The following is a 57671-nucleotide window of genomic DNA, read 5'->3' on the forward strand; positions in this document are numbered from 1 at the left end:
CCGTGGCGTTGGACCGTGGCGACGACGCCAGATACCGGGACATCACCGAGAACCTGGAATCCTCGCTCATCGACCTGTCCGGCAGCGGCGACATGGGTGACATGTTCTCCAACCACACCAGCGTGCAGATCGACCCGACACGACCCGTGGTGTTCGACATCCACGCCATCAACGAGGTGGACCAGAGCCTGCGCGCGGCCGCGCTCATGGCCTGCTGGGACGCCGGGTTCGCGGCCGTGGACGCGAACCACTACCTGGCCAGGCAGGGCGTGGCCCCGCTGCGCCACTATTTCCTGGTGCTCGACGAGCTGTGGAGCGCGCTGCGCTCCGGGTCGGGCATGGTGGACCGCGTGGACCAGGTCACCAGGCTCAACCGCACGTTCGGCGTCGGCCAGGCCCTGATCACCCACACCATGAGCGACCTCGAATCCCTGGCCGAGCCACAGGACCGGATGAAGGCCAAGGGCTTCGTGGAACGCTCCGGCATGGTGCTGTGCGGCGGCCTTCCCGAAGGTGAGCTGCCCTTGCTGAACCAGGCGATCAGCGTGTCCCGCGTGGAGATGGACCTTCTGAAATCATGGAGCGACCCGGGCGCATGGGACGAACGCTCAGGCGTCGAGTCCGATCCTCCCGGGCGTGGCAAGTTCCTCGTCAAGGTCGGCGGCCGTCCCGGCATCCCCTTCCACCTGAAGCTCACCGGCCAGGAACTCGACCCGAACGACACCAACCTGCTGTGGCACGCGCCACGGCGAACGAACGGCCGGGAGGCGGAACATGGCATCGAATAACCGCAGATCGCAGCCACAGGCGTACAGCGACACCACCATCCTCATAGTGGGCGGCCTCGCCGTCGCGGCGGCCGCCGCCTGGACCATCTGGGTGGCATGGCATCTGGGCATGCTGATACAAGACCGCCACATGCCGCACGTGGGCATGGGCACGCTCCTGTCGGGCCTGTTCCACGGGACCATCGCCTGGCCGGGCGTCGCCGGATGGATCATGGTCGCCGTGCAGATCGCGGTGTACACCGCCCTGATCGCCCTGTTCCTGATGATCCGGGCAGCACACACAGGCGGCCGTACCCGCATCGACGACAAGGCCAGGTATCTCGGCCGTGGCAGGGACATCGCCAGCCTCACCGGGAAACAGGTCGCCCTGGCCGCCAAGCGCCTCGGCGTGACCGGCGATACGGTGGGCCTGACGCTCGGCCGGCACATCCCCTCCGGCAAGACCCTGTACATGACCTGGGAGGACACGCTGCTCACGGTCGCCGGCCCCAGGACCGGCAAGACCACCTGCCTGGTGATCCCCTCCATACTCGACGCCCCCGGCGCGGTGGTCGCCACGTCGAACAAACCCGACGTGATCCAGGCGATCCGCGCGCCACGATCCGTGAAGGGCACGGTATGGGCGTTCGACCCGCAGCATATCAGCGACGAGGCGCGCACCTGGTGGTGGAATCCCCTCAGCTACGTCACCGACGACACGAAGGCCTTGCAGATGGCCGGATACTTCGCGGCCGCCACCACCGACCCCAACGCGAAAAGGGACGCGTTCTTCGACACGGCGGCCGAAAGCCTGCTCTCCTACCTGCTGCTCGCCTGCGCGCTCTCCGACCAGCCGATCACCCAGGTATGGCATTGGCTGACCAACACCAACGACACCAGTCCCGTCGACATCCTGCGCCAGGGCGGCTACCCGCTGCTCGCCGACAGCCTGGAAGCGGTCATCGAATACCCCGACAAGCAGAAACAAGGCGTCTACGGTTCCGCGCAGAACCTCTGCCGCGTGCTCACCAGCCCCACGATCACCGCCTGGGTGACCGACACCGGCGAGGGACTGCCCTGCCTGGACGTGCAGGACTTCGTCGGATCGAACGACACCCTGTGCCTCATGAGCCGCGAGGGCGTGGGCACGGCCGGCGCGCTCACCCTCGCGATCACGGCCGCCGTCACCGAGGCCGGCGAGGAACGCGCACGGCGCGAGGGCGGCCGGCTGCACGTCCCCCTGGTCATGGTCCTCGACGAGGCGGCCAACATCTGCCGGTGGCGCGAACTGCCCGACCTGTACTCGCACTACGGCAGCCGTGGCATCATCATCCTCACCTTCCTGCAATCCTGGTCCCAGGGCGAGCAGGCATGGGGGGACAAGGGCATGGAGAAGATGTACAGCGCGGCCAACATGGCCGTCTACATCGGCGGCGTCAAGGAGGAACCGTTCCTCAGATCCATGAGCGGCCTGCTCGGCGAATACGAGTACGTGTCCCGCCAGGTCGGCTACAGCCGTGGCGAGGGCAGCTCGACCATGAGCATCACCCGCGACCACATCCTCGACATCGACGACCTCGCCGCCCTGCCCAGGGGCCGCGCACTGCTCATGTCGTCGGGCAACCGTCCCGTCCTCATGAGGACCATACCCTGGATGGACAGGCCCGACGCCAAGGAAGTCATCGAACAGCAGGAGAAGGAGCGCCAGCATGGGCTTAGGTGAGGAGACGGCCAACCTGCTCGACGCGGCGTTCGAAGGGCCAGAACCCCAGGAGGAGACGCCCGAAGCGCCAGAGGCGCGGCTCGTGTACGCCAACGTGTACGAGTTCGTCTCCCAATGGCTCCGGTTCATGTACCGGCGCAACGTGAACGGCAAATCCGCGTACTGGAACGCCACCTGGTGGAACAGCCAGGAAGCCGAATCACGGCTCACGGAACTCTGGCGCACCTGGGAATACTACCGGCAGGACCCCATCGGCATGGCCTTCTGGTGGCGGGACTTCTGCGACCCGACCATGAGCATCCTCCTCAGCGAGGACGGCCCCTTCAAAGCGACCTGGGACGAGGACCGCGACCGCAGCAACGGGAAGGAACCCCTGGCCTGCGCGCCAGCACCCGAAGGCATGTTCAGGGACGAACGTGCCGACGGGAGGATGCCACCAACCAAACTCACTGGGACAGACCCTGTTGAAGCACGTTCCCGCCCCCTTTCCTGACACCCCGGGCTTTGGACGCCGTCTTGCCTCCCTTCCTCGCGGCGGCGTTCCTGCCGGCCACCGGCGCCTGGCTGGCGGACTGGCCGTGCGACACCTCGACCAGCATCCGCCCCTGTATCTCATCCTCGCCAACACCCTCGGCGCGCATCCGGTCGGCCTCACCCTGGATCCGGTCGGCACTGTCGAAGGCCATGCCTGCATCGTCCTGGGCCTGCCCGCGCTCGTTCTCGTCACGTTCGCGCAGCACCGCGTCGCCAGGCTTGTCGGATTGTGCGGTGTCAAGCGTCGATTCCAGCTCGTCCACGCGTGCCATGCTCTGCCCGGCCTCGTCACGCCGCTGCTCCGCCTGACCGTCACGGAGGGCCGCCGTCACGTTGAGTGAGTCGTTTTTGCTGATCGCGTCGATGATCGACGCCCTGTCGGGATGATCCGCGATCCTCACCCCGTAGCGTTCGAGCACATCCTGCTCGATCCTCTGGCGTGCCGCCTCCATCCGTTCGTCCCGGCCCTTCCAGGTGTCAGTGATCTGCACCAGGTCCGCGATCCGTTCCGGTGATGCCTGGTCGATCCAGCCTTCGGGCGTCGCGGCCTCGACCTCGCTTAGGCTTGAAGCGCGCAGCGCCTCGATCCTCTGGGTGATCTCCCGGCTGTCCCTGCCGTCACTGTCTGCGGCCTGCTCGTCATGTTGACTCCGCATGGCACTCATGGCCTCCAGTGCGATGCCAGCCAGCGTCGCCGTACTGCGAACCGGTGCCGTGGACCCCTGGACGATCTCCGCGTCCGAGGTGCCGTTCTCCATCATGTCCATGATCGTGTCCTTTCCTATGCTGTGTCTCAGCGTCCGTGTGACTGTTCCCGGTCGGTTCCTGACTGTTGCGGACGTGGGTTGGTCCTGATGCCGGTAAGCGCGCCGGCCGCCACCGAGGTTTCCGGGTGCGTGATGCGCACGAGGTCCTGCAACTGCGCCTCGCTGAACGTGCCCTTGCCGGTGCGGGCGGCGGACGCATGGGGTTCGACCTGCTGCTGCGCCTGGGGCTGGGATGTCTGGTCGGGGATGGGCAAGCCGCTCGCTATGACACTCAATTCGCCGAGCAGGGCGTCCTTGGTGATGCGCGCATGATAGGCGTCGCCCCTGGCTTGCATGGCCTGTTGGATCGCCAGGACCGTGGAGAACAACTGCCGGTACATGATGGCCTGCGCCATGACAGGGTTGCCGTTCGATTGCAGCGTGGACAACGCCAGTGCGGCGTGCATCATGACGGTCCTCGGCACCCTGGCGGGCGTTTGCTCCGGCCGGTAGGTCTGCGCGCTCCTGGATATCTGCCGCGCCGCCTCCGCGATGGGTCCGGGCGTCGCCTCGACCGCCCTGGACCAGGACGCGAACGCCCCAGCCGTGCTCCTGGCGACCTGCGACCAGGTATCACGGTCGTTGGGGTCGATGCTGCTCAACGCGCGGTTCATTCGCGCGATGTCATCGGCCACACGCTGCGGTGTTGGCGGCACCTCTCCAGGTTGCGGGTGAGCCACGCGCCTGCCCTTGAACGCGGCCATCCACTCGTCACCGGCCTCACTGGCTGCGGTGAAGGAATCGGTGGTCCATGCCTCGCGCAGGCGGGGCAGTCTCAGGTCACGGGCGAGCGTGCCTCCCCCATACCAGACTGGACGCTCACCGTACAGAGGTTTCAAGGCGACCGAGTAGCCGGTGACCACATCGTTCCCGCCCTGCGCGAACCGTGGCCTGACCAGGATGCCCTGGCCGCGAAGGCGACGCACGAAACCCGCCTCGTCACGTGAGGTCTGGGCGGCGGCGCGGATCCTGTTGGCCAGATCATGGCGCGGCTGGTCGGCGTTCAGCTGGATCGCCGTCAATCGTTGGCGTTCCGGGACGGGCAGCGTACCCCAGGATGTCTCCGGGGATTCGGCGTGCAGCTTCGCACGGGCTCGACGGCGCGCCTGCGCCTCACGCTCCCCCGGCTGCCATCCCCTGGTGGCGCTCCTGGTGTTCTCGATGCCGAGTTCCTCCAGGCCATGTTCGTGTTCGAGCTGACGGCACACGTCCTGCGCCTTCTGGTAGTCGTGCCACACCCATGCCTTCGTGCCGTCGGAACGGATCTGGTTCAACGCGATGTGGATGTGGTCGTTGCCCTCCCCATGCTCGCCCGAACGTCCGTGACGGATCGCGGCCCAACGGCACACGCCCTTAGTGCCGTCCGCGTCACCGAATCCCATGCGCTCCACGAACTCGTGGGCGATGGCCTGCCATTCCGTATCGGACAGCACGCCATCCTCCCGGCTGATAGCCAGGGAGCAATGCCACACGTTCCCGCCACGCATCCGCTCACCGAACCGGCGTGACGTATTATCCAAATACGAGCCAAGCTCGCCCGCGACGGAGGCGTCCAACTCGACACCAGTGAACGACAACTCACTCCAATCGTCACCGGCGACAACATGCTGATCAACATGCTCGTTATGCCGGCCACTGCCGGCCAGGTACCGGATCAATCCCTGCATGCGACTGCCGCGTGTGATGTTCGGGATCATAGGCACTTCTCGATCATCAAGTCGATCAGCCTCTGGGAGTCATGCAGCAAAGGGCGCATCTCCTCGACCAGGCGGAGCACCTCCCCGTCCAGCACGATGCCCTGGCCGTTCGCCACCCGGGCGACCTGGTTGATGTTCGTGCCCACCTTCGCGATCTGGGTCGCAAGCCGCGTCGCTTTGTCCCGAAAGTCGACCAGCTCGCCCTTGGTCACAGCCTGTTCCTCGACATGGGGAGCCAACAACGTTTCACGCGCATACATGGAAAGATTCAACCGCTGCGGACCACCCGAGAGACCGGACCTCAAAGCCCAAGCCGCAGCATGCTCGACGAGACGGACCTTCTCGACCTCGTTGAGCCGGATATGAAAGTCCAGTCCACGTTCTTTGGCCCCGTCGCCACCAGCGCCGGTGATGGCCTCGGCAAGATCGTCCTCCGGTTCATCACTCATGCCAATCACCATCCCCTTAAGAGCCAGCGCAGCGACCACAGGCAAAGCCCGTGGATGATCCGACAGGATCCCATCGCCACGCACCACAGTGCGATCAAGCGTGAATGTGTACACATTCACCTTAGCTTGCTACTGCCCAATAATATCATAAATGTGCCCATTATGGTCATTATCGGCTATACTGACACTCAAAGCACCACTGAAATCCGCGTGTGGGGTCGGTAGGACGACACCACCGAAAGCAGTATCCCCACCATAAGAAGAGAGCCCGAGATGACATCGAAAACAGCGGAAGAAACCATCAAGGAACTGCACAACGAACTGAATGCGACGAAGAAAAGTCTCGACCAGTTCCGCAAAATCACCGGCGAGATCAAGCAACGCGCAGAAGAGGCACACCAACTCCTGGAACAACTCAAATCAAACCCCAACCTCAGCGAATCACAGATATTCGAGTCGGCAGACGTGCCGAAAAACGTGCAACGCTTCATCAAGTCCATACCAAAGGCCAGGGATGACGATACGACGCGTCCACAGACTTCGCACGAGGATGCTCCTGTTTTTGAGCATAATGATGCGTGATTTGTTCTTCATTGGCAATTAGTAATGCCCCGCATTTGCGGGGCATTACTAATTCAGTACGGTTGAAGACCTGCACTGTTTTCATGCTGGTATTGGCTTGTGCTTCTATTCTTCTTGACTGTTTTGGTCTGCGATTTCCTCGATGTTGTCGATGAGTATTTCCATGTCCAATGCCGAGGCATTGTAGGGGCCGTAATGAATGTGGCCGCATATTCTTGCCTGTTCGGCGTCGATGAGGGGTTGAACGAGTTCAAGGTATTCTTCGTTGATGTACGTGTGCCCGCGCGTGGGAATGTAGCCGTATGCCATGAGGTTGACGCTTACCGGGTCGGCTCCCATGTTGCCCATCTCGTCTCTGCACACCGTCATCAGTGCCAGTGAACTGTCTGCTTGGAACCGGCAGACTGTGTAGGTTATCGGTTCGCCGAACCCGTTGGTGCCGGTCAGTTCATGTCCTTGACTGTCGTTGAGATATTGCATTGTTGCTTCTTTCCCTTGTGCGGTTCCAATCATTTTTTTGGAACTTCTTGAACGATTTCCACGGACGCGGTGGAGCGCACGAATGCAAGCCGCAGCGGCACGAGAGAACACGCCTGCGGCGTGTGACCGGAGTGGCGAGAAGGCCCGAAGGCCCGTGCGCGGCGGCCGGCTTTGCCGACGCATCCGGGTTGCATGAGGCAGCACCGGCGCTACAGTGGAATGAGTCAAGAAGGGACGAAAAAGGCGCGCAGCGAAGCGCAGCCACGATCATGAGGACACTAATGCGACCGCCCCTTTGACGGTCGTTCCTCTCATCGATGCGCGGGTGAAACCCGCTCCACTTGCCGCCGGTAGGCGAGAGCGGCTTGGAGTGCGCCACGTTGTCCGTGGCGCGCGAGAAACGCACGGGACGCGAGCCTTGGGCACTCCACGCTGACTGTGGAGTGCCCGGCTGGTTCAGTGTGCCAGGAGTTTTTGCACGGTCTTACGGTCACTGTCCTCGTATACTGGGTAGCGTTTCGATTCCTGGAAGTCACCGTTATCATCAAGGGTCAACGCGACTTTGCGCAGCCCGTCCACGAAATAGTAGATTGGTTTCTTCTTCCACTGGCTTACCTTGCCACTGTCGATGAGCTGCTGGCTGTGCTCGCTGACGGGCGTGCTGTCGGCCTTGCTTTTCACTGCTTCGAGATAGACGACCTTTTTTCTCAGGGCGGTTATCTTGCTGCCGAACGTGCAACGCTTCGCATCCCTGTGGTTCTTGTTCCATGCTTTCACTGCCTCGTTGTCGGCTATCATCCGGGCTAGCCTGCCTTTGAAATAGTCAAGGTTGTTGACGCTCGTAGCGGCTCCCACGCTTGCCCAGCCTGTGCGTCCCACCACGCGCACATCCTGCAACTGTTCGTTATCTTCCTTGAACTTCTCGACCTTTTCGAGCATGTCCACGCGGTCGGCTGCACGCTCTTCCTCGTCGGCAAGGCGGCGCGTCCTGTCCCATTGCCGCTGCACGTGCTTGTAGATGTTGCCGCGTCCCTCGATGTTCGGCTGGCCGAACGGAATCGCATGCGCCTCGTCGCGTGCCGCCTGTTCGGTCGCTTCCCGTTCGCTTCTGACCCGTTCGAGTCTGCTCTTCGCCTGTTCCAAACTGTTCGCTTTGATGATGGTAGTCATGATGTGCTGCTCCTTAGTTGATGCTAACGGTGACGTAATCGGTGGTGAAAGTCTGTGGCAAGTCGGGAAGGGTGAACCGTGATGGACTGCATTTCTCATGCTCTGATTGCAGTCGTTCGTATTGTTCCGTGCTGATTTCCCACTCGTCGCCGCAATCGTTTTCCAGATGCCACACGTCGGGCGCAATCGTGTCCATCGATGAGATAATTTGGTCTGCGTCATCGTTGCCGATGCCCTCGCTATGCACATAGGTGTCACATTTGTTCCATGTATGGTTGCTCTCTGATGGCTGCTCGATGCTGATTCTTAGTGTGCGGCTCATGAGTTCTACCCCCCCCCTGTTTTTTCTTTTTGGCCGGTTGGTCAAGCGAAGCGTTATCGAACAAAGCGGGTTCCGTCATAAGCGACGCTCCGAGCTTGCTCGCGTGCGTCGCGTTGACGGGTTCCGCGACTTCGATATGATCCAAGGCGATGGCCGACCGGTCAAAAAGAAAATAGAAAAGCGCAGCCGTAAGGCTGCTCCGTCTCCTGCTCGATGCCTCGCCTCTTCTCTGAGGCATCGAGGACGCGGCCACGTTGTTCGGCCGCCTTCATGTGTCTGCGTCCGCGTTTGGCGGATGCTCCTTTCGATGGTCAGTGCAGCCGTGGGCTGCTCCATTCCCCCTGCATCGCGCGATGGCGACGGTGGGGGTGTGCCCGCCGTTGTTGTGCGGCGGGTGTGACGCTCAGTCGTGGAAGTATCGTGGCGAAAGAATCGATTTGGGGAATGATACGCAATGTGAATCGTCGTAGTCGTAGTCGCTGATGTTCAGATAGCCGTCGTTTTTTTCGATGAGGCTGTCCAGATTCTCCGTGGTGAGAATGTCCATCAGATGGTTCACCAGCACATGCCGTTCGATGGTGGCCGGCTCCCCGCTGCCCCCGTCCGTCTCACGAATCGAATACCTGTAGTAGCCGTGTGGAACCTGTTCGGGGTTCAGTCTCAGGTCACTGTAGAGTGCGGCGACCGGCGCTTTCCGTGCCTCGATTTCAAGGCGCATCGAATACAGTCCCTCCGTTTCGTTTGCGTCAGGCTTACCAAGACTTACGCCCACAGTGTGTGCTGAGCTGCTGGCTTGTGGTGATTCTAAGCGGCGACATTCGCATGTGAAATGTTCGTCACATGCTTCGTTTTCCTCGACTGGTCTGCCACACCTTGAGCGTGGTAATAGGTGTTTGCCATGATGTTTCCTCCTTGGTTTGTTCCAATTGATTGCCGTGGCGATTGGCTATTCCTGTTCATCGTCAAGCTCGTTGCCGAGCCGGTCAAGGCCGTGCTTGGCTATGTCCTTGAACGTGTCGATGGTCTGCTTGGGCAGGTGACCGCCGTGGTTGGGGTCGTCCTTCGACTGGTGCGCCTGCCACATGTCTTCCAGTGCCTCCCATTCGCTGGTGCGGATATTGGTTATGGTCACTTTCGCGTCGATGCACAGCAGAGCCTTGTAGAAGCTCTTGGGGTTTTCGTTCATCATCTGCTTGATGATGCTGATGTAGGGCTGTATGAGATTGATTTCGACGCTGGCCTCCATCACCTGCTCCACGCCGGTAGAGAGCATTTTCCTGTAGTGTGCCTTGGGGACTCTGGTCTGCTTGTAGACGTAGGTCATGTCCTCCATCGACCCTGCTATCTTCTCGGCGGTCATTGATTTGAAGTCGTCGTAGAACGTGTTCGTCATCGTTATCTGTTCCTTTCACTGCCCAACTGTTTTCCTGACGCCTGGAATGGCGGCACAACAGGAAGCGGAGAGTCAAGCCGTGTGTGGATCGGAACACGGGGAGCGAAGTGGCGGGGATACGCTGTTGGATCCCCGGTGCGAAAGCGAGGCGTGGGCCGGGACACATCCGGCTTGACCCGCAGCGGGTTGTGCCAGAGTGGAAGGTGGCAGGAAAACCCCACCTCTAACCATTTAAGAGAGGCAGGGCCAAGGACCCTGGATCGACGGGCATCAATCCACCCCCGCTCTCGGGGTGGTCCGTAATTCTGGACGCATGAGTATGCACTACTTTTTTAGATATCCGAATCATACAATCGCATAGAAATTTGACCACATCTACATTTTGAGAATATGCTGGAAATGTCTTGAGCAAGCATCATTGGTTTCTCTTTTTTAAACCGCATACGATTTCCGAAAACACCAAGAGTGCGCTCAAGACAGGGGTACCTAAATTATTTGAGAGAGAAATAATGATAAAACCCACAAAAATGGTTACTGCGAGTCACTACGCTCACCGTGTCCCTCATGTTATCGGCAATCACTGCAAATGCAGCAGAGCCATCTCCACAAACTCAGTACGATTCAGACCTTGTAGAGAATCTATCGCCCAGCACACGCGAAAGCACTAAATCGTTGCACTACTTGAATGGAAGCTATCAGGCAAAATCCAGGCAGATGCAACTGAGTATTCCACAGAATTCTTCTCAACCAGTCACATTCACCGATGACAGTTCTGCTGTCGGTCTTGCCATAAGGCCTCAGAGAATGATTTCACGAATGACACATATCCGGAGGCTCAAACCGTCTTGCGCTAAGGCACGGACGTATCGATGGGAGTGCAGCAGGTTTTTTATCTGAACAACGGTCAGGCATCGCACGAACACACCGTGAATTATCCATCGTCGGATCTTGACCGCATGGCCTCCTTCAATGACGAGACAGAGGGCACCGACGATAGTTTCACTCAGTACAAAGATGAAGCAGAAACGCAGTTGCTCGCGTATGTTTCTGCTCCCTGGGCCAAGGACGCAGCCGCCAGAGATGTGAGCACACATTACGAGCTACAATGCAATAGCTTGGCACAGGTCATTCAGCCCAACAGCAACGATACTTACCCGATAGTAGTGGGTTTGTTGCAGTATAGGTTGACAGTTTTCCTTGTGTTGTTGTCATGCCGCTGGCTGGTTGCCGTTGGCGAAGATGGTTTCGTATTCCACGGGGTGAGCCTGCCTGAGGAGCGTTGTCGTCGGCTACGGCTGTAGATGCTCTCAATCCAACGAATGGTCGTGAACCGATACTCACGAGATCACGTCACAGGGCCTGCCACGCCGCCGCCAGACATCCTCGAGCGCATCGACGGTCAGGGAAGCACGCATCCTGGAGTTCACGGACCATCCTACAATCCGGTTGCTCCACACGTTCTTGACCGCGCACAGATACAGCTTGCCCCGGCCCGTCCAGTGCTCGGTGATATCGGTCAGCCACACGACGTTGGCAGCATTGGCATGGAAGTGGCGGCGCACGAGGTCATCCGACGCGGGCCGGCCGGCGGGCTTGCTCGTGCGGTAGCGGCGCGGGATCGTGGAGCAGATCCGATGCTTCGAACAGATGCGCCACACGCGACGCCCCGGGCATACAGTCCGTCACCGATCAACCGATACCCAATACTCACGGATCGTCCTCGTGAATCGCACGAACCGGCGCGAGCAGCTTCTCCTCCTCACGCTATGACATGGACACGGGACTGGCCCGCCATGTGGAATACGCCTGCTTCGAGAAACCCGGCACCCGCCCGGCCAGCACGACCGGCATGGCAGGGCGACCAGCTTCGGGACGCTCCGCCAGCCGTCTGACGAGCGGGTGGATCATCTTGGGCGGTCGAGATTCGCCTTCGACAGATACGCCGCTGCCTTGCGGGAGGATCTCGTTCTCCATCTCCAACTCACGGATACGTTTCAACGCCCGACCCTCCTCCGGCATGCCCGACAGGCCACGCTCGACAAGCTCGACATCCTGCACTCACTTGCCCAGCGAGGACTTCGAGACACCCAGATCCTGCCTGCCCTGCCGCCCACGTCATGCCGTCCTGACCAACGCCACCACATCGGCTCTGAACTCGTCACAATACGTCATCGCCATCATTGGCTCCTTCCCGGCCGGACCAACATATCCAACCAGACCCAAAGACACCCAACACTACAGCAAATATGAACAAGAGCGGCTCGGCTATTGGACACCCACAATGGAATGAGCTGACAATAGCCAAGACCAAATAACTAGCTAGTTGCATCTGTCCATCGTTTCCTGCCTTCGCTGGGACAGTGCGCGGATAGGCAGTCTGGAAAGTCTCAGCTGCATGGGTGGTTCAGGTTGGCGAGGCGCTGCCCGAGGTCATCGAGCGCCTCGGGCCTCATGGTGTAGTAGGTCCATTTTCCTTGCCGCTCTCGGGTCACGAAGCCGGATTCAGCCAGGAGCTTCATGTGGTGGGAAACGGTGGGCTGGGTCACGCCGAGCGGTGTAGTGAGGTCGCAGATGCAGGCCCTTCCCCCTGGATGAGCGGCAACGAGCTGCAAGAGCTGCAAGCGAGTAGGGTCTGAGAGCGCTTTCATTATGCGCGCGAGGTCGCGGCTCTTGGCAGGGCAAGGCAGCACTGTCGGTGTCGGCGTGCAGCAGGCATCCTGCTGACAGTTCGTAGGGTTCTGTTGCGTGGTGGTCATGTCTTCCAGTCTCCCACTCATATCGACAAACGTCCATACGTTGAGTCAGGATTAGTCATATAGATGATTGTCTATGTTAGGAGGGTGCGATGCATGAGACCGGATTGGGTACGCCCGCAGTGGACGCGCGTCCACGAAACCCTGCACGACTCGGGGCAGCCGATCGGCTGCTGCCGGTCTGGATTCTGACGGCGATGGCCGTGGGCGTGAGCCTGGGCCGGGTGTGGCCCGGGCTGGCAGGGCTCATCGACTCGGTGAAACTCGGTTCCACGAGCCTGCCGATCGCCGTCGGCCTCCTGCTGATGATGTACCCGCCGTTGGCAAAGGTCCGCTACAACCGGCTGGGCCGGGTGAGCCACGACCGTAGGCTGCTCATCGCATCCCTTGCCCTCAATTGGGTGGTTGGCCCGGCCCTCATGTTCACACTGGCCTGGCTGCTGATGCCCGACCTGCCCGAATACCGCACCGGCATCATCATCGTTGGACTGGCTCGCTGCATCGCGATGGTACTCATCTGGAACGACCTGGCCTGCGGGGATCGTGAGGCTGCCGCCGTTCTCGTCGCCCTCAACGCGATCTTCCAGATTCTCGCGTTCGCCGGTCTCGGCTGGTTCTATCTCCAGATACTGCCCGGCTGGCTCGGCCTGCCCACAACATCAGCCGGTTTCTCATTCTGGGCGATCGTCGAATCCGTGCTCGTGTTCCTCGGCGTGCCACTGCTGGCCGGCTGGGCCAGTCGAGTGCTTGGGGAGCATGCTAAGGGTCGTGCATGGTATGAGCGCCGGTTCCTTCCGCGGATCAGTCCACTGGCCACCTGGGGACTGCTGTTCACCGTGGTCGTGCTCTTCGCCATGCAAGGCGGACGCATCTCGCGTGAACCGTGGGACGTCGCCCGCATCGCGGCGCCGCTCGTCATCTATTTCGCGACCATGTTCACTCTCGGTTTCATCCTTGGTCACGCCCTGCGCCTTGGCTACGAGAAAACCACCACCCTCGCGTTCACCGGAGCCGGCAACAACTTCGAACTCGCCATCGCCGTGTGCGTGGGCACCTTCGGCGTCGTCTCGGGCCAGGCCCTGGCCGGCACCGTCGGACCCCTCATCGAAGTCCCCGCCCTGCTCGGCCTCGTCTACGTCGCCCTATGGCTGCGACCACACCTGTTCCCAACACACGTGAAAAGCAACGAAGACTCGGAACTGTTCAAGGTCAAATGAGCATGACAAGCAATCGATACACCAGAGAACAAGAAAAGGATCACAAACTCATGCAGGATACAACTTCACCTCAGACGGCTCGGACCCCTCGCATCGACATCTACGAATCGGCGATGTGTTGCAACACCGGGGTCTGTGGCAGTGAACCAGATGCCACACTCATTACCTTCACCGCCGACTGCGCGGCCATCACGGACACCGGTATCTCGATCACGCGTCACAACCTCGCCAGGGATCCGGAAAACTTCGTCGCGAACCTCCAGGTCCGCAATGCCCTCGACACGACCGGCTCCGAGGCCCTGCCCATCGTCCAAGTCGACGGGCAGACAGTCCTCACCGGAACATACCCGACCCGCGACCAGTTGCTCCGTATGGCCGGGATCACCAAGAACTCGACCTTCCCCGTCATTGACGTCACTCCCGGACAGTCCGGATGCTGCGGAGGGGCCACCGGTTGCTGCTGAACCGCGCCTCGACAAGGAGACACCCGACCATGACTCATCCCGCATTTCTTGATCAGCTGCCCAAGTTCGCGTTCTTCACCGGCAAGGGCGGCGTCGGCAAGACGTCTGCGGCCTGCGCGACAGCACTGACCCTGGCCGATCGAGGCGAAACGGTGCTGCTCGTGAGCACGGACCCCGCCTCGAACATCGGACAGGTCTTCGGCCAGCCAATCGGCAGCCGAATCACGCCCCTGAACACCACCCCCGGTGTCGACGCCCTGGAGATCGACCCGGAGACCGCCGCCGCCACATACCGCGAATCGATCATCAGCCCGGTACGCGGCCTGCTCCCAGAGCGTGAGATTCAAACGATGACCGAACAATTGTCCGGGTCCTGCACGACCGAGATCGCATCCTTCAACGAATTCGCCGACCTCATCGCCGATCCCGACCGCACCAGCGGCTACGACCACGTGCTTTTCGACACGGCCCCCACAGGCCACACCATCCGACTCCTGGAGCTACCCGGCGACTGGAGCCAGTTCATCGACGAAGGCAAGGGCGACACCTCCTGCCTGGGCCCCATGGCTGGCCTCGAATCACGCCGCATCGTCTACCGCGCCACGGTCAATGCGCTCTCCGACCCAACCCGCACCGTGCTCGTGCTCGTCGCCCGCGCCCAACACTCGGCCATCCACGAAGCTGAGCGCACCTGCCGGGAACTCACCGCTCTCGGTATGGGCAACCAGCATCTACTCATCAATGCCCTCATGCCCGATCTCGACGACGATCCCTTGGCCGCCGCGATCCGCGACCAAGAGCACAGGGAACTCGCCACACTCCCCAGCCGCCTCGCCCACCTGCCCCGCACCACGACCACGCTGCACGCGCGCAACGTCGTAGGTGTCGACCAGCTCCGCGAATTCTTCGCGACCACTCCCACGCATCCCGTACATTCCGCCGACCCCACCCACGAACCCCCCAGGGACTATCCGCCCCTGACGGACCTCGTGGACCAGCTGGCGGCGCAGACCCACGGCCTATTCATGACGCTGGGCAAGGGCGGAGTCGGCAAAACGACCGTCGCCACGGCGATCGCCGTGGCCCTTGCCGAGCGCGGCCGCGAAGTTCTGCTCACCACGACCGATCCCGCTGGAAACCTCACCGAGACGCTCAATGGCACCGTCGCGAACCTCACCATCGCGAAGATCGATCCCGATCAGGCTCTGCGCGAGTATCAAGACGAAGTCCTGGCCACCAAAGGAACCCGCCTTGACGCGACGGGCCGCGCCCAACTCATGGAAGACCTGCAATCCCCCTGCACCCAGGAGGTCGCCGTCTTCCGCAAGTTCTCCGAAGCCATCCGCGAAGCACATGATCGCATCGTCGTCATCGACACCGCACCCAGCGGACACACGCTCCTGCTGCTCGACGCCACCGGCTCCTACCATCGCGAGATGCTCCGCCAGATGGGGGACAATCTCGTTGCCACCCCGTTGACACGGCTCCAGGACCCCAATTACACGAAGATGATCATCGTCACCCTGCCCGAGACGACACCAATCCTCGAAGCCGAGCAACTGCAACGCGACCTCCAACGAGCATCCATCACCCCCTGGGCATGGATCGTCAACCGCTCGGTCGCCGCCGCACATCCCGCTTCCGAATTCCTTCACACCGTCGCAGACGGGGAAATCCCCCAGATCAAACACGTCCAGCACCTCACCGAACGCATGGCCGTCGTTCCCCTGCTGCCCACACCCCCTATCGGGCAGGACAGTCTGCACAGTCTCAGCCAGAGCGCCCCCTTGGCGCGCTCCGCCTCCGCCCGCTAACCAAAACATCAAAGGACACCACGCCATGCGACTACTCATCATCGGCGGCTCGGACGCCGGCATCATGGCCGGCCTGCGCGCCCGACAACTCGAACCTCAGACCGACGTCACCCTCGTGGTCGCAGACCAGTATCCGAACTACTCCATCTGCGGCATCCCCTACCACCTCTCCGGCGACGTGCCCGACTGGCACGACCTCGCCCACCGCACCCAGACCGACCTCGAAGCAGCCGGACTCTCCCTGCGACTGGGCACCCTTGCCACCAGCATCAACGCCGAAGCGCACACGGTCACGGTGACCAAGCCCGACGGAAATCAGGAAACGATCAGCTACGACCGGCTCGTCGTAGCTACCGGAGCAAGACCCACCGCCACCGGCATCACGGGCTTGACCGGTCCCGATGCTCTCGGCCCTGCAGACTGCGTGCATCAGCTTCACACCATCGACCAGATGCACGCAGTCCAGCGCACCCTCGTCACCCGGCATCCCCGCCGCGCCGTCATCATCGGCGCCGGCTACATCGGCCTCGAAATGGCAGAAACCCTCACCCGGCGTGGCCTGGACGTAACCATGCTGCAACACGGCCCCGAAGTCCTCTCCACCCTCGACACTGACCTCGCATCCCTCGTCCACAGCGAGCTCGTCCACCACGGTGTCCACCTACACCTCAATACCAGTGTACGCAGCATCCAACGCGGCGAACGCGGCCCGGTCGTCATCAGTGACGACCCCACCGGCACCCAGAAAATCAGCACCGATCTCGTCATCGCCGTCACCGGAATACGCCCCAACACGAGCCTGCTCACGAAGGCCGGAGCCACGACAGGGCCAGGCGCAGCGATCACAGTCGACGACCAGATGCGCACCAGCCTGCCCGACATCTACGCGGCCGGCGACGGTGTCACCACCAAGCACCGCCTGCTTGGCGACACCTGGCTTCCCCTGGGCACCACCGCACACAAGCAAGGCCGCATCGCCGGCGAGAACGCTGTCGGCGGCAACGCCACCTTCGCAGGCGTTCTTGGCACACAGGCCGTCAAAGTCTTCAGCCTCGTTGCCGCCCGGACCGGTCTGCGCGAGACTGAAGCCCATAACGCCGACATCCCTGCCCGTTCGATAACCTACACCACCGACGACCACAAGGCCTATTACCCAGGATCCCATCCGATCACCATCCGGCTCACCGGGAACCCCACCACCGGCCAACTGCTCGGAGCTCAGATTGTCGGCACCTACGGCACGGAAATCGCCAAACGATCCGACATACTCACCACCGCCATCTTCACCGGCCTCACCATCCCGCAGCTCAGCGATCTCGACCTCGCCTACACCCCACCACTCGCCGCACCATGGGATGCAATACAAGCAACCGCGCAACAGTGGCAGCAGCATTTGATATGGACTGGGTTTTGTTCCTGATTTCCCCCAGATAAGGAATGATGGAATTATGAGTACGAGATATGCCAAGGAGTTCAGGGACCGGGCCGTCAGGCTGCTGGCCGAGTCCCGGGAGAATTACGCGTCGGAGACGAAGGCGTTGCAGGGCGTGGCGAAGGATCTGGGTGTGGCGGCGGAATCATTGCGCCGCTGGCAGGCCAAGGCTGATACGGCAGGCACGGCGGGTCCCGAGGAGTCCGGCGAGCTCAGGCGGCTGCGTCGGGAGAATGCGCGGCTGCGTCGGGCGAACGAGATCCTGTCGAGCGCGTCGGCTTTGTTCGCCTCACGGCTCGACCCGACACGACGTTGATGGTCGAGTACATCGACACTCATCGCCACCGGTTCGGGGTCGGGCCGATCTGCACGGTCCTGCGGGCTGCGCTGGCTGGCGGGTTTCTCACCGCCGGAGCATACCGGCAGGTCAAAGCCCGTGCCGCCAGCAGGATGCGTGCTCGTCACGAGACGCCGGCCCGTGACATCATGGTGATCCACGCGCACGGGTTCATGGCGGTGTACGGGTATCGGAAAGTCCATCGTCAGCTGATCCGCCGGGGATGGCGTGGGATCGGGCGTGACCAGGTGCTGCACGTCATGCGCTCCCTCACGATCCAGGGGGTGCGTCGGGGACGGAACCCGATCACCACGCGACCCGCCAGAAGCACGGGCGGCAGGCCGGACCTGGTGAACAGGCAGTTCACCACCGAGGCTCCTGGACGCTTGCACGTGGCCGACATCACCATCGTCACGACTCGCGTCCGGCTCGTTCGCGTATGTGGCGTTCGTCACCGACGCGTACGCCAGAAGGATCGTGGGCTGGGCCGTCGCCGCGAGCCAGCACACCAGGACGCTGCCCCTGGTCGCGTTGGACCAGTCCATCAGCTGGACAGCCCGGCACGGGCGGACCACGGGCCTGATCCACCACAGTGATCATGGCACCCAATACATCAGTGCCCTGTACGGCACGCACCTGACACAAGCAGGCATCCTCGCATCCACCGGCAGCGTGGGCGACTCCTACGACAACGCGCTGGCCGAAACCGTCAACGGCGCGTACAAGGGCGAACTGATCCGCCGATCCAAGCCATTCGGGTCCGTGCACGCGTTGGAACAGGCCACGTTCCCATGGGTCTCCTGGTGGAACAGCCAACGTCTCCATGAAAGCCTCGGCTACCGGACACCATGCGAAGTCGAAACCCTGTATCATCAACGCCAGGCGATATCAATCGCCCCAAAAACCAACAAAACAGCGTGAACAAAAACCAGTCCACTTCACCCCAGACCCCATTGTGTGAGCCAATCCTCACACGATGGTCTGCGGCCTACCGAAATCGGGCTGGGTGGGGCGGAATGGGCGTCACTGTGGGAGCCAATCCTCACACGATCACCCGCCGACACGGCAACACAGCAGATCACGGCCAGCCAGACAGTCATTGTGTGAGCCAATCCTCACAAACAGAGGATCTGCTTCAGAGATCTGCCTCACCCACGGCACCCACGGCCAGCCCGCGAGAACCCGCCAATCCAAAGGGCATATCCCCAGCTGCAACGCCTCGCAGCAGTTCGGTCGCCGAGTCCACCCCGACCGGCCACAGCACTCACACAACACTCGCGCTCACAACACCCACGCTCACAGCAGTTCGGTCGCCGAGTCCACGCTCGTCGTCGCGGTGAACAGCGTCCGCCCGTCGCGCACGGACCGCAGCACGTCGCAGCGCTCGTACACGGCGTTGAACACACTGTCCGCATCCAGCACCACGAAGTTCGCGGGCTTGCCGACTTCCACACCGTACGAATCGAGCATGCTGAGCGTGGTCGCGCCGTTGACGGTGAGGAACTTCATCGCGTCATCGATTTCGGGGAAGCTCATCATCTGGGCCACGTGCAGCACATAGTCGAGAATGATCATCATGTTGCCGTTGCCGAGCGGATACCACGGGTCTTGCATAGAATCCTGACCGAGCGACACGTTGACGCCGGCGTCAGTGAGTTCCTTGACGCGCGTGATGCCGCGACGCTTGGGGAAGGTGTCCTGTCGGCCCTGCAGGTAGAGGTTTTCGGTTGGGGCGCACGCGAAGTTGATGTGCGCAGCCTTAAGCAGCTTGGTCAGGTGGAAGAAGTATGCGTTGTCAGCCGATCCCAGGGAGCACGTGTGGCTCGCGGTGGTGCAGGGGCCGATGCCCGCGCGGTAGGCGAGCGCGCTGAGCAGTTCCACGTAGCGTGAGTTCGGGTCGTCGGTTTCGTCGCAGTGCACGTCGATGAGCTTGTCATACTTGGAGGCCAGCTCGACCACCGTGAGCATGGAGCGCTCGCCGAATTCGCGGCACTGTTCGAAATGCGGGATGCCGCCCACGCAGTCGGCGCCCATGCGCAGGCCTTCTTCCACAAGGTCCGCGCCGCTTTCGCCGTTCGGCCCCGCGTAGGAGTACATGCCTTCCTGCGGGAAGGAGACGATCTGGATGGTCACCGTGTCTTTGAGCTCTTCCTTGAGTTCAAGGAGCGCTTTGAGCGAGGTGAGGTTCGGGTCGGTGACGTCCGCGTGGGAGCGGATGTACTGGACGCCGTGACGCAGCTCCATGCCAATGGCCTTGCGGGCGCGTGCCTTGATCTCGTCGACGGTGAGGTCGGATTTCGTGTCGCTCCAGCGTTGGATGCCTTCGAACAGGGTGCCGCTTTCGTTGACGGCGCCGGGCTTGCGTGCGGTGAACACGTAGTCGAGGTGCAGGTGAGTGTCGCAGAACGGCGGGGTGACGAGCTTGCCGCCGAGATCCACGGTTTTCACGCCGGTCATGTCGTAGCCTTGCGCGGGAAGGCTTGCGGCGAGGCCTTCGCCGATGGCGGCGAAATGGCCGTCTTCGACGAGGATGTCCTGGAGCGGGGCGGTCTGGGCGGCGGTGCTGCCGGGCTGTCCGGTGACGATGTGGGCGTTGGTGAACAGGGTTCTGGTGGTCATGGTGTGCTCCTTCCTGCTGCCGTGCCGTCGTCTGCCGGTTTGCGCCGGCCGGTACGACGAATCGGGTTCGTAATGTATGTCGCCTATTGTGGGCGCGATGATGCGCGTTGCCGTAACGTGGAGGTGACGTCGCGAAGCCGGGAAATGGACAGTTTGTATGACGCTGACGGTGCATGACGTGATGACGGACCCGATGTTCGCTCGTACCGATCCGACAATCGAGGCGGGAGAAGCAGGCATGGACCGCACGGTCCGTTGGGCGTACACGAATGAGCGGTACGATATCGCTTCGTTCGTGTCCGGCGGCGAACTGGTGATCATCGAGGGCAGTGCGCTGCTCGGCCATATGGGCGACGATGAGATCATCCGATATGTGGACACGTTGGTGGACGCCGGCGTAGCAGGTCTTGCCATCGAACTCGTGGAGGGCGTGCGCACCGTGCCAAAGGCGATGATTGCTCGCGCGGACGAGCGTGGCCTGCCCGTCATCGGTATGCATCGGCGCATGCCGTTCGTCGACTTGTGCCAGTCCATCAACACCTCAATCGTCAAGGATCAGCTGCTGGTGCAGGTGCGCACCGACACACTCGCCACGACGATGCGCACCCGGCTCGCCACTGCCCGTTCCGCGCAGGATGTCGCGAAAATCCTCAACGAGATTTTCGGCGAATCCGTGGCGATTTTTGATTCCGACGGTCTGGTGATCGCGCATTGCGGACCGTCGATTCGCCCGGCGGACGCCGATTATCCCGCGGAACGGACGCTGGTGCTGGACGTGCGCAAGAACGGCGGCCCGCTCGCAAGCATCGAAATCACCCAGCGCAATCGTCTCGCAGACGGAAGGATCGCAGACCGGGTCGATGAAGTGATCAAGCAGGTACTGCTCGCATTCGTGCAGACGCAGCCTCGCAACGCGATGCTTGCCCACGTGCTGCGGGGACCGACGAACGGCTATCGGGCGGGAGAACAGGAGATCAACGATGCAGCCACCATGTTGCAGGCGATTGGCCTGAGCGACGTGAAACACCTGATTCCGTTTGCTATCGGCATGGATTCGGTTTCGTCGTCAATCGACGCCGTCTCCCGGTGCCTGTCCGGCGACGAAGAGGAGGATGCTTCAGACGAGGACACCATCGCGGATGTGCTGGAGGGGAGCATGCTGTTTGGGCTGTATGCGGCGGCTGACGGCGGCGATGACAAGGGGCCTGGTTCGGGCGCGGAATTCGGCTCGGGCTTGGATACGGGCACGAATCCGGGCTCGGCCTCAGATGCAAATCCGGGCCCTGCCCAAGGCGGCGGTACTGGCAAGGCCGGCAATCGCGGCGACGCGGTGATGCGACTCAAACGGCGGCTCGCAGATGTGGCCGCGCTGCCTGGAACATGGTGCATATATGGCAGGGCGGTGCCGAGCGTCGGCATGCTGCTTGATGAATGCGGTCTGCTTCAGTTCGCCGCGCACGATGCCGCAGGCCTGCCCGGCACCGGTACGGTAACGAATCTGTTGGCCGCCGCGCCGCAACGACTGCTCGGCATCGGACACACGAGGGACGCCGCCGGCGCGTTGCAGTCACTGATGCTGGGGGACGCGCTGCCGAATCAGGAATCGCTGATGCGCACTTTGGGAGCCTGTTTTGACGCAGGCGGCAATATTTCCAAGGCGTGCGAACTGCTGGGGATTCATCGTCAGACGCTGTACAACCGGCTTGCAAAAATCACCGAATTGACCGGCATCAGCAAAGAGGACAGCATGGCTTGGCCGCTGCTGCTGTGCGCCGCGAAACTCAAAGTCGCGGAACTCCAAGCCACGGAATTTCAAGCCGCGGAGCCGGCGGACGGCGGGCAATAACCGGCGCACTCCGCGTAATGGCGAGCCGAGACAACGGGCATAAGCACGGCAACGCGCGATCGCTGCACCAGCCAATCGCCCGGAAGCCCGCGATAGCCGCGGACCTAGCAATAGTCACTGGCCTAACAACCAACGCACACGCATCAGTCAAGGCGCCCAGCAAATCACCGGTCCGAATCAATCAGCACGCTTCACCCACGCTCAACAACTAGACAATTTGTCCATTTGTCGCTCCGACACCGTAATCACCGGTTCACCATCGCGCAAATCACTCCGGCGATAGTACGAGGCAACCACTCATTGTCACGCATGTCATGAATTCAGTGATCCATGACCGACGGTTCCTCCAAGACGCCGGAACAACTCCGGCAGCGGCAAATGATAGAAAGGCGGTGCCCGATGACGCAGAGGATTACATTGGCTTCAACCAACGAAATGCCATCACAAACACCCACGGCTGAACATGCCACGGCAAGCAGCAATGAAAATTACGAAGACTTCCTCTCAGTAGTACCCGAACAGGCAAAGACCAAAAGCCTGTGGGGCCAGTTCTGGGTATGGTTCGGCGCGAACGTTGCCCCCATCAACTGGCTGCTTGGCGCTCTCGGCGTCCAGATGGGTCTGGGCCTATGGGAGACTTTCGCCGTCATCCTTGCCGGCAACGTCATTGGCATGTCCGTTTTCGGCTGCATGGTGCTGCTCGGGCAGCGCACAGGCCTGACCGGCATGCTGCTCGGTCGGCGCGTTTTCGGCCGGTACGGCAACTACATTCCGACGGCTATCCAGGCGATCGTAGTCATCGGCTGGTGTGCCATCAACACTTGGGTGGTGCTGGACTTGATCACCGCACTGCTCATGAAAATCGGCCTGGTTGACTCCATCGAAGGCCATTTCGTGCTCAAGGCTTGCATCGGCGCCGTGGTCATGATCATTCAGGTCATCGTGTCTCTCTTCGGATATAAGGCGATATCGACGTTCGAAAAGTGGACTGTGCCGCCCACCGTCGCCATTCTTCTGGCCATGACCATCGCCGCATGGGGCTTCATGGGCATCGATTGGAATTATGCGGGCAACCTCACCGGCACCGGTACCGACAAGATCGCCGCCATCTCTTCCATCATGACCGCCATCGGCATTGGCTGGGGCTTCACCTGGCTTACCTACGCCTGCGATTATTCACGCTTTGTCAGCCGTTCCGTTCCCCGCCGCAAACTGTTCGGCGCCAGCGCACTCGGACAGCTCATCCCCGTGGTGTGGCTTGGCCTGCTTGGCGCGACGCTCGCCACGAAATCCGGCAGCATTGACCCCGGCCAGCTTATTGTCGACAACTTCGGCGCGCTTGCCATTCCCGTACTGCTGCTGGTCGTGCATGGCCCGATTGCGACGAATATCCTGAACATCTACAGCTTCACGCTGTCGGTGCAATGCCTGGATCTCAAGATCAACCGTCGTGCCATCAATATCGCGGTCGGATTCTTCGCGTGGCTTGGCGTGTGCCTGTTCCTCAGCCTGTCCGACATGGGCAACACCCTTGACAGCTGGCTGTCCAGCGTCGCCGGATGGACATCGGTCTGGGGCGGCATCATGTTCGTTCACTTCTATGTCATCGAACGCCATCGTGACGACTTCTCCTCGGTTCTCGACGAACCCGGCAGCGACGGCATCCCCGTGGTTCGCTGGCAGGCCATGGTCGCGTTCGTTCTCGGCCTGCTCATGACCTGGATGTTCAGCTATGGCGGACTTCCCATCTTCCAGGGTCCGATTTCCGCCGCTATCGGAGGCATCGACCTGTCATGGCTCGCGGGAATCGTCACCTCGGGCGGCGTGTACTATCTGCTCGCCCGCGCCACCAATCTGCGGGAACGCAACGCGTCCCTCGCCTGACCGCTCCAGGCGGCGCGCCTTCGGCAAGTCAACCGGGGCGCGCCGCCTCATTGTCGTCCCATGCTGTCATCCCTCATTGTCATCCCTAATTTTGTCATCGCATGATTTGTTGAAAGAAGCATCATGATTATCCATAACGTGCATGTCGAAAACTCTCCCGAAACGTCAGACGTCAAGATCACGGACGGAGTCATCACCGCCATCGGAGCATCGCTGCAACCAACCGGGGATGACGAGGTGATTGATGCCCGAGGCGGGCTGCTGATCCCACCATTCGTAGACCCTCACGTGCACCTCGATGCGGCACTCACCGCGGGCGACCCGGAATGGAATGAGACCGGAACGCTCTTCGACGGTATCCGCATCTGGTCGGAGCGCAAGAAGACCTTGACCGTCGAGGATGTCAAAGACCGCGCGAGACGGACACTGCTGATGATGGCGAAACGTGGAATCCAGTACGTCCGCACCCATGTGGATGTGACCGACCCGAGTCTCACCGCGTTGCACGCACTGCTTGAGCTTCGCGACGAAATCGAACCGTATGTGACACTGCAGATCGTCGCATTCCCGCAAGAGGGAATTCTCTCGTTCCCGCACGGCAAAGACCTCATGCGCGAAGCCGTCGAAGAAGGAGCCGACGTCGTAGGCGGCATTCCACACTTCGAGTTCACGGCCGATTATGGCGCGCAATCGCTACGATTCCTGATGGATCTCGCCGAACGTAACGACCGTTTGGTCGATGTGCATTGCGATGAAATTGACGACCCGGCATCGCGCAACCTCGAAACGCTCGCCACGCTCGCCTACGAGAGCGGCATGGGCGACCGGGTGACCGCAAGCCACACCACGGCGATGGGATCGTACAATGACGCGTACACCTACAAGCTGTTCCGTTTGCTGGGAATGTCACGCATCAACTTCGTTTCCAACCCGCTGGTCAACATGCATCTGGGCGGGCGCTTCGATACGTATCCGAAGCGTCGCGGCTTGACTCGCGTAAAAGAGCTTTCCGAAGCGGGAATCAACGTCGCATTCGGCGAAGACGATATCCAGGATCCGTGGAGTCCGCTGGGAGCCGGCAACATGTTCGATGTGGTTCGCATGGGGTTGTATGCGGCGCAGCTCATGGGGTACGGACAGATCATGGATTCTTTCCGATATGTGACGTACAACGGCGCCAGCACGCTGCATCTGGCACCCGCTGATTACGGCATCGCCGTCGGGAAGCCGGCGAACTGCATCGTGCTGAATGCCCCAGACTTCTACCATGCGCTCAACGAGAACGTCGAGGTGCTCTACAGCATCCGACACGGTCGCGTCATTGCGCGGACGATGCCGCATGAAACGCATCTTTTCAATCCGGAACATCACTGATGATGCCGTCGTCATCGCTTTTGCCGGCCCGCGCTGGGTGATTACTCGGCGCGGGCCGGCCGTTGTGTGAGCCGGGACTCGCATTGCCATCTGCAGGCAGAGCAATACGGCGGATTTCAGCCGACCGGCCCCCATTGTGTGAACGAATCCTCACACGACGACGCCCGCAACCTGCCAGGCACCAGCTCGAGACCATGGAACCGATCATTGTGTGAGCCAGAACTCACACAATCACCCTCTGACGCAGTAACACAGCAGATCACGGCCAGCCAGACAGTCATTGTGTGAGCCAATCCTCACACAATGACGCCCAACACCACTCGCTGGAAGGAATCGGAGCACGCCAACCGGCATCGTGCGAGCCAATCCTCACAAAGTCACGGCTCGAGCCTCTCAAAAGTGGCTGGCACAACAGCGACGCCTCTAGCCGCCCAGCATCCGCCCAATCACGTATGTCTGGCCATACGCGGGACGGCGGACCTGCCAATCGAGCTGGAGTATCAGCTGACATCTGACACCTTGCGCATCCCTTGATATACGTAACCAGCCAATTGCCGGACATCCCCGCCGCATCGACCCACATCCATCAACTTACGTATGCCCACACATACGCACGATGACAGACCCACCGTCCGGGCTGAGACATCTCCCGGCATCTGTCACCTCGCGTATGTCCACGCACACTCACAACGACAAACCCACCGCACGAACCGAGGGTTAAATGACAAAATGTGTGTTTTATTTTGCCACTTATCCCTACTGCCGTAAGGCGTGTCGCGGGGTGATTTTGGGTCCGGGGCATTATCGAGGTCCCCGCTTGACTTTTCCGGAAAACGTGCTCCTGCTGTGCTTGACGGATGGGCAGAAGAAAATCATCCAAAGCGAGACTGTGCACGATATGCGGCGAGCCGATGCGCAAGAACGGGACGACATCGTCGGGCAGGCAGCGGTGGCGGTGCATGCGCTGCCGCGCGAGCAGCGCGGGCGACGGCGGCAACGCGCGGGGAAGCGCCGAATTCCGCGCGTTCCTAGTCTGGGTGACCGGCCGGATGACGCTTGCGCAGGCCGCCGCGATGCTCGGGGTGTCGCCGCGCACGTTCATCCGTCGCATCCAATGGTGCGACACCGGAAGCCGCGCGGCATACACCCGGCTGTTCTCCAGGCTGCCCGCCCCGCGCGCGCTCGTCACCGACGGGGGCGCCGGATGCGCCGCGGCCGCCGCCGACACGTGGAAAGACACAAGAATCCAACGGTGCCTCGTGCACGTGCTGGGCAACACGCGCACGGACCTCACCTGCAGGCCACGCACCGACGCGGGCAAAGACCTGCTCAGGCTCGCCGGGAAACTCGTGAAGGTCCGCGACGCCGACGCCGCCGCGGCCTGGCTCAACCTGCTCAACGACTGGCACACCCACTACGCCGACATCATCGGCCAACGCACCACTGCACGCGACGACCCCGGCAACCCCAAAGCCCGCGCCGGACGCACATGGTGGTGGACCCACGCCCGGTTGAGACGCGCCTATTACCGGTTCATCCGCCTGCAACGTGACGGTACGCTGTTCGCGTTCTGCGAGCCCGCCTCCGCAGGCAGCGTCCCGTCCACCACCAACCGTCCCGAGGGCGGTGTCAACGCCGACATCAAGCGCGTCCTCGACGCCCACCGCGGCCTGACGGAGGAACACATGAAACGCGTATGCGAATGGGTATTGTACATGAAGACGCACAACCCCGACCCCGGGTCGTTCATCACCGCCGCACACGACGAAACCACCGAGCCGCCCACCACGAGCACCGGCCTGCCCGCCGGCAGCATACAAGATGCCGCACCCGGCGTTGACGCCTACGAATCAGGATTCGACATCAGGAAAGGCTGGGCAGGCAAGACCCGATGACGCCAGATAACGTCCGGTTTTTTGCGCAAATTGGTGGGTGCTTTTTGAGGTGGTGGAGCATGGCTTGTCACCTGTGTACGATTTCAGTCGCCAGACCATTAACCGCTCTAGAAAAGCAGGCGACAGAACCATGCCCGATACAATCATACAAGTCAACCAAGCCATGTTCGAGACCCAATTGGATCGCATGGTCACCCAGAAGGTCACCGAGATCCGTGGGCCGGATGCTGGACGCTTCAGGCAGACGAGATCACCGGTGCCGCACGCTACGAGCGCTCCGGTTCCAGGAAGGCGTACCGTGCCGGCCATTACGAACGGGACCTGACACTCAAAGGCCGGGAAAATGGCGGTGAGGGTGCCCAAGCTCAAGGGGGCGGTTTTCGAGTCGGCGGTCATCGAACGCTACCGTCGCCGCGAGGAGTCGGTCGAGGAGGCGCTCATCGACATGTATCTGGCGGGTGTCTCCACCCGTCGGGTCGACGACATCAGCCAGGCCCTGTGGGGTGAAAGGATGCCGTCCCAGACCCTGTCGGACAAGCTCAAGAAGGTCTACGAGGACATCGACGCCTGGCGGCAGCGCCCGCTGACGCAGTCCTACCCGTACGTGTTCATGGACGGGGTCTGGCATAAACGCTCATGGGGCGGCGCCGTGGAGAACGTCAGTGTGCTCGTGGCGATCGGCATCGGTATGGATGGGCATCGGGAGGTGATCGGGGTGGCCGAGGGCATGGAGGAAGACACGCAATCTTGGCGCTCCTTCGTCTCCTCGCTCATCTCGCGCGGGCTTACCAGCGTGCGCATGGTGACCGGCGACCGGTGCGCCGGACTCGTCTCAGCCATCGGTGAGCTGCTGCCGGAGGCCCGTTACCAGCGGTGCATGGTCCACTTCATGCGCAACGTGCTGGCCAGGGTCAGTCCGCGTCACACCCGATGGGCCGGCGACGCGCTCAAAGCGATCTTCGCGATGGAGTCGCGCGAGGCGGCGCTGGCCAAGGCCGAGACGGTGGCCACCGAAATGGAAGCGAGGAAGCTCAAGGAGGCCGCCAGGTGTCTGCGGGAGGGCATCGGCGAGACCACCACCTACCTGCTGGCCGACTACCCCAGAGAGCACCGCCGGCGCCTCCGCACGAACAACATGATCGAACGACTCAACCGGGAGATCCGCCGCAGGACCCGCGTGGTGGGTGCGTTCCCGGATGGCAGATCGGCGTTGATGCTCATCAGCGCGAGAATCAGATACGTCACCGGCAACGACTGGTCCACCCGACGCTACCTGGACATGTCCCGGCTGGGCGACACCATACAGGAAGCGAACTGAACACCGTCACAACGACGAACCAAAACCAAAGTGCGCAAACAACCGGGCACTACCGGATTCGCCGCTCAAGCGAATCGATCTGTGCTCTCATTGCTTCTTGCAGTTCCTTGCAGGCGACCGGACTGTCGCTATCCAGGCAGCCGCTTATCTTCCATAATTGTTCGCTTGGTATTCCTGCTGCCAGCAGGCAATGCAACCGCTTGGCCCGAGGAATCTGCCCGGAATCATATTCTCGGTAGCCATTCGCTGTTTTCATCACAGGAAGCAGGTCCTTGTCGCTGTAATAGCGAACCTGCCTGGTGGTCAGACCAGCCTCACGTGCGAAACGACCAATACGCATCCAACGCCTCCGACTTGACTTTCACACTAGTGTCAAGGTTTAGCATACCGAGGTGTCTGACATTCAGGCCGATCAATCAAGAAGGACCTCATCATATGAAACGACTCAATCCACTCACCTTCGTTGTGCAGTTTCTGATCGGAACGGACACCTTCCTCGTGGCGCCCTTGCTTCCCCTGCTGACCGAACGCTTCGGGAACCCCGGCAACCGTGCTGGGTGAATGATATCCGCCTACGCCATCGGCTACTGCGTCACGGCTCTCTTTTCCGGCCCAATGTCCGATCGATTCGACCGCAAGCACGTACTCTGCATCGGCATGCTCGGATTCTCACTCGCCACCACCGCCTGTGGAATCGCATGGTCATTCCCCTCCATGATCGCATTGCGATTTCTTGCGGGGGTGATGGCAGCCATCGGTTCGCCGCAAGTCTGGGCGGCGATTCCACAGCTCGTGCCGAAGAACTATGTGGTCAAGGCAATGGCAGCCCCGACTCTTGGCCTGACCGTGGCGCAAATCGCAGGAGTTCCCATCGGCAGCTTTCTCGCAACACGGTCAACATCAGATCCCTTCTACGCAGTCGGAACGGTGTCATTATTGGCAACCATCGCCCTGAGCATATGGTTCCCGAGCGTCAAGCCAACAGGAGAGCACAGTCATCTGTCACAGCAATATATGACCTTGCTTCATACACGGCATGCGCTTCCCCGCTTCGCGGCATACCTGGTATTCCAAACGGGCAACTTCGCCGTCATGTCATTCATCGCCACATGGCTCTCCAAGGACTTCCAACTGAACACGCAAGGCATCGGCATGGTCATGATCGCACTCGGCGCAGGCAACACGTTGGGCGCACTCATCGGACCGCGAATCGTGGGCCACATCGGACAATGGCCCGTGCTCTTCCTCTCCATGGGTGGATACGTGATTGCATACCTGCTGCTTCCCCTAGGTACGGTCCTGGCCATTCCGGTCATGACACTCACTTGCACCTACTTCATCGGAGGCGTGCTGTTCCCCGTATTCATGAACCTCCTGCAGTCGCTGATCACGACGGCACGGGGAACCGTGTCCGCACTGGCGAACGTGCTCATGTACCTCGGCTCAACCATAGCCGGCATCATCGGAGGACCACTCCTCTCGACGCTGCCAGGATTCTGGTCAATCAGCATCCTCGCAACCATCACCACCATCGGATCAGCCCTGCTATGGAAACACAGCACACAGTAATCTACACAACGCTGAAACACTCACACAACCAGCCTAAAAACATCCGGTTCCGCGCAACGCCCACCCAGGAATACGCTCACGCCACAAATCATCAACGTAGTACGGCAGCGCACCACCCTAACCAGTGGTGCGGTAAATTGCGTTCAATACTTTATCGGTCTATGCAAGATTCCTCGCTCACCAGCGTATGACCAAACACAGATCGTCAATAGGCTGATGAGGAAAGCAAGGATTATAACCGCGCTTTTTGTTGATTTGATGGCGTCTGCTTACTGAGATGAATCCAATCTGAAGGCAAAGCCGGAGGGGTTTGCAGGTTTTGACTCAGCAGGTTATCCACGACGAATAGCATTCCCCGACCCAGTCCATAGAATTTGCCTAGCAGAATCATCCCGGTGGGCACGAATGAGGAATCGATGAAGACGTTACCTACGGTAATGAACATGCTAGTAGCGCTGGATGAAGTGCTGAATGAGTACTTGTAAGAAGCACTGATTCTATTGGCAGGATGAACGACCACACCACGGCGATCGCATAGCCAGCGAAGGCTCGATGCCGATAAAAACCCTTACAACATGGCAGCAGTGGCGAAAAAAGATGACCCGTGATGCACCTATCCCGCCGCCGCAGAGAATTTCACTCACTGGAACAATCCTTTGGCCCTGAATAGTTACACCAGGGTAACCGGTATATAACGCATCCTCCACAGTGGATGGTTGCCGGGTCAGGGAAACAAATTCGATCGCCGTACCACCGCGACCTGTAGGTAGACGCACAACACCCAACTATGCACAGACAACCGAACCCAGCAAGGCCTCAATGTGGTTGCCGTGCCGTGTCGACCTTCTGTCCACGGCACTGTCCATGGTTTCATGTGATTACTTGGGGACGACACGCAGTCATTGCAGGCCCTTTGCAAGAGGGATCGTTTCGACTGCTTCTCGGGTGAGCGGACACTTGCCGATCTCCTTTGCGTCGAGGTGAATGAAACCCTACGACACCTAGTCGTCAACGGTACCGCGAATCTTGATCGTCTCATCAGAAGAGCAGTCGACATAATATTGGGAAGATAGTCCCGCAGGCATACTCCCACAGCCCGTAGCTCGCATGGCCGTGGGCACTTGCCCAAGAATGTATCCGCTCGCTCCTCCGTGCAGAACATTCCATTGGAACAGCGTCCTTGCAGCGTCAGTGGAGTAGAGTTCAGGCAGTTCATTCTCGACGATGGCTCGCATCATATCGGATGGATCACTATAGACACTATTTTTCATAGTGATCGCGTCGCTCGTCGATTCGATCACGGCGGCAGGGGCATGGGGAATCATGGTCCTCCCCTGGTCGCTAAGATCCCACCATAGGCTGGAGCTTTCTACGGTGAAAGAGTTTTCGGCAGGAAGACAGATCCGTGGTGCTTGCCGTGATCGTCATGCGTTTCTGCCTGCGGCATCCACACCAGCGCGGACTGAACATAGCTAACTTAGCGGTTTTGCCTAACCCTTTCGCCTTCAGATGAGCAGACGACACCACCGGATTGTTCAACATTGTCGCGCATCGGGATGAACCGCTCCGATCTCGCCCATTTGCTATGGATAGTCCACACAACCAGACCTCCATCGCTACAGGGACAAGCATAAGGACACGCACGACTTTTACCGCATGGGCTTTATGGCTCTTTACCCATGAGCGCGAGAAAATGACACACGCCGCGGTGCTCCCACAGCAGTGGTCAAGAAAAATCCAGGCCGAACGACGGCACCCCAAGTGGTCATACGCAATCCTGGTTCCGCACCGATACCGGTATCGGAAATCGGTAGTGTCCGTGATAGAAGCCTTCCCACGTTCGCTGAAACGCAACACCCTCTGGTATGGACGGGCGTATCACATACGTTCCAGCAACCCACAACGGATATAGGATCAGACCGACGATGAGCAACGACCAACGTGAGCCCATGATCATTGCGGCAGCAAACCAGAGCAGCACATCGCATGTCCGGCAGGGTAGACAATGCCCAGTTAATCGTATTGCATCATCCACCTTTCCCGGAAGGACAAATGCTGCAGCAATCGCGCCAGGTACGGTGTTTTCCTGCGTTTTCCGCCATGGACGATCATGGTTATTCATGCGATTGCGCAAGGGCATCATAGATGGGTTTCCCGCCTAAAATGTCAAAGGTGAGATAGGAGATCAGCGTGACGAACCCCAACGGCATCAGAAGGTCGTAAGAAGTCATCTCGGTAACGAGGATGATGGACGTGATCGGTGCCTTGCTGACTGCTCCGAACAATCCGCTCATTCCCAGAATGAGCATGAGTGTGATGATCCCGCTGCCATCTGTACCCGCAGATGTGAACGGTGCTGTGGTAAGAAGCGATCCCCATGCGGCTCCGGCCAATGCCCCAAGTGTCAGGATTGGAAGGAATATTCCCCCCGGGCTACCCGAGCCGTATGTTATTTGCGACAAGACGAAACGGATGAGAAGAAAAGCCGTAAGCAACCCAAACGTATAGTGATGGTTGCCGATGAGGGTTACCAGTGCGTTTCCTCCGCCCAAGAGCTGGGGGGCGGAAATCCCAATCAGTGCCGTGAGCAGCATCGGCAGCAGTGAACGCAGCCCGCGTGGAATCCTCATCAGGGTGAATAGCGAGTGGGATCGTAAAAGGGTGATCTCATATACCCAGGCGATCAATCCCAGGAGCACCGCCAATACCGCCATCTGCCAGTACTGACCAAAATGCGGGGTTTCGACACGTGGAAGAATGAACACCGGTGCCGTCCCGAAGAGCATTGTGGAGACCGCGTTCGCGCTTAGCGCCGCGGTGAACGCGGCGATGCCTATGCGGACATTGAATTTGCCGTAGACTTCTTCCGTCACGAAGAGGACCGCTGCTATTGGCGCGTTGAATGCTGCCGAGAGTCCCGCCGCGGCACCTGCGGCGACGAGTTCCCTTTTGTATGTTTTGGTGGTCATAGTGCTGCCGGACAATCCCATGCCGACGCATGCCCCCATCTGTATGCACGGGCCTTCACGTCCCGCGAACAGCCCAGAGCCTATGTACAGGACGCCGCCGATGAACTTCTTCCACAAAACGCTCCACCAGGGGAAACTCGGAGATGACTGCTTGCGTAGCCTGCTCTCTATATCTGGAATACCGGAACCTTGGATGAGAGGTTGTGAAACGACCAGCTTGCCGATGATGAGGGAAGCCGCCAGCAACCCGAGTATCAAAGGGATGAGCAGCATGACGTGCGCCGGTAGAACCACACTGTAGAAGCGGGTCGCCAGCCGGAGTGAATGCTCCAGTATCCAACGGAACGAACTGACTACAATACCGGAGAGCAAGCCAACGAGAACGGACCAGCCAGCCAGACGGGGAGAAACCGTATGCCGCGACAGACTCTTCAATGTTCTCCACCGGTTATGAACCCCGCCAGCAGCCTTCATCCCATTTCGACCCATCCAAGCACCATATGTGCAACATTCGACATCCGCTTCGTCAGACATGCGGTACCGATACACGTGCCACAGGCGCTGCTGCCCCGCGTTCTTCTCTCAGATGATGAGTGAAGTCAGATACACGACGTACAGGATGACCAGCCCCATCCCCTCGATACGCGAGATGCTGTGTTTTTTGGTGTTGTAAACGAAATAACTGAAGATAGCGACAATCGCGACCATGACGGGAAAGTGTGTAGTGAAGATATCACGTGCGATACCAACGCCACCTGGGTTGAAAGTCGCGGAGTATCCAAGGACCAGGGTCATATTCAGTATGTTCGCTCCCAGAACGTTGCCGACGGCGAGATCGCCACGGCCTTTTCTGGCAGCATTGATCGTCGTCACGAGTTCAGGAAGACTTGTCCCCAAGGCGATGATTGTTGAGGCGATGAGCACTTCGGAGAGCCCAGCCCTTGCGGCAAGGGTCGATGCGCTGGACACGACGGCATCGGAACCAAACGCCAGCAGGGCCGCGAAAACGATGATCACGCATACGTTCACCGCGATCAAGCATATGTTCTTACTGCGGCCATCATCGTCGGCGACCGCTCCATCCTCGCTTGTGGAACTGTGGGACGTCTTGAGTCGCGATGAACCCTTGAACATCATGAAGAGGTATACAGGCACAACCGCCAGCAGCAGTATCCCGGCCCACTGTGGCAGCAAACCCCCTACGGAGAAGCTTGATATACCGTTATCAAGCAGGCACAGACCGATCAGCAGAATCATGACGATGGTGAATATCCGTAGTTTCGATGCGGTTTCCCGCAGAACGGGTATCGAACCGAACAAAGCACCTGCGCCTAGAACGAGGGTGGTATTCGTAATGACCGAACCGGTGGCGTTGCCGACGGCCAGATCCGAGGATCCCTGAGCGACAGCCACGATTGAGGTTGCCAGTTCGGGCAAAGTCGTGCCCAAGGATATGACGGTCGCACCGACGACTATTCTTGGAATGCCCAACTCTGCTGACACGATGACGGCCCCGTCGATCAACTTGTCGGCGCTGAACACGACCAAGGCCAATGCCAGCAGCAGAACAACCACGACGAGGAAACTTGACTGGCTGGAGATAAAATTGTCTATCAAAGGAGACCCTTCTTCGGTGCACGGCACCGTTCTCCGCGCCCTCGGAGAATGATTTCCTTGAAGCTTATGAAAGCCCAACCTCTACAACATGATGAACGTCAACATTCCACCACAGGGATTCGACACCATCACAAAACACCAAAAACGACCCCATCACTTCTTTGCTGCAGTTTAAGCCGGGTGGTTTTACTGCTCAGCTTATTCGGCGACGGGTGCCGTCTGGAGCTGGCCCACGGGGTTCCAACTCCGACTTACGCCAGCCTTTCCCGGTCGTGTATCATACAGACTGGTGATGCGCTGGTTGTCATCATACGGTGGAGAGGGTGTCTGGCTCCTGGATGGTATCTTAGACGATGAATCAGTGATGGCAGGCGTCTCGTCAGTTGCCCGCTGGTGACGGACCGGAGAGGCTCATCGTCTTTTTTGCGTCGTTTATTATATTCCTTGCAATCCGTGGACCCCTCGACCTCCTTCCGTTGGGACCAGCGAAGTGATGGTTTCTCCACCATGTTCTGCACCGCCAGTGTCGACACCAAATTTTATTATGCGAGCCCACCAACGGCAGGAGGCTGCGGACGTTTTCTCGAAAATGGTCTAGGCCACCGCCCCTTGTTTCCCCCTGCTCCATATGCCACCATTTCATCTCAGAGATTGTTTGGCACGTTGACGGTTGCTCCGGTGTAAGCACTCGTCGGCGTTTTCATGATCTGTCCGCAGATCAATTATTCCCAGTGTTCTGGGTAGATAACTTCAGCCTTCATACGGTCATAGAACCCTCTGCGGCTGAGTCCCTGTCGGGGAACAGCCCTTCTCGCTCCTGGATGATGACATGCTTGATGCAAGGCTGATCCACGGGGACCTCCGGTAAGGGTAGCCGTGACCCGAGTACACGCCGCGACCATTATTGCCGGACAAAGATGCGATGACTTGCACAAGCATGGCATTGGCCAATTGGGCGTTCCGATGCAGACCAGTGGTGCAGTGACGATCTTCTCTGATACGCGCAGGTCCAAAGCGCGGTGATAGCGACGACACCCATAACGCAAGGAAGCATCCTTGAACAGCACGCTCACACGCAGGACATCCGAAGTCTGACACGAGCATGATGATAGTGATAGCCACTCAAGGGAGCCATCAGTCTGATGGCCAGACAATGTAGTGAAAACATCAGACGCAGCCGGTCGATCGACTCCGCTACATATTCGAGCGAGTCGTAGGGGCGTCTTGACTCCCTCATTAGGCCATCGTCTCCCATTGATGCTTTCGACCAGCACGCTGCCATATGGGCGCCTAGAGCATTAACCGATGACGTCAGTACCAGCCGACCGCACCTTTTGCCAGTGTCGGAGGTCGGCGTGCTGACTGCCTTATTGGTGAATCGATCCTTTCGACATCTACTTCCGTAGGCTTTACCGCACTCTGCGTTGTAGGGACCCACCGAGAGAACATATCGATCATGGCCGAGACATTGCGTCATGCAGGGTGGATACGTGCATATGACGGATCCGTGACCCACGCCATGTTCGGAGCGTTCGCAAGCGTACACGCGGCGACGCACGTCAACCAATGACAGCGCATCTTCTTTCTTGTCGCGACGATAACACGTCCACGCACCAAGCCGCGCATGCATTCAAAACGCATGAGACATGACATCCCAGTATGGTTCGCATGCGCATCAGCCTCGGCACCGCCAACAGCATCGTCACGTTCGGGGAACGTTGCATCCTCCCATGAGCATTGACACGCTCGCGCAGCTCACACGCATCACCTCAACCACCCGAGCTCTTCTAAGCGTGCATGATGACGTGGTACCACGGTTGAACGCTTGATTGGTCGACAACCGTTGTGCACCGTTCCGCACAGGACACGACAGACTGGATCGGCCGCCAAAATCTCAAGCAAGTATAGGGCCGATGAGCACACTACCGCGTGTTGCGAGTCCTCGCCTCCCTCGAAGAGGCTCGATATCCCCTTCACAATCTCGTTCCCCTCCACCAGATGGCAAACCTCATGTTCCATTTCTCTGATCCGCTACAACTCAAGCTGAGCAACCGGTCTTCTCCTCTGACGTCTGCGGATGCACAGCCACTGGTACGCCTGCAACTTGCCGACCACGCCTCGATCCCAAACGCAGCCTGATGCACGGACTCATATTCGTCCAAATAACCTTGCATCATCTTCATTGGCCGATCCTTCACCTGTTGTGGATAACGGCCCCCCATTTTCCCTCAAAGGAAGAACGGAATCAAAACGATGTCGGTACATGCAGACGCTATTCATATCAGTTGGAGGCATTCCGTAAATCTCCGATTTTGATGGTTATAGACCCCAACAGACACGAGAGTAATGAACCTACGAGCACGGCAAGCCGAGCCAGATCTATGCTGTTCTGGTCATAAAAAGCAAGACTGGATATAAGGAAGGATACCGTGAAGCCGATGCCGCACAGTTGCGCGACTCCGACGATGTCACTGAGATGCGTTCCCCCGCCTATGTTGAAACCGGCGAGTCCGCAGAGTCCGGTCATGATCAAGACCCCTAATGGTTTGCCAATGACCAGTCCGACGACAATGCCAAGGAACAGCGGTCTCTTTAACGTGCTGCCTCCCACATCACCTAGAGGTATTCCCATGGCGAAGAACGCAAAAATGGGCAACGCGATCAGAGCTGACAAGGGTGATAGTAAATCTCGGTAGCGTCCCGCTCTGGCGGTGGTCTCTTCGTGCAGGGGTTTGGCTGGTACGAGTAATCCGATTGCCACACCAGAGAGTGTGGGATGAATCCCGGCGCTGAGCATAGCGTACCACGATCCGACTGCTATGAATATCAAGAGTATCGAGCTGCTAGCTCGCATGCGGGAAGCAACAAACCAAATTCCCAAACAAGCACATAGGATCAGCAGCGGAAGAATCGATGAGGGGTGTGAATAGACGAAGGCAATGAGAATTATTCCAATGACGTCATCAACTGTGGCGAGGGTGAGAAGAAACGCTTTGAGCCTAGGTAGAGTCCGTGAAGAAACCATTGAAAGAATGGTCAGCGAGAAAGCTATGTCAGTCGCTGTGGGAATTGCCCACCCACCCATCGTGGATGGAGACGACAAGTTTATTAACATGAACATGATTACAGGAAGCACCACTCCACCTATGGCCCCAAAGATCGGAGCTACGGCATTACGTGGATTCTTCAAGAATCCTGTCGCCATTTCTTGGCGAAGATCAAGGCCAATAATGAAGAAGAATAGGGTGAGTAAACCTTCTTGGCTCCACTCGGAAACAGTCATATCAAGATGGGGAAGGGGTAACCTTATGCGAAATTCTGCGATAGCCAGGTAGGCAGCTGAAGTGCCTGGAAAATTCACAGCTCCAAATCCGAGAAACCCAAACACCACCATGACAAGCCCAGCCTGCTTATCATTGCGCACAAATCTAGAAAGCAATGATGTTCCGTTAGCCGATATCATAGAAGAACCTCACATAACCTCGCTACTTTCACATGGCCACATCCAGTAGAAAATCCTTTCATCCGGGAACGACTTTCTTAAACCGGGAAGCGCTAGCTGGGACGAGATCACCGAATGAACCTAATCATTACGATCGTCTTCTGATAGACGGCCTTGCTAAAGGCTATATAAATCCTCTAGCCTAGGAACACGGTCCGTCCCAGCACAAAGCCTGGCGGCGAGATCTTGAAAGCACAAGAGGAAGACAAAGCCAACTATGGTCCAGCAAATTCTGCTTGTTGTTTAAACCATGATCGATCGCCGAGGCGATTGCATGATTGCCGATCAGACCATGGAACTCCTCTGACAGCCGAGGGGCGCGCGGTGGGGACACGCCGATGGCGTCTACGTCCCGCCCCATGTCCATACGTCACTCATGGGGATGTTGCCGCAGAGAACTTCGTCCTGTTTGAATGCAACCGTCGTGCATCTGATCCGCATCCACCGATGGTCTGGCTCAGCGTGATATTCGCAGTGATTGACACCGTACTCCGTGTTCCCTCTAACTTTCGTGCTACCCCCCTGCGAGTGGCTGGCCACTCTAACGAGAAGATCGGAGTGCCACAACAGGAGAAACACCAACCACAAAGGTTATTGGGCATGTGAAAGAGATCGTCGAAACCGCCAGCTACCAGCGCCTAAACCTCAATCCAAGTATTCTTGTAGGAACACGCGATATGCGTAGGTGCGCTTTATCCGCATGCGGGTCTTTCTCGTTGCGAGTGTATCTGGAGGTCCTCATTACTGTTCCTTGCCGTCCGTCCAGCGGTCGGCGAAGCAGAAACGCGAATTCGTTCAATACAAGTTCCCATCTTGCGGCACATCGCAACCTACTTTGCCTGTAGATTCTAGCGACCGCATGTTCCGGGTAGCGGTAGGCTGCCTTTCACCCAAGGAATCGCCCGCGAGCCTGTATGAATCGGCGGAAAGGATATCGATCATGCTGGTAGGGCAGATGACCCGGTAGATCCCCACCTCATAGTCGAGAACGGGATGATCCGTTAACACACACGTTCCGCCCGAGTCTTTGATTACGGGATGCTTGCTTACCCAGTGTTCGAGCATCATGCCACGCGCACACTCGGCAGGGACAGGAATGACGGCCGTATAAAGATGGGTTCATGTCACAGCGAAGCGCGTGTGGGCGCTGATCTTTCCCGTGCTCAGTCCTTCATATACAGGGAGAACGCCACCTTGTCCACAAGACCCCACCCTCCCCTCATAAAGAGGTGTCTATCTGATTAAGCGCGTCCAGATACGGTATCGGCAGTAACCGCTTTACCGCACGGTGGATTTCACGAATCTCGCCACAAAGCGCCGGCGTCGCCCTGATGCGTGCTGGAGACACGAGCGTATCCGCCCTGATATCCTATGCTCTTCCCAGAGGCAACACCATTCCCCGACAATTGTTTTCTCCCTGCCTGGACCGCGACCAGAAGAGTTCGCGCGCGACATGAGGAGCCTCAAGATATTCGACGTCGCCTTGTTCCCGACGCACGCCTCGCCCCAACGGCTTATGCAACACGCTCAGGAATAGAGCACCATCTATCGGAGAGGACGGCCCGTGCAGCCAATGTCGAGAGAACGCAATATGTGACATACCCACACCATGCTTTTCCCCGACATTTCAGCTACACGATCGACGATTAGCTGTTCTCAATTCTTAACAGCAGCGTTTTTTCATGCATGCTTGCACCCGTTATGCCACGCAGAGAATCGGACTCCCACATCTTGCGCGGAAAATGCTCTGATGCCAATGGGCTGTATTGTATGGTGCGGACACTGCCTGATGCAGACATGCAACAGGAATGAGCTCACACTCATCCACGCATCACAACAGATTGCAGGGCCGCCGCGAGCCAGAAAGCGCTGTCCGCCCGTCGCCTCGAAAATTCTCCTGAAGATTGTAAATACTGGTATCCATACATCTCGCTGGCACCAGGAGCACGGACTTTGCCGGTTTCACCAATGCGTCGAGAGCCTGCACGGTTTCCTCGATCGTGGTGCCATAGCCGAAACGATGCAGTATATACAGATCACGACAACCAGTGTTCAGACGACCCAGGCTTCCCTCTATTCCACTTTCAATCGCCTCTATTTCGAACCCCTCATTAATTGCACTTGGCTCGACAGAATCACCCGAGCTTTTGGTTTGCCGAGCTAGCCCAGGAATCCCTTATGAACTCCACACTGCGCCCGCCCGCATAACAGGTAAAAGCGTTACCTGGTTGCCAGGCGCTTTAGCTGGGGTGCCACGAGTGGCATTCTGATCGACCGTCCACTGCTGCTGGCTTGTGTCCGGACATCCGAAGGGCATTCCCCCAATAACATGGGCGGAACTTGCAATTCCCTATGCTCCTAACGGCATGTGCCTCAGATCGCTTCCTTTAATACCTTCACAGAAGATTGCCCAAGCCATGGTGTTACGGTTGCACAATCGTACAAGAGCGTACTCATCGTTTTACCTTGCGAAACCGTTGTTTTATCGTGTGAGCAGATACCGCGTCCCATATCAGTACATCCTTCAGGACCATCCTCAGTACTAAGAGATACCATTGTCTGGGAAGTAGACACCACTGACCCGATCGAAACGACCATAATAACGCAAACCCATTGAATATTAGCCCTCTGCTTACCTGCTTTGAAGATTCCGACCGATATCAGGTAATCCAATACAGACTAGGATCTTAAGTTGGCTTCAAATCACGATATGGGACAGTGCCGTGGAGAATTCTATTATTCCGGAACCAGATACCTGCTCGTGCGTCATCATCGGCGCTCCAATTTATGGCATCACACGCACACCGTTGTGCCCAGTCAAACACCACCCATCCTGGTCTCGTGCCGGTCATCGAGGCTTGAGTTCGATGCAACCACACTCTGATATGCATGCTCACCCGAACGGGGCTTCTTGAACTCAGAGCAAACCAGACGCAAAAACGCGGGCACCTCGGAAATTACCAATAAGCATATTCTTCCACAAGCAACGTCACAGCGAAGTAGAATATCAATACGGCCTTTCGCTGTTTGGTGTGGGTGGGCTGGTTATATGGTGACGGTGGCTAGGTCGAGCTTGCCGCGGGTCAGGTAGATCATCGTGGAGAAGTAGTCCATGTTGCGCAAGCCGCGGGCTCGGGTTTTGATGTGTTGGATGATGCCGTTCAATCCCTCGAGGATCGCGTTGGTGCACCGGTGGTCGAAATACGTGAGGATGTCCTGCCAGTGACGACGGATCCGGCGGGCGAGGGTTTTCATGGGTTCCAGACGGGAGTGCATCATCCACGAGCACAATGTCTGGAACCCGGCTTCGGCCTGCATCCGGCTCGTGCCGGTGGCGTGGATGTCCTGGAGGGTCTCGCGCATCCGGCGGGCGCGTCCGGTCTTGACCCGTTGTTTCTGCAGGTTATGCTTGGTCTCCAGCTGGAGCCCGGTCAGGCCCTCCTCGTTGCGCAGCCACAGGTATTTCGTGCGCCTGAGCGGGGGGTTGCGCCCGGCCTGCGTCTTGCGGACCTTGTCGACGGCCTCGTTGGCGTGCTTGATCACATGGAACTTGTCGATCACCTTGGCGGCGTTGGGCAGGTGTTCGCGGATGCCCTTGGCGAACCCCAGGCTCATGTCGCAGGTGACCAGTGTCACCCGGTTCGGGTCACCGTTGTGGTCCATGAAATCCAACGCGAACCGTTTGACGGTGTTCGCGTCCTTGCCGGGCACCACGCAGATCACGTTGCGCTCCGCCAGATCGGCGACCACGGTGATGTACCGGTGGCCTTTGCGGCTGGTCTCGTCGATGCCGATCGCCTCCACGCCCGTGTAATCCTCGTACAGGCGGGCCTGGTCCACATCATGTCTGATGAACCGCCACAATCTCGTGTCATGTTCGCCGACCTGCCCGGCTATGTCCGCGACCGGCTGGCTTTTCGCCAGCTCCACGACCATCGCCTCGAACAACAGCGTGAACCCGCTGCCTGGACGGGCCCACGGCACCGGCACCGCACGCACGCCGTGCTCGGGGCATGATACGCGCGGCACGCCCGCGTGGATGAACGCCTTGTACTGGAAGAAGTTCAAGTGCCGCCACACCCGGTTCCTGACATCATGCATCGGGCACTCCTCCCGCCCGCACTCCGCATGCGGGCAAGAAAAACGCGAGCCGGGCTCGAATCCGATCATGATGTGCAATTCGCGTCTGCCGCCCTCCCCGTCACGCAACTCCACACCCGAAACCCTCCAGGAATCAGGCAACTGCAAGGCGGCGGTGAACAACAACGTGGTATCCATACCCCCAAACTACCCGCCAGCCACCTCCACCCGACCAGCCCACCCACACCAAACAGCGAAAAGCCTGTATTTCAGCCTTTCTTTCGTGGCGCTGTGCCTTATTTTCCTCGCCATCCAGATCGTGCGCGCACAGGTGAGCTTTGATCAGAAGGGCTATCTCCTTGGAATCTCACTGATCGCTGCCAGTCTCATCGTGATCTATGGGCTCACACCCCTCGCCACGCACCTGCTTGCGAACGCATTCACCGGAGCAGGCGGGGCATTCCGGGCAGTGGCCACTCTCGTTGTCATCGCGGGCCTCGTATGGATTTCTTCCGCAGGCCACGGCTGGGAAAAGATACGTCACCATCAGTAATCCGACGCTCGCCCACAGGCGGTTCCCAAATATTTCTCGGTAATTTTCCGATTCTTGACTGCGGTCAACTTCTCCTGCTCTCTGCCCTCCTAGGTTTAAAGGCAGAACAAAGGAGAAAAGATGTTAACCCTACAGAAGTTTTTCGCAAACAATAAACGCACCATAGTCATCGGCATGACGGTTTTCGTCGCCGCCGCACTCCTGCTTCAATACGCGTTCGGCCTCGGATTCATCTCCAACTGGCTGTATGGAGCGGTTGGCGTGATAGGACTTGTACCGCTGATTATCAAGGCCATCAACTCGTTGAAGTTCAAAGTCGTCTCCATTGAGCTGTTGGTGAGTGTGGCGGTCATCGGCGCACTCATCATCGGCGAGTTCAGCGAGGCGGGAATCGTCACATGGCTCTTCCTGCTGGGTGAAGTCATTGAAGATGCGACTCTCGCCAAGACGCGCTCGGCCATCAAGGAGCTTACGGAACTCGCGCCGCAGACGGCCTGGCGCGTGGAGTCCCCCACCGATCGCAACGCCGAAGAGGTGGATGTGGACGAAATCGACGAGGACGACTACCTCCTGGTGAAAACGGGAAGTCAAGTACCGGTAGATGGCCGCATTGTTTTCGGCGATGGTCATCTTGACGAGGCAAGCGTCACCGGCGAGCCGCTCCCCCGCCATAAAAGCGCGGAGGGTAGCGACGAGGTATTCGCCGGCACCAATCTCACCGACGGAACCATTGTGGTGCAGGCCACCAAGGTGGGCGAGGACACCGTCTTCGGAAAGATTCTCGAACTCGTAGAAGAGGCCGAGGATTCCAAGACCGGCGCCCAGCGTTTTATCGATCGCTTCTCCAAGTACTACACGCCCGTCGTACTGCTCATCGCGCTCATCGTTGGCATCGTCACCCAAGACGTCCGCCTCGCCATTACCATCCTCGTGCTGGGTTGCCCTGGTGCGTTGGTGATCGGAGTTCCGGTTTCCAACGTCGCAGGTATCGGTCTCGGCGCACGGCACGGCGTGCTGGCAAAGGGCGCGCAAATGCTGCAGTCGCTCAGTGAGGTGGATACCGTCGTCTTCGATAAGACCGGCACCCTCACCACCGGTCACCCCGCGGTGGTGCACGCACAGACGCTTTCGGAGGACGTCCTCGCCTGGCATCTCGCCGCCAGCGCCGAACGCGAATCCTCTCACCCATTGGCCGCCGCCATCATCGAATATGCACGCACCACACACTCCATCGACATCGCGAACCTCCCGGCAGTCTCGGAAACCCATGTCATCGCCGGCAAGGGAATCGTCGCAAGCGTCGAAGGGCACCACGTCGCCATCGGAAACGAAGCGCTACTGGCCGCCGAGAACATCGCCCTCACCACCGGCGACAACGACACTAACGAGTGGAAGCACCAAGGGCTTTCGCTGGTGTACGTGGCAGTGGATGGCCAACTGCGCATCATCGCAGGAATCGGTGACGCACTGCGCCCAACTACCATTACCGCACTCTCCCAACTGAGAGAACGTGGCATCAAGCATCTCGTCATGCTTTCGGGAGATGGACAAGCAACCGTCGACGCCATCGCCGGAGAGCTTGGCTTGGACGAAGCGCACGGAGGCCTCCTCCCACAAGACAAGGCGGACTTCATCAAGCAACTGCAAACCCAAGGACGTAAGGTGGCCTTCGTCGGTGACGGAATCAACGACAGCCCGGCTCTGGTGGCCGCGGATCTCGGCATCGCCATGGGCAACGGCACCGCGACGGCCGTCGAAATCTCGGATGTGGTGCTTCTCAACTCCGACATCTCCAAGCTGCCCACCGCCTACTCCATCGCACGCTCGACGGTTGCGAACACACGCGAGAACATCGGCATCGCCCTGGCGACCGTGCTCTTCCTCTTCATCGGTCTCTTCGCCGGATTCATCTATATGGCATCGGGCATGTTGGTCCACGAGGCGAGCATTCTCATCGTGGTTGTCAACGCGCTTCGTCTGCTTCGCAAAAAACTTGACGGAGGTCAAGTGCGAAAGAACTAGCCGCACTTAAAGTAAAAATCACAAGGAAACAAGTACGGAAACGTACGGAAACGAGGACATCATGCATAAAGCAATTCTGAAGGTCAACGGGATGACATGCCCGTCCTGCCTCACCACCATCCAAACGGCATTAACAAAGCAAAACGGCGTCGGAGAGGTCAACGTGCTCTTCAACGCAGGCAAGGTCAAGGCAGCCTTCGACGAGAACGCGACCGACGCACAGACTCTCGCCAACGTCGTCAGCGAGCTGGGTTATTCAGTAGAAAAAGTAACAGTAAAGGAGCAGAAATAATGACAAACACCACGAGCGCACAGCCCCTCACCCCACAGGAACGCTACGAGCAGGAAGCCGCGCAATCCGACAAGGACCACCACACCCCCACCGCTGGCGCGATGACCGGCCACATCATCTCGAATCTCTTCCTCGACATCCTCAAGATTCGTCAAGCGAAGTTGTTCGCGAAGGGCACCACACGCCTCTTCCTCGAGCAGCACGCCGCACAGTGGATCGCCGTTGAGACGGAAACGATTGAACGCCTCGACTCGGTGCTGGTCAGCGACAACGAGATGGTGCCGACCACGACTGAACAGCTCAATGAATACGGCAAGCTCACCGAGGACCCGGTACGCAAATACGCAGCGGGCGAGGATCAGCTGACCGACCTCATTCACGACTTCGACTGGCAGCTCATCTTCGTCGGCAAGGCCATTGCCCTGGCGGATAATGAGGGTAAGACCGCGCTTAGCTCGGTTCTAAGCGACTTCCGCTTCTGGGCCAAGCAGCAGATTCTCGAGGCGCAGCTCTTCCTCGGCAACGATCCGACCGACGGTCTGTATAAGGAAGTCGATGATGATGACGACGACGATGACGACGAGTGAGCCGTCAGCAAACAGGTAAATGAATGAGCCGAGGGTGAACTGGCCGGCGCGGCAGAGTGGTGAAAGGATGGGTATCGTGGAAAACATGGATAAGACGGTTAAAGATCCGAGTCATGCACATCACGTAAGCCCCACACACGACCACCGCTGCGCCGGACTTGTGCCGCTCTTCTCCGAACTGCCGCAAAACGACCAGGACTTCATCGACAGCCAACTGCATCACCGCATCTTCGAAATGGGCGATCAGGTGTTCATGCCCGGCGACGAGCTGAAGCTTCTCATCGTTGCCAGAGGCTCCATGAAGGTCTACCGCATGAGCCGCAGCGGGCGCGAACAACTGCTCCGCGTGCAGAAGCCCGGCGGGTACGAAGGCGAGGCGTGGCTGCTCGGTCAACCCAACGACTCTCTCTACGGACAGGCCCTTGAAACCACTGAAGTGTGCCTTCTCTCCCACTCCGCCTTCCACAAAGTACTTCTTGAGCAGCCCCTCCTCAGTGTTCGGTTGCTGGAGCTCAACGCCGCGAAGCTCGTCTCGTTGGAGCAGCTCAACGGGTTCCTCGGCATGGACCGTGTGGAGGAGCGTCTGGCCACCTATCTCCTCGATATCGCCAAGGCGTCAGGCTCGTTGCGTTTCAGCCTTCCGATCCGCATGAAAGAGCTGGCGCACCTTCTCGGCACCACACCCGAGACACTGTCGCGCAAGCTGAAGGTGCTGGAGGACGATGGGCTCATTGCACGGCGGCGGCGCGAGATTCAGATTCTCAACCAGGATGAGCTGGAAGATATCTGACGCCCTCTACCTGCACATCTGACGAAAAGTTCAGATGTGCAGGTAGAGTCTGAGTTCACTCATCCCCGACGAGCCGGGGCGCCGAGATCTGAGTGAAGATTGTGGCGAGAAGCTCATTCATCTTGCGTTCTTTTTTCATATCTTCTGCCTTCACCCCGAACACATACATATTCTGACGAAAAAGAAACCTCACTTTATCGATATCGTGCGTCCGCGTCTCATGAAGGCCGTGTTGCCGACCGTGATATTCGAGCGCAAAGCCGTACTGCGGATAGGCGATGTCAAAATAAGAGACCTTGCCACTCACCGGATCACACGTCTTCATATTGACAACCGCACCCGTCAATCCGTGACGTTCCATCAGCAGACGGAGCCTGGTCTCCTGCGAGGAATCCGTTCCGGAACGGGGCATCGACACGGCCTTCATGCACGCCTTTCGACCGCGAAAATTCAGGTCAGTTTCGAGAATTTCCTCAAATCTCCGCACACCCCCTGGAACGAAACTGCGCTGACGACGCATCAGCGAATCACCGAGCACCACCAGCTCCTCGAGTGATATCCACTCCGCCAAGAAAAACTCTTGCTGGCATCATCTTGTGTGCTCAATTTGTGTTATCTTAATGAAGGAACTATACGAGTCACCAGTTCAACCCTACTACCGCATGGGATTACACGGGCATGTAGCGTACCATTAACACGAAGAATTGGTTATGAAAAGCACGATAAATTTCATCTTTACCAGACATGACCTCTTCCCTTCCACGTTGGGAGACTTCCCCTATTTATTTCTTCAAGCACCTGAACTGGGTCAGCCTTGCAAACATTGCAAATATTTAAGAATTCGGTTAGACAAACGGGAGCTGTCAACATTTTCCTGATATCTCGCACTCTGTTGTAGCTGATTGAGTCATTCATAAACTCGGCAATATGGGTATTCGTCATATCTGTTTCAGTTATCAATCTATCGATTTCTTCTGAAGCGACTACGCTGCAATTTGACCGTTCGTATTTTCGCGTTGGCGCGCACTGCATCAAATCATGACATATATCACTTGCTGTATTCTTATATCAAGCGACATTCCCCATGCTGTCATAAAGTAACAAGTGTTATATTTCTGGTCGTGAAGAGTCTAAGAGAGGAATCCCCTCGCACACTTGTCACTTCGGTAGCTAGGAGCTCAGCGCACTACTTGGAGAGTCTTTTGTGAGATGAATGCGGTGCGCAGTGACCATAGGATGCTGGCTGCATCGATGCCTTCCTGGATAAGCGCTCCAAGGACAACGGAAATAAGCCCGAATGCTGCAAGAACCATACACGCTGTTGCAACAACCAGTCCTCCTACAACCGCCTGTAACATGATCTTACGCGTCATGCGGGCAATCTCAACAGCCGAAGGCACTCCGCCAATGTCATCGTTCATGATGACCACCTGGGAGGATTGCGATGCCGCCGTGGATGACCCGTCAGTCATGGCGATGCCTACATTCGCAGCAGCAAGTACGGGTGCATCGTTGACACCGTCACCAACCATCATCGTTATCTCGGCATGATGTTTTACATCAGTTTCCGATTGTTCGGCACGGTTTGCATGAACCGCAGCGAATTTATCCTCCGGTAGCAGGGACGCACGCACATCCTGGATGCCAACCTCCTTGGCCACGATCTGTGCCGAATCCATATGGTCGCCTGTAAGCATCGTTATCTTGTGGATGCCCAGCACGCGCAATCTCTCGATGGATGCTCGGGCAGCCGGTCTCGGTACATCACGCAGAATAATCCTCGCGGCAGGCGTGCCATCGATGGAAACATATGCAGCCATCTCATTCAATGCAGCTTTGTCCCACTTGTTCCATTGACTCCGGCTCTGTTGGCTCCATTCATCTGATTTGCCTGGCAGCGACAAGCCATTTCCCACAACGAATTCAGCTCTGCCAACGCAAACGGTTTTTCCGTCTACAACCCCCTGTACACCTTGGCCTGGCTGCTCACGAATATCCGTTGCAAGCAATGTCTCCTTCCCTGTTCGTTCGGCAGCCGAAACAATGCCTTTGGCCAGAATATGCACCGAATTGCTTTCCAACGCCCCTGCAGCACAAAGTATCCATGTCGAATCTGTATGCTCAAACCCCTCGGCCAGTTCAACCCTTGTCACCTGGGGTTGTTTGCTTGTAAGGGTTCCAGTTTTATCAAAGAAGATGTGGGTCACCTTCCCAAGCACTTCCAGGATTTCCTGCCGTTTGATAATGATGGAGGACCGGGCCAAACGTCCGGTTCCTCCCATATATGCAACGGGTGCCGCGATAAGCAATGGGCATGGTGTCGCCAGCACAAGCACTTGTGGGAATCTGACCGGATTGCCGGTCAAAGCCCATGCCGCGCCTGCCAGGATCAGTGACAGAATCGTGAATGGAATCGCAAGGGTGTCGGCTGTTCGAACTATTGGCGCGCGCGACTCCCTTGCCGTTTTCACGAGGTCAAGGATGCGTTGGTACTGCGATTCGTTTGGAGGAGTCGCAACGCGCATGGCAAGCGCCATCTCTCCGTTGATGGATCCCGAAAGCACGTGCCCAGCCTTTCCGACATGCACAGGCATCGATTCCCCGTTGATTGCGGACATGTCAAGGGTGGCCCGATCGCTGAGAAGCTCACCATCGGAAGGAACTGTTTCACCAGGTCGGACGATGAGGACATCGCCCACCTTCACCTGGTCTATCTGTCGCACTTGCCAGGGAGAAGACAGCAGATCATTCCCTGTTCTCGTGACAACGTTTGCCGTTGCGGGTGCTGCATCGACCAAGGCAGTTAGGCTTTCCTGTGCGCGTCGCTGCGCATATATCTCGATCATCTCACCGGTACGAATCATCAGGCATACTAGCCAAGCAGCCCAGTATTCTCCCACCATTGCCGTTGATGCGATAGAGAGCAACGCAAGAAGATCGACTCCAACTCTGCCCTTTCTGAAAGCAACGATCATCTCGTGAATCGTATCGATCGCTGTATAGACGACTAGAGCCACAATCAGCCACACCGCTCCCTGATGCCAAGGTGTGCCCGGATTCCACAACCCCGCACTGCACACACCGACGAATGCAGTTACCGCCATAGCCGGGTAACGGGCAATCAATCCACCTGCATGGGGGAGAAGGTCTGTCAAAGTCATATGGTCATGTTCTGCAAGTGTCGGTGCATCTCGTCGATTGTTGTTCATTACGCATGCCTTCAGTAATTCATTAATTGTATTGCGAGTGTTCACTACCGGATGGGTTGTTCTATACTGAATTGTTAATTGTGTGGTTATGCGATCGCAACAAACAATGTGGTGTGTTTGTTCGATATCGGACACTTCTGCGTAGTTGTATGGGATGAAAGCACGGTTGCAGGAAATGCGGTCGTGCAAACTGGGGAACTCCCTATGCAGGGAGCATAAAGGTGGGAAGCATGTCAAGAACCGTACTTGATCCGGACAGGCGTCGGCAACGGACACAGCAGGCGATCTTCGATGCCTTCGCCGGACTGTTCGCAGTGGAAAACTACTCTGATATCACCGTGCAGCAGATCATCCGCGAAGCGAACATAGGCCGCAGCACCTTCTATGACCATTACCAGTCAAAGGAGGATCTGCTTGACGACCTGTGCGTCGACATGTTTCACCATGTCGCTTCGCCACGACCTAGTACCTTGCAGGATCATGGATTTGAGCAGCGTCCCGGCGAACTGATGCCCGCACTCACACACCTGCTTTTTCATCTTCGTGAAGACAACGCCAGACTTCGCGGATTGCTTACAGGCACCAGTTCGGGACTGTTTCTCAAGAAGATCAAACCCTACCTGCATGCTCTGGTGAAAGACGAACTTCGAGCCGACCAGCACTGCTATCTATGTGATGAGGTTCCCGAGGACTTTCTCATCAACCACATCGTAGGATGCTTCACCACTGCTGTGGATTGGTGGGCTTCCCATGATTTCAAGGAATCACCCATCACATTGAATTCATATCTTTGCACGCTTCTGCCAGCGGAAATCACTGCAGGCGAACATACCAGCATCCACAAGAAATGAGGAATATTGAGTGAAAAACATACCTATAGGAACCGCCGACATGGCCGCGTCACGTATTGCTCTTGGCGTGATGCGCATGGACGTACTGAATAAATACGATGCCGCGAACGTTCTGAACACCGTGCTGAAGCGCGGCGTGAATTTCTTCGATACGGCCGACATCTATGGATTCGGCGCGGGTCACGCCCATGCGAGTTCTGAGGTGTTCGGAACTGCACTGAAAGACACCGGCGTGGAGCGATCAGATGTCTTCATTCAAACGAAATTTGGCATACTGATCGATTATTCCAATGGCAGTGCCCGCCGCTACGACTCGTCCGTCAAGAATCTAACGGAATCGCTGGATGGAGAACTCGTCGCATTGGGAACCGACTATGTCGACAGCGTGCTCATGCACCGCCCAGATCCACTCGTTGACGCAGATGAGTTCGCCAATGTCATTGATACACTGATCAGCTCCGGCAAAGTGCGTCATGTCGGCGTGAGCAACATGGACCCCTGGCAGATCGAGTATCTGCAGTCTTCCTTGAAGACCCATATTCAAGTAGACCAGTTGCAGTTTGGGCTGATGCACACGCCAATCATTGATGCCGGGATACACGTGAACATGTCTGACGACGATGCAATCAGCCGCGAGGGTGGCATCCTGCCATATTCACGACTACGCAACATCACCATTCAGGCGTGGAGTCCCTTCCAATCCGACACCCAGTACGGCGCGTTCATTGGAAATCCGCATTTCCCGGAACTGAACAATGAGCTTGACCGACAGGCACAGAAACACAACACCACACTGAATGCAATCGCTACGGCATGGGTACTGTATCACCCTGCAAACATACAGATCATCCTCGGATCGATGAACCCGCAACGGCTGTCACAGATGATCGACGGTGATACCGTTCAGCTCGAACGTCAGGACTGGTGGGATCTGTACAAGGCAGCAGGTCATCGGGTGCCTTGAAATCCGCTCGCTCCGGTGAACCGTACCCCATTGTTGAATTGGAATATTCAATTCAATGAGTGGAGTGCGATTTTCATGCCTGTGAATCGTGTAAGAAAAGAAGATTATGACTTTAAGTTGACAGCTTTTAGCTTGATCGTCAAGGTATAGGGGAGACGTTCGACTGCTTAAGAGCTTGCGATTTCCGAGGATGTAGCGTGACAGTTGATTTTGACGTATCGCACCCATGGCATGGAAGAACTGGCGATGAGCGGAAAATGATCGCATGGATCGAAGACGAAGCTTTCGGCCTGTCGCTATCAAGTTGGCCGCGGGAGGACCCTGTCCTAGTGGTCGTGAAATATGGTCTTTCGAACGGAAGCCTGCTAGTGAGATGGTGCAGTGAATACCGCAGTGCAGGTGGCCATTTCGCCGATCTTCTAGAAAGGGATCGTGGAGCGGGAGTCCCGTTTCAACAGGTTGGGTACGGATTTTCCCGAATCTCCCCGAAAGGAGGAATAGTTCCTCCACTGATTCGCCCGTCAGATTGGCATTTCAGGCCAAACCTGCGCACAATCCTGAGCACTGTCTTGGCTGCCACTCTCTGGCCGAACTCGCCCAACAAACACATGTGTATATGCCGATGCCAGCACCCATTCGGGCTTCTTAAGAAAATCCTGGCAATCAATGGCTCCTGTCGGGTCTCGCCACGGGCGCAGGATACAAAAGATAGTAATAGTAAGAGGAACGTGCCTGGGTGGACTAGATTACGGACAGCGACCATTGTGTTTGCAGTGTCAGTGGACATTTGACATGTAGCGATGTGATTTTTCTGTCGTCGTTGCGGAGCGCAGCGTCTGCTCCTGTGATGGCGAAGAGTCTTCCTGTTGTGCTGCGTCCTGCAACCGCACATTCAATGGCGTATTGCGCTGACTTGACGTGGTGAATGCTCCAGACACGGTGAAGTTCTGCGTTACGGGCGAAGTAGGTGTCGAAGAAATCTTAAGTCTTGTCGATTCCCGTCGATCTTTCGCCTCGTCCGGAGGTGAAGGATGCATCTGGGGCAAAGAGCTGTACCGGTTCCGTGAAATCCCTCTCGTCCTGGCCTGCGGTGTTTGACAGTGAGAAGTAGTGGTTGAGAACACCGCTGGAAGGGGTCATGCGATATTTTTCTTTTTCTTGGATGCGTTCTGTTCCAATCGAATGTCGTGCTTCGCATGTGTCAGGTGTTTATACAGTAGGATAATTCAAGTTCTCACGCTTGCGGGGAAGGGTAAGGAGCACAGCAAGGCATTCTGCGCCATCGCGGCGGGACCTGATATGGTCTGGAAACGGGACGGGAATGAATGCGCGTGCAGTGTCTTTGAATCCCTGCAACTGGTTCACCATTAATGTCTGCTATGTCGAGAACATATTGCAGGTCGAATGAGTGGAATTCTCTGCCGTCTAGCCCATTCAAATATCTTGTTTCCTCAAACGCTGAGGTAGTCCGATCATGCAGGTATTCATTCATGAATACTGTTTATCCGTGGATGCCGAATGCCATGCCAATCAGCCATGCGAACAGCATAGTCGATAGCCCCATGAGGACGTTGCGCAATATGGCCTTTCCTAGTGCTGCCCCGCCAATTCTTGCTGAAATGCTACCCGTAATGAGAAGAGCTATGGCAACGGAAAGCACTATGAGGAAAACCCTCAACGGGAAAGAAACCGGGATCAATGAAAACAGCATGGGAATGATTCCGCCACTGACGAATGACAGGAAAGATGAGTATGCGGCCTGCCAGGGACTCGTCAGCTCATCCGGATTTATGCCTAACTCGTCGGTAGCATGGGCACGCAAGGCATCATATTGCATTGCTTCGAATGCCGCTCGTCTGGATGTGTTGGCGGAGATGCCCTTAGCCTCATATATGTGAGCCAGCTCGTCAAGTTCTTCAACTGGAAGGTTTTCCAACTCCCAGCGCTCCTTATCGAGGAGTGCGCGTTCTGTATCACGCTGTGCGCTCACGGATACATACTCTCCTCCGGCCATGGAGAAGGAGCCTGCCGCAAGGGCTGCAAGGCCTGCGACGAGCAGCGAACGGGGATTGCTGTCTGCTCCGGCCACGCCTATGATCGTGCCGGCGACGGACACGATGCCGTCGTTGGCGCCAAGGACGCCGGCACGAAGCCAATTCAACTTGCTGGATGTACCCCTGGTATCATGCAACTCACCTGGGTGAGAGAGAGCGGTTTTGCCACTCATCTTGTTTGGCTGTTGCTGACTTATCCACCCACCGTAATCCTTATCAGGAATCGGGAATGATTCCGTAACGTCTTTATCGACGGCATTTTCCTTATGGTCATCCATGGGTTCACCATTCAATCATGGAACAGCTGCGGTTGCGCTGTCTTGTCTTCTACGTTTTCGCCTGCACTACTAAAACATCGTATTCATCATTCGTGTCGTTTGGTTAGTGTCGGACATATTGCAAAGAGTGTCCGGGGCCAGGCTGCGGATGACATTGAGTCAAGACGCTTAAATCTGTAAGTTGCAGCCTCAAGCATCCTGATTCTTAGATTTTTCTGAGTATGAAACATGTAGTTTGTTGCTCGGTGACATATAGAAGATGTTCATGGAATCCGATGGCACTGCTAAGAAACCACCCATGAAACATGAAAGTCAGCGAATCAGAATACTCTCAGCGGATGATGTGATGTACACGATACGGATCGCTCACGGATGTGAATGACTTTCGCAGTGGTCGGGACCGGAGTATCAATGGCAGAAAGTGGATGCAATGAAAAGACAAGGTAAGATGGCAATAACCGCAGTATCGTTGTTGGCGCTTTCAGTTGATGTAGCGGCGATATTTGTCGTACCAGAGTTACGCATGCGATATGCAGATGCGTCTTTGACTTCAACGCAAGCCGCAGGGCAAACTGCCACGCAGGCAGGCAGTTCAAGCGGTGAGAATAGCTCACCAAGCAGCTCGACCCCCTCTTCAAGTTCATCGGTATCCTCGAGTCTGAAGGATGGAACATATTCGGGAGCGGTTGTCTCTACCAATAGAGGTGATTTCCAAGTGGATTTGACAGTATCTGGTGGGAAGGTAACCAATGTCGAAGTCTTGGAATATCCGCAGGATCCGACATCCCAGTCCATCAACGAGCAAGCCATTCCAGTGTATGTCAAAGAAGCCTTGGCAGCGCAGAGCGCTCAAATTCAACTCGTTTCTGGCGCAACCGAAACCTTCAATGGATTCACCGGATCGCTGCAGGATGCCATCAATCAGGCCCAGGGTTCAAAATGAACACGTACGTTCTTAATGTGATGAACCTTCCCTTTACCATTATGGTTAATTCCATATCGAAAGATCTCAAAATTGAGAAGACGGTCAAGACCATCCACAGCCTTCTGATCGATGCAGATCGACGCTTCTCCCCGTTCAAGGCAAACTCTATGGTAAGCCGCTTCCAACATGGTGACCATGACGTGCTGTCAGACGAGGATTTTCAAGAAGTGTATCTCAAGACTCTTTTGGCACAGGTTGAAACAGATGGACTTTTCGACCCATTCTACTCAGGCGTGTATGACCCTACTGGATTGGTGAAGGGATGGATCGTTGAAACTGCGTTCAATCAGGTTCTGGAGCCTTTGTTGCGTACTGGTCAGGTCACGGCCGCGGCCATCAATGCGGGAGGAGACATGATCGTTTCCGCCAATGCATTTCAGACTGCCTGGACAGTAGGCATTGAGAATCCATGTGACCCCCACCACTATGTGGCAGCATTCCCACTGCGTTCTGGAGCTGTCGCCACATCAGGAAGCAGCAAACGAGGCGAACATATCAAACGTGCACATCATGACATCGTACAGTCGACGGTCATTGCCGATTCATTGGTCGATGCCGACGTTTGGACCACCGCCCTGTTTGCAGCCTCTCGTGACGACATCCCCCATCTCATAGCGGAGCATGCGCTTACGGCCTTTCTCGTCACTGATTCAGGACAGTATCAAAATTATTCACATGGCACGCTCGTAGACGCATCGTCAATATCCAGTCATGATAAGGAGTTCTGGCGATGAAACACCTATCGACACGCATACTCCTAACATGGATGATCCTACTGTTTATTGTGCCCGCGCCCATGGTGCTGATGCTTTCGACGACCTTGCCAACGTTGTATTTACACAATATGGTCGGCATCCAACTTGGTGTCATTGCATACTCATGGATGCTTGCCGCCATGTATCTTGGCACTCGTCCTCGATGGGTGGACAGAAGTGTCGGGTTACCACATGTATATGTGGTTCATGGGGTGATGGGACTTATGGCGATTACCCTCGCAGTCCTGCATCGCCAACTTTCCCTTTCGTCGGGGTGGATCAAGAGAACTGGCGATTGGGCACTTATGCTGTTCATCGCACTTGCAGTCTGGTCATGCGTGTTCATGGCAGGTTGGCTTACTTCACGCTTACGGTGGCTCGAACTGTTGAAACATTGGCTCGAACACCTCGCAAGGCATGAACTTTCAGTATGGCTTCACCGGCTTAATCTCATAGCCGTAGTCCTCGTGTTCATCCACGTTCAGCTCATCAACTACATAGCATCACAACGAATTTTCATGGCAGTGTTCGATACTGTTACCATACTGGTATTCACACTATATGTTCTTGAAAAAATGCGTCTTCATTTCATTTCCATAACGGGACGGATCACTGGAACTCGCATGATAGCTCACAAGGTTCATGAAATAGCAGTTGCGATTCCACGTCAGCATGGTATGGATTGGGAAGCCGGAGACTTCGCATTCATCCGTTTTCCCGATAGTGACGGCTTGCGGGAATACCATCCGTTCTCGATAGTGAACGCACCTCTCGATCACCGGAACCATGGGGTGGCAAGACGCAATCTTCCCAATGCAGTGACACTATTTTTTGCTATTCGTGAAGATGGCGATTTCACACGTCGAATGGGTGCGTTGCCACCAGGAACGGTTGTTGACATGTTGCCGCCATACGGGCGCTACCGACGCTTCGTTGAAGAGCATGCACACAATGCCCCCATGATTCTTATTGCGGGTGGTATTGGCATCACGCCACTGATTGCCGTGCTTGAGCACTATGGGCCGCGTGTTTCGACCTTCGTGTACACGGCCAGGCGAGGTCAGATGCTGCCGTATACCAGTTATCTGCGATACTGGGCCGAGACGAGTCACATGCGTTCAATCATCTCCGAGCATCGGATACCGCCATCGCGAATAAGGAATGAGGTGATTGTCCGACACGCGATCTATCTCATAGCCGGCCCTATGCCCATGCAGCGCATGTGGTCCAAGTATTTGTGTTCCCAGGGCATTCCGGCAGATGACATATACGCCGAACCCTTCTCCTGGTAAAAGAAGCGACAGACCAAAGACTGGTCATTTTTCAGACATACGCCCTCTGATGTTGTAACTGTCCTTATGCAAGGAAGCCACAATTCAAACTACAAGCATTCTAGCAGCTTGAAAAATCTGCCGATATCTTACTAGGTCGCACACTGATATTGCCGTGCAGGGATTGAATTCAGACACCACCGCTGGGATATCACGATGTACACCTTGTTGTTACATCTTTGATGCAGTTCATGGATTTTCAACGTGATTAGAAAATATGCGCAGCACATCGTGGATCTGGAACACAGCGGATGTTGACCCATATACAGGGCGGCGGCCTGTTGCTGCCGATACTGAACAGAATGGGAAGTACTTTCAATAACTAATTAGCGGCGTCTATTGCTATCAGATTAAGAAAACGTCCATAATGTACGATAGTCGAAACTT

Annotated in this window: 49 protein-coding genes and 2 pseudogenes (1 of these 51 only partly in view); 29 read left to right on the forward strand and 22 right to left on the reverse strand. The window is 57.6% G+C overall.

The genetic code is table 11. The annotated features are described in order from the left end of the window. The 3 genes in view from QN215_RS09285 to QN215_RS09295 are tightly spaced (each overlapping or abutting the next) and all read left to right on the forward strand, a layout consistent with a single transcriptional unit that may run on beyond the window. A protein-coding gene (locus tag QN215_RS09285) for an ATPase (RefSeq protein ID WP_369344017.1) crosses the window boundary here: on the forward strand, positions 1 to 788 show its 3' portion. It extends 697 nt beyond the left edge of the window; only the last 788 of its 1485 coding nucleotides appear in the window; the start codon falls outside the window, past its left edge; its stop codon occupies positions 786 to 788. Continuing rightward, positions 775 to 2490, forward strand: a complete 1716-nt coding sequence (locus QN215_RS09290; protein WP_369344018.1) for a type IV secretory system conjugative DNA transfer family protein — start codon at positions 775 to 777, stop codon at positions 2488 to 2490. The genes QN215_RS09285 and QN215_RS09290 overlap by 14 nt, the downstream gene beginning before the upstream one ends. Next, positions 2477 to 2983: a DUF4913 domain-containing protein gene (locus tag QN215_RS09295; protein WP_369344019.1), complete on the forward strand. Its 507-nt coding sequence runs from the start codon at positions 2477 to 2479 to the stop codon at positions 2981 to 2983. The genes QN215_RS09290 and QN215_RS09295 overlap by 14 nt, the downstream gene beginning before the upstream one ends. Here the strand turns inward: QN215_RS09295 and QN215_RS09300 are convergent. The 3 genes from QN215_RS09300 to mobC are packed head-to-tail and all read right to left on the reverse strand — an operon-like array spanning position 2937 to position 5976. Then, positions 2937 to 3791 carry a hypothetical protein gene (locus QN215_RS09300; protein ID WP_369344020.1) on the reverse strand — a complete coding sequence of 285 codons (855 nt, stop codon included), beginning with the start codon at positions 3789 to 3791 and terminating at the stop codon, positions 2937 to 2939. The two genes, QN215_RS09295 and QN215_RS09300, sit on opposite strands and share 47 nt — an antisense overlap. A gap of 26 nt (positions 3792 to 3817) precedes the next feature. Then, positions 3818 to 5527, reverse strand: coding sequence for a relaxase/mobilization nuclease domain-containing protein (locus QN215_RS09305; protein WP_369344021.1), 1710 nt, complete (start codon positions 5525 to 5527; stop codon positions 3818 to 3820). Next, on the reverse strand, positions 5524 to 5976 hold the full coding sequence (gene mobC / locus QN215_RS09310; protein ID WP_369344022.1) for a plasmid mobilization relaxosome protein MobC: 453 nt from the start codon (positions 5974 to 5976) through the stop codon (positions 5524 to 5526). The genes QN215_RS09305 and mobC overlap by 4 nt, the downstream gene beginning before the upstream one ends. A gap of 273 nt (positions 5977 to 6249) precedes the next feature. Between mobC and QN215_RS09315 the strand changes: the two genes are divergently transcribed. Next, complete coding sequence (locus QN215_RS09315; RefSeq protein WP_369344023.1) at positions 6250 to 6558, forward strand: hypothetical protein; 309 nt, start codon at positions 6250 to 6252, stop codon at positions 6556 to 6558. A gap of 105 nt (positions 6559 to 6663) precedes the next feature. Here QN215_RS09315 and QN215_RS09320 read toward each other — a convergent pair whose 3' ends face one another. The 5 genes from QN215_RS09320 to QN215_RS09340 all read right to left on the reverse strand — a co-directional run bounded on the left by QN215_RS09320 (position 6664) and on the right by QN215_RS09340 (position 9923). Beyond that, positions 6664 to 7038: a hypothetical protein gene (locus QN215_RS09320; RefSeq protein WP_369344024.1), complete on the reverse strand. Its 375-nt coding sequence runs from the start codon at positions 7036 to 7038 to the stop codon at positions 6664 to 6666. 456 nt (positions 7039 to 7494) lie between these two features. After that, positions 7495 to 8208, reverse strand: a complete 714-nt coding sequence (locus QN215_RS09325) for a hypothetical protein (protein WP_369344025.1) — start codon at positions 8206 to 8208, stop codon at positions 7495 to 7497. Positions 8209 to 8221: 13 nt separating this feature from the next. Then, positions 8222 to 8530 carry a hypothetical protein gene (locus QN215_RS09330; protein ID WP_273173736.1) on the reverse strand — a complete coding sequence of 103 codons (309 nt, stop codon included), beginning with the start codon at positions 8528 to 8530 and terminating at the stop codon, positions 8222 to 8224. A 403-nt stretch (positions 8531 to 8933) separates the two neighbouring features. After that, a complete protein-coding gene (locus QN215_RS09335; protein ID WP_369344026.1) occupies positions 8934 to 9302 on the reverse strand; it encodes an LPD28 domain-containing protein in 369 nt (122 codons plus the stop codon). Between the two features lie 174 nt (positions 9303 to 9476). Then, positions 9477 to 9923: a hypothetical protein gene (locus tag QN215_RS09340; RefSeq protein ID WP_369344027.1), complete on the reverse strand. Its 447-nt coding sequence runs from the start codon at positions 9921 to 9923 to the stop codon at positions 9477 to 9479. Positions 9924 to 10792: 869 nt separating this feature from the next. On the opposite strand from QN215_RS09340, the gene QN215_RS09345 reads away from it, so the two are divergent. Continuing rightward, positions 10793 to 11224 (forward strand): hypothetical protein, encoded by a 432-nt coding sequence (locus QN215_RS09345; protein WP_273225926.1) that lies wholly within the window; start codon positions 10793 to 10795, stop codon positions 11222 to 11224. 36 nt (positions 11225 to 11260) lie between these two features. Here the strand turns inward: QN215_RS09345 and QN215_RS09350 are convergent, their stop codons facing one another. Continuing rightward, positions 11261 to 11581: a DDE-type integrase/transposase/recombinase gene (locus QN215_RS09350; protein WP_273173740.1), complete on the reverse strand. Its 321-nt coding sequence runs from the start codon at positions 11579 to 11581 to the stop codon at positions 11261 to 11263. A 113-nt stretch (positions 11582 to 11694) separates the two neighbouring features. Here QN215_RS09350 and QN215_RS09355 point away from each other — a divergent pair, with 113 nt between their 5' ends. Then, a complete protein-coding gene (locus QN215_RS09355) occupies positions 11695 to 12213 on the forward strand; it encodes a hypothetical protein (RefSeq protein WP_369344028.1) in 519 nt (172 codons plus the stop codon). A 97-nt stretch (positions 12214 to 12310) separates the two neighbouring features. Here the strand turns inward: QN215_RS09355 and QN215_RS09360 are convergent, their stop codons facing one another. Beyond that, complete coding sequence (locus QN215_RS09360; RefSeq protein WP_369344029.1) at positions 12311 to 12700, reverse strand: ArsR/SmtB family transcription factor; 390 nt, start codon at positions 12698 to 12700, stop codon at positions 12311 to 12313. Between the two features lie 68 nt (positions 12701 to 12768). Between QN215_RS09360 and arsB the strand changes: the two genes are divergently transcribed. From arsB to QN215_RS09385, 5 genes and pseudogenes are all read left to right on the forward strand, one after another. Next, positions 12769 to 13893, forward strand: coding sequence for an ACR3 family arsenite efflux transporter (gene arsB, locus QN215_RS09365; protein WP_051867439.1), 1125 nt, complete (start codon positions 12769 to 12771; stop codon positions 13891 to 13893). A gap of 50 nt (positions 13894 to 13943) precedes the next feature. Continuing rightward, positions 13944 to 14357: an arsenite efflux transporter metallochaperone ArsD gene (arsD, locus tag QN215_RS09370; protein ID WP_051867539.1), complete on the forward strand. Its 414-nt coding sequence runs from the start codon at positions 13944 to 13946 to the stop codon at positions 14355 to 14357. A gap of 29 nt (positions 14358 to 14386) precedes the next feature. Beyond that, positions 14387 to 16171 (forward strand): arsenical pump-driving ATPase, encoded by a 1785-nt coding sequence (arsA, locus tag QN215_RS09375; RefSeq protein WP_369344030.1) that lies wholly within the window; start codon positions 14387 to 14389, stop codon positions 16169 to 16171. A 25-nt stretch (positions 16172 to 16196) separates the two neighbouring features. Next, positions 16197 to 17591, forward strand: coding sequence for an FAD-dependent oxidoreductase (locus QN215_RS09380; protein ID WP_369344031.1), 1395 nt, complete (start codon positions 16197 to 16199; stop codon positions 17589 to 17591). 28 nt (positions 17592 to 17619) lie between these two features. Further along, a pseudogene (locus QN215_RS09385) lies at positions 17620 to 18839 on the forward strand (IS3 family transposase); the annotation flags it as partial. Between the two features lie 397 nt (positions 18840 to 19236). On the opposite strand, the gene QN215_RS09390 reads toward QN215_RS09385, so the two are convergent. Beyond that, positions 19237 to 20559 carry an amidohydrolase family protein gene (locus QN215_RS09390; RefSeq protein ID WP_369344032.1) on the reverse strand — a complete coding sequence of 441 codons (1323 nt, stop codon included), beginning with the start codon at positions 20557 to 20559 and terminating at the stop codon, positions 19237 to 19239. A gap of 157 nt (positions 20560 to 20716) precedes the next feature. Between QN215_RS09390 and QN215_RS09395 the strand changes: the two genes are divergently transcribed. The 6 genes and pseudogenes from QN215_RS09395 to QN215_RS09420 all read left to right on the forward strand — a co-directional run bounded on the left by QN215_RS09395 (position 20717) and on the right by QN215_RS09420 (position 28876). Further along, positions 20717 to 22405, forward strand: coding sequence for a PucR family transcriptional regulator ligand-binding domain-containing protein (locus QN215_RS09395; protein ID WP_369344033.1), 1689 nt, complete (start codon positions 20717 to 20719; stop codon positions 22403 to 22405). A 399-nt stretch (positions 22406 to 22804) separates the two neighbouring features. Then, positions 22805 to 24289, forward strand: a complete 1485-nt coding sequence (locus tag QN215_RS09400) for a cytosine permease (RefSeq protein ID WP_369344034.1) — start codon at positions 22805 to 22807, stop codon at positions 24287 to 24289. Positions 24290 to 24412: 123 nt separating this feature from the next. Then, entirely contained in the window at positions 24413 to 25663 is a 1251-nt protein-coding gene (gene codA / locus QN215_RS09405) for a cytosine deaminase (RefSeq protein WP_369344035.1), read from the forward strand. Positions 25664 to 25966: 303 nt separating this feature from the next. Beyond that, positions 25967 to 26197, forward strand: a complete 231-nt coding sequence (locus QN215_RS09410; protein ID WP_369344036.1) for a hypothetical protein — start codon at positions 25967 to 25969, stop codon at positions 26195 to 26197. A gap of 377 nt (positions 26198 to 26574) precedes the next feature. Then, a complete protein-coding gene (locus QN215_RS09415; protein WP_369344037.1) occupies positions 26575 to 27558 on the forward strand; it encodes a transposase in 984 nt (327 codons plus the stop codon). 130 nt (positions 27559 to 27688) lie between these two features. Next, a pseudogene (locus tag QN215_RS09420) lies at positions 27689 to 28876 on the forward strand (IS256 family transposase). Positions 28877 to 28925: 49 nt separating this feature from the next. Here the strand turns inward: QN215_RS09420 and QN215_RS09425 are convergent. Continuing rightward, positions 28926 to 29216 carry a MerR family transcriptional regulator gene (locus tag QN215_RS09425; RefSeq protein WP_051921410.1) on the reverse strand — a complete coding sequence of 97 codons (291 nt, stop codon included), beginning with the start codon at positions 29214 to 29216 and terminating at the stop codon, positions 28926 to 28928. 95 nt (positions 29217 to 29311) lie between these two features. Here QN215_RS09425 and QN215_RS09430 point away from each other — a divergent pair, with 95 nt between their 5' ends. After that, positions 29312 to 29437 carry a hypothetical protein gene (locus QN215_RS09430; protein ID WP_369344038.1) on the forward strand — a complete coding sequence of 42 codons (126 nt, stop codon included), beginning with the start codon at positions 29312 to 29314 and terminating at the stop codon, positions 29435 to 29437. After that, complete coding sequence (locus QN215_RS09435) at positions 29438 to 30445, forward strand: MFS transporter (protein WP_369344039.1); 1008 nt, start codon at positions 29438 to 29440, stop codon at positions 30443 to 30445. Positions 30446 to 31446: 1001 nt separating this feature from the next. Here QN215_RS09435 and QN215_RS09440 read toward each other — a convergent pair. The 6 genes from QN215_RS09440 to QN215_RS09465 form a co-directional block, all read right to left on the reverse strand. Next, on the reverse strand, positions 31447 to 31770 hold the full coding sequence (locus QN215_RS09440; RefSeq protein ID WP_369344040.1) for a hypothetical protein: 324 nt from the start codon (positions 31768 to 31770) through the stop codon (positions 31447 to 31449). A 789-nt stretch (positions 31771 to 32559) separates the two neighbouring features. Further along, positions 32560 to 33903, reverse strand: coding sequence for a ClC family H(+)/Cl(-) exchange transporter (locus QN215_RS09445; RefSeq protein ID WP_369344041.1), 1344 nt, complete (start codon positions 33901 to 33903; stop codon positions 32560 to 32562). 93 nt (positions 33904 to 33996) lie between these two features. Continuing rightward, entirely contained in the window at positions 33997 to 35031 is a 1035-nt protein-coding gene (locus QN215_RS09450; RefSeq protein ID WP_369344042.1) for a calcium/sodium antiporter, read from the reverse strand. Positions 35032 to 37312: 2281 nt separating this feature from the next. Continuing rightward, complete coding sequence (locus tag QN215_RS09455) at positions 37313 to 38494, reverse strand: Na+/H+ antiporter NhaA (protein ID WP_273204387.1); 1182 nt, start codon at positions 38492 to 38494, stop codon at positions 37313 to 37315. Between the two features lie 1870 nt (positions 38495 to 40364). Then, entirely contained in the window at positions 40365 to 40706 is a 342-nt protein-coding gene (locus tag QN215_RS09460) for an aldo/keto reductase (RefSeq protein ID WP_152596838.1), read from the reverse strand. A gap of 872 nt (positions 40707 to 41578) precedes the next feature. Beyond that, on the reverse strand, positions 41579 to 42811 hold the full coding sequence (locus QN215_RS09465; protein ID WP_369344043.1) for an ISL3 family transposase: 1233 nt from the start codon (positions 42809 to 42811) through the stop codon (positions 41579 to 41581). Between QN215_RS09465 and QN215_RS09470 the strand changes: the two genes are divergently transcribed. The 5 genes from QN215_RS09470 to QN215_RS09490 all read left to right on the forward strand — a co-directional run bounded on the left by QN215_RS09470 (position 42702) and on the right by QN215_RS09490 (position 46857). Then, positions 42702 to 43166: a hypothetical protein gene (locus QN215_RS09470; protein WP_369345137.1), complete on the forward strand. Its 465-nt coding sequence runs from the start codon at positions 42702 to 42704 to the stop codon at positions 43164 to 43166. The genes QN215_RS09465 and QN215_RS09470 overlap by 110 nt on opposite strands. Positions 43167 to 43286: 120 nt before the next feature. Beyond that, positions 43287 to 45188: a heavy metal translocating P-type ATPase gene (locus QN215_RS09475; protein ID WP_369344044.1), complete on the forward strand. Its 1902-nt coding sequence runs from the start codon at positions 43287 to 43289 to the stop codon at positions 45186 to 45188. Positions 45189 to 45249: 61 nt separating this feature from the next. Next, positions 45250 to 45480 carry a heavy-metal-associated domain-containing protein gene (locus QN215_RS09480; RefSeq protein ID WP_033495532.1) on the forward strand — a complete coding sequence of 77 codons (231 nt, stop codon included), beginning with the start codon at positions 45250 to 45252 and terminating at the stop codon, positions 45478 to 45480. Continuing rightward, on the forward strand, positions 45480 to 46067 hold the full coding sequence (locus QN215_RS09485) for a DNA-binding protein (RefSeq protein WP_022861930.1): 588 nt from the start codon (positions 45480 to 45482) through the stop codon (positions 46065 to 46067). Before QN215_RS09480 ends, QN215_RS09485 begins: the two co-directional genes overlap by 1 nt. Before the next feature lie 85 nt (positions 46068 to 46152). After that, a complete protein-coding gene (locus QN215_RS09490; protein ID WP_369345133.1) occupies positions 46153 to 46857 on the forward strand; it encodes a Crp/Fnr family transcriptional regulator in 705 nt (234 codons plus the stop codon). Positions 46858 to 46912: 55 nt separating this feature from the next. On the opposite strand, the gene QN215_RS09495 is transcribed toward QN215_RS09490, so the two are convergent. Both QN215_RS09495 and QN215_RS09500 read right to left on the reverse strand, forming a co-directional pair. After that, the gene (locus QN215_RS09495) at positions 46913 to 47428 is read right to left on the reverse strand and encodes a hypothetical protein (protein WP_369344045.1); all 516 of its coding nucleotides are present in this window, start codon (positions 47426 to 47428) and stop codon (positions 46913 to 46915) included. A 607-nt stretch (positions 47429 to 48035) separates the two neighbouring features. Beyond that, positions 48036 to 50018: a heavy metal translocating P-type ATPase gene (locus tag QN215_RS09500; protein ID WP_369344046.1), complete on the reverse strand. Its 1983-nt coding sequence runs from the start codon at positions 50016 to 50018 to the stop codon at positions 48036 to 48038. A gap of 278 nt (positions 50019 to 50296) precedes the next feature. On the opposite strand from QN215_RS09500, the gene QN215_RS09505 reads away from it, so the two are divergent. Beyond that, the gene (locus QN215_RS09505) at positions 50297 to 50917 is read left to right on the forward strand and encodes a TetR/AcrR family transcriptional regulator (protein WP_369344047.1); all 621 of its coding nucleotides are present in this window, start codon (positions 50297 to 50299) and stop codon (positions 50915 to 50917) included. Positions 50918 to 50927: 10 nt separating this feature from the next. Continuing rightward, positions 50928 to 51881, forward strand: a complete 954-nt coding sequence (locus tag QN215_RS09510) for an aldo/keto reductase family oxidoreductase (protein ID WP_033498220.1) — start codon at positions 50928 to 50930, stop codon at positions 51879 to 51881. Between the two features lie 776 nt (positions 51882 to 52657). On the opposite strand, the gene QN215_RS09515 is transcribed toward QN215_RS09510, so the two are convergent. Then, complete coding sequence (locus tag QN215_RS09515; RefSeq protein ID WP_369344048.1) at positions 52658 to 52918, reverse strand: hypothetical protein; 261 nt, start codon at positions 52916 to 52918, stop codon at positions 52658 to 52660. A gap of 464 nt (positions 52919 to 53382) precedes the next feature. Next, entirely contained in the window at positions 53383 to 54213 is an 831-nt protein-coding gene (locus QN215_RS09520; protein ID WP_369344049.1) for a VIT family protein, read from the reverse strand. Between the two features lie 430 nt (positions 54214 to 54643). Here QN215_RS09520 and QN215_RS09525 point away from each other — a divergent pair, with 430 nt between their 5' ends. From QN215_RS09525 to QN215_RS09535, 3 genes are read left to right on the forward strand one after another with little or no spacing between them, the layout of a single operon-like run. After that, a complete protein-coding gene (locus QN215_RS09525; protein ID WP_369344050.1) occupies positions 54644 to 55156 on the forward strand; it encodes an FMN-binding protein in 513 nt (170 codons plus the stop codon). A 41-nt stretch (positions 55157 to 55197) separates the two neighbouring features. Then, complete coding sequence (locus QN215_RS09530) at positions 55198 to 55932, forward strand: FAD:protein FMN transferase (protein ID WP_369344051.1); 735 nt, start codon at positions 55198 to 55200, stop codon at positions 55930 to 55932. A 32-nt stretch (positions 55933 to 55964) separates the two neighbouring features. After that, a complete protein-coding gene (locus tag QN215_RS09535; RefSeq protein ID WP_369344052.1) occupies positions 55965 to 57245 on the forward strand; it encodes a hypothetical protein in 1281 nt (426 codons plus the stop codon). Positions 57246 to 57671 lie beyond the last annotated feature (426 nt).

Source organism: Bifidobacterium sp. WK041_4_12 (genome assembly GCF_041080795.1).
In the GTDB taxonomy this organism is placed as follows: domain Bacteria; phylum Actinomycetota; class Actinomycetes; order Actinomycetales; family Bifidobacteriaceae; genus Bombiscardovia; species Bombiscardovia aquikefiricola.

Excerpts from the sequence above, each read along its gene's own strand:
- QN215_RS09290 (WP_369344018.1), top strand. The coding sequence starts at position 775 with ATGGCATCGAATAACCGCAGATCGCAGCCACAGGCGTACAGCGACACC.
- QN215_RS09295 (WP_369344019.1), top strand. The coding sequence starts at position 2,477 with ATGGGCTTAGGTGAGGAGACGGCCAACCTGCTCGACGCGGCGTTCGAA.
- QN215_RS09300 (WP_369344020.1), bottom strand. The coding sequence starts at position 3,791 with ATGGACATGATGGAGAACGGCACCTCGGACGCGGAGATCGTCCAGGGG.
- QN215_RS09305 (WP_369344021.1), bottom strand. The coding sequence starts at position 5,527 with ATGATCCCGAACATCACACGCGGCAGTCGCATGCAGGGATTGATCCGG.
- mobC (WP_369344022.1), bottom strand. The coding sequence starts at position 5,976 with ATGAGTGATGAACCGGAGGACGATCTTGCCGAGGCCATCACCGGCGCT.
- QN215_RS09315 (WP_369344023.1), top strand. The coding sequence starts at position 6,250 with ATGACATCGAAAACAGCGGAAGAAACCATCAAGGAACTGCACAACGAA.
- QN215_RS09320 (WP_369344024.1), bottom strand. The coding sequence starts at position 7,038 with ATGCAATATCTCAACGACAGTCAAGGACATGAACTGACCGGCACCAAC.
- QN215_RS09325 (WP_369344025.1), bottom strand. The coding sequence starts at position 8,208 with ATGACTACCATCATCAAAGCGAACAGTTTGGAACAGGCGAAGAGCAGA.
- QN215_RS09330 (WP_273173736.1), bottom strand. The coding sequence starts at position 8,530 with ATGAGCCGCACACTAAGAATCAGCATCGAGCAGCCATCAGAGAGCAAC.
- QN215_RS09340 (WP_369344027.1), bottom strand. The coding sequence starts at position 9,923 with ATGACGAACACGTTCTACGACGACTTCAAATCAATGACCGCCGAGAAG.
- QN215_RS09345 (WP_273225926.1), top strand. The coding sequence starts at position 10,793 with ATGGGAGTGCAGCAGGTTTTTTATCTGAACAACGGTCAGGCATCGCAC.
- QN215_RS09355 (WP_369344028.1), top strand. The coding sequence starts at position 11,695 with ATGGACACGGGACTGGCCCGCCATGTGGAATACGCCTGCTTCGAGAAA.
- QN215_RS09360 (WP_369344029.1), bottom strand. The coding sequence starts at position 12,700 with ATGAGTGGGAGACTGGAAGACATGACCACCACGCAACAGAACCCTACG.
- arsB (WP_051867439.1), top strand. The coding sequence starts at position 12,769 with ATGCATGAGACCGGATTGGGTACGCCCGCAGTGGACGCGCGTCCACGA.
- arsD (WP_051867539.1), top strand. The coding sequence starts at position 13,944 with ATGCAGGATACAACTTCACCTCAGACGGCTCGGACCCCTCGCATCGAC.
- arsA (WP_369344030.1), top strand. The coding sequence starts at position 14,387 with ATGACTCATCCCGCATTTCTTGATCAGCTGCCCAAGTTCGCGTTCTTC.
- QN215_RS09380 (WP_369344031.1), top strand. The coding sequence starts at position 16,197 with ATGCGACTACTCATCATCGGCGGCTCGGACGCCGGCATCATGGCCGGC.
- QN215_RS09390 (WP_369344032.1), bottom strand. The coding sequence starts at position 20,559 with ATGACCACCAGAACCCTGTTCACCAACGCCCACATCGTCACCGGACAG.
- QN215_RS09395 (WP_369344033.1), top strand. The coding sequence starts at position 20,717 with ATGACGCTGACGGTGCATGACGTGATGACGGACCCGATGTTCGCTCGT.
- QN215_RS09400 (WP_369344034.1), top strand. The coding sequence starts at position 22,805 with ATGACGCAGAGGATTACATTGGCTTCAACCAACGAAATGCCATCACAA.
- codA (WP_369344035.1), top strand. The coding sequence starts at position 24,413 with ATGATTATCCATAACGTGCATGTCGAAAACTCTCCCGAAACGTCAGAC.
- QN215_RS09410 (WP_369344036.1), top strand. The coding sequence starts at position 25,967 with ATGACGCCCAACACCACTCGCTGGAAGGAATCGGAGCACGCCAACCGG.
- QN215_RS09415 (WP_369344037.1), top strand. The coding sequence starts at position 26,575 with ATGCGCAAGAACGGGACGACATCGTCGGGCAGGCAGCGGTGGCGGTGC.
- QN215_RS09425 (WP_051921410.1), bottom strand. The coding sequence starts at position 29,216 with ATGCGTATTGGTCGTTTCGCACGTGAGGCTGGTCTGACCACCAGGCAG.
- QN215_RS09430 (WP_369344038.1), top strand. The coding sequence starts at position 29,312 with ATGAAACGACTCAATCCACTCACCTTCGTTGTGCAGTTTCTGATCGGA.
- QN215_RS09435 (WP_369344039.1), top strand. The coding sequence starts at position 29,438 with ATGATATCCGCCTACGCCATCGGCTACTGCGTCACGGCTCTCTTTTCC.
- QN215_RS09440 (WP_369344040.1), bottom strand. The coding sequence starts at position 31,770 with ATGATTCCCCATGCCCCTGCCGCCGTGATCGAATCGACGAGCGACGCG.
- QN215_RS09445 (WP_369344041.1), bottom strand. The coding sequence starts at position 33,903 with ATGGGTCGAAATGGGATGAAGGCTGCTGGCGGGGTTCATAACCGGTGG.
- QN215_RS09455 (WP_273204387.1), bottom strand. The coding sequence starts at position 38,494 with ATGATATCGGCTAACGGAACATCATTGCTTTCTAGATTTGTGCGCAAT.
- QN215_RS09470 (WP_369345137.1), top strand. The coding sequence starts at position 42,702 with ATGATGTGCAATTCGCGTCTGCCGCCCTCCCCGTCACGCAACTCCACA.
- QN215_RS09465 (WP_369344043.1), bottom strand. The coding sequence starts at position 42,811 with ATGGATACCACGTTGTTGTTCACCGCCGCCTTGCAGTTGCCTGATTCC.
- QN215_RS09475 (WP_369344044.1), top strand. The coding sequence starts at position 43,287 with ATGTTAACCCTACAGAAGTTTTTCGCAAACAATAAACGCACCATAGTC.
- QN215_RS09480 (WP_033495532.1), top strand. The coding sequence starts at position 45,250 with ATGCATAAAGCAATTCTGAAGGTCAACGGGATGACATGCCCGTCCTGC.
- QN215_RS09485 (WP_022861930.1), top strand. The coding sequence starts at position 45,480 with ATGACAAACACCACGAGCGCACAGCCCCTCACCCCACAGGAACGCTAC.
- QN215_RS09490 (WP_369345133.1), top strand. The coding sequence starts at position 46,153 with ATGGATAAGACGGTTAAAGATCCGAGTCATGCACATCACGTAAGCCCC.
- QN215_RS09500 (WP_369344046.1), bottom strand. The coding sequence starts at position 50,018 with ATGACTTTGACAGACCTTCTCCCCCATGCAGGTGGATTGATTGCCCGT.
- QN215_RS09505 (WP_369344047.1), top strand. The coding sequence starts at position 50,297 with ATGTCAAGAACCGTACTTGATCCGGACAGGCGTCGGCAACGGACACAG.
- QN215_RS09515 (WP_369344048.1), bottom strand. The coding sequence starts at position 52,918 with ATGCATCCTTCACCTCCGGACGAGGCGAAAGATCGACGGGAATCGACA.
- QN215_RS09520 (WP_369344049.1), bottom strand. The coding sequence starts at position 54,213 with ATGGATGACCATAAGGAAAATGCCGTCGATAAAGACGTTACGGAATCA.
- QN215_RS09525 (WP_369344050.1), top strand. The coding sequence starts at position 54,644 with ATGAAAAGACAAGGTAAGATGGCAATAACCGCAGTATCGTTGTTGGCG.
- QN215_RS09530 (WP_369344051.1), top strand. The coding sequence starts at position 55,198 with ATGGTTAATTCCATATCGAAAGATCTCAAAATTGAGAAGACGGTCAAG.
- QN215_RS09535 (WP_369344052.1), top strand. The coding sequence starts at position 55,965 with ATGATCCTACTGTTTATTGTGCCCGCGCCCATGGTGCTGATGCTTTCG.